At 70.0% G+C, this 55,745-nt stretch carries 54 protein-coding genes and 2 tRNA genes (2 of these 56 cut by a window edge); 19 read left to right on the forward strand and 37 right to left on the reverse strand.

The features are described from left to right. A protein-coding gene (locus ABZ079_RS00485) for a dynamin family protein (RefSeq protein ID WP_356937144.1) crosses the window boundary here: on the reverse strand, positions 1–1,473 show its 5' portion. 135 nt of this gene lie to the left of the window's left edge; the window shows 1,473 of its 1,608 coding nt (coding positions 1–1,473); its start codon is at positions 1,471–1,473; the stop codon falls past the left edge of the window. Between the two features lie 272 nt (positions 1,474–1,745). On the opposite strand from ABZ079_RS00485, the gene ABZ079_RS00490 reads away from it, so the two are divergent. Then, positions 1,746–1,818, forward strand: a tRNA-Arg gene (locus tag ABZ079_RS00490). 182 nt (positions 1,819–2,000) lie between these two features. Here ABZ079_RS00490 and ABZ079_RS00495 read toward each other — a convergent pair. The 12 genes from ABZ079_RS00495 to ABZ079_RS00550 form a co-directional block, all read right to left on the reverse strand. After that, a complete protein-coding gene (locus tag ABZ079_RS00495) occupies positions 2,001–3,401 on the reverse strand; it encodes a site-specific integrase (RefSeq protein ID WP_356937145.1) in 1,401 nt (466 codons plus the stop codon). Beyond that, on the reverse strand, positions 3,401–3,601 hold the full coding sequence (locus ABZ079_RS00500) for a helix-turn-helix domain-containing protein (protein ID WP_356937146.1): 201 nt from the start codon (positions 3,599–3,601) through the stop codon (positions 3,401–3,403). The genes ABZ079_RS00495 and ABZ079_RS00500 overlap by 1 nt, the downstream gene beginning before the upstream one ends. Further along, complete coding sequence (gene repSA / locus ABZ079_RS00505; protein ID WP_356937147.1) at positions 3,598–4,965, reverse strand: replication initiator protein RepSA; 1,368 nt, start codon at positions 4,963–4,965, stop codon at positions 3,598–3,600. The genes ABZ079_RS00500 and repSA overlap by 4 nt, the downstream gene beginning before the upstream one ends. A 127-nt stretch (positions 4,966–5,092) precedes the next feature. After that, positions 5,093–5,410: a SpdD-like protein gene (locus tag ABZ079_RS00510; RefSeq protein WP_356937148.1), complete on the reverse strand. Its 318-nt coding sequence runs from the start codon at positions 5,408–5,410 to the stop codon at positions 5,093–5,095. Positions 5,411–5,434: 24 nt separating this feature from the next. Beyond that, positions 5,435–5,590, reverse strand: a complete 156-nt coding sequence (locus ABZ079_RS00515; RefSeq protein WP_356937149.1) for a hypothetical protein — start codon at positions 5,588–5,590, stop codon at positions 5,435–5,437. Positions 5,591–5,602: 12 nt separating this feature from the next. Next, positions 5,603–5,794, reverse strand: a complete 192-nt coding sequence (locus ABZ079_RS00520) for a mobile element transfer protein (protein WP_356937150.1) — start codon at positions 5,792–5,794, stop codon at positions 5,603–5,605. Position 5,795: 1 nt separating this feature from the next. After that, the gene (locus tag ABZ079_RS00525) at positions 5,796–5,990 is read right to left on the reverse strand and encodes a hypothetical protein (RefSeq protein WP_356937151.1); all 195 of its coding nucleotides are present in this window, start codon (positions 5,988–5,990) and stop codon (positions 5,796–5,798) included. A gap of 20 nt (positions 5,991–6,010) precedes the next feature. After that, the gene (locus ABZ079_RS00530; RefSeq protein WP_356937152.1) at positions 6,011–6,685 is read right to left on the reverse strand and encodes a DUF2637 domain-containing protein; all 675 of its coding nucleotides are present in this window, start codon (positions 6,683–6,685) and stop codon (positions 6,011–6,013) included. Beyond that, positions 6,685–6,888 carry a hypothetical protein gene (locus ABZ079_RS00535; protein ID WP_356937153.1) on the reverse strand — a complete coding sequence of 68 codons (204 nt, stop codon included), beginning with the start codon at positions 6,886–6,888 and terminating at the stop codon, positions 6,685–6,687. Before ABZ079_RS00535 ends, ABZ079_RS00530 begins: the two co-directional genes overlap by 1 nt. An 85-nt stretch (positions 6,889–6,973) precedes the next feature. After that, positions 6,974–8,329: an FtsK/SpoIIIE domain-containing protein gene (locus ABZ079_RS00540; protein WP_356937154.1), complete on the reverse strand. Its 1,356-nt coding sequence runs from the start codon at positions 8,327–8,329 to the stop codon at positions 6,974–6,976. Between the two features lie 2 nt (positions 8,330–8,331). Beyond that, complete coding sequence (locus ABZ079_RS00545) at positions 8,332–8,649, reverse strand: hypothetical protein (protein WP_356937155.1); 318 nt, start codon at positions 8,647–8,649, stop codon at positions 8,332–8,334. Positions 8,650–8,787: 138 nt separating this feature from the next. Then, positions 8,788–9,567, reverse strand: coding sequence for a GntR family transcriptional regulator (locus tag ABZ079_RS00550; protein ID WP_356937637.1), 780 nt, complete (start codon positions 9,565–9,567; stop codon positions 8,788–8,790). Between the two features lie 18 nt (positions 9,568–9,585). Between ABZ079_RS00550 and ABZ079_RS00555 the strand changes: the two genes are divergently transcribed. Then, entirely contained in the window at positions 9,586–10,050 is a 465-nt protein-coding gene (locus ABZ079_RS00555; protein ID WP_356937156.1) for an NUDIX domain-containing protein, read from the forward strand. 501 nt (positions 10,051–10,551) lie between these two features. Here the strand turns inward: ABZ079_RS00555 and ABZ079_RS00560 are convergent. Then, the gene (locus tag ABZ079_RS00560; RefSeq protein ID WP_356937157.1) at positions 10,552–12,975 is read right to left on the reverse strand and encodes an AAA family ATPase; all 2,424 of its coding nucleotides are present in this window, start codon (positions 12,973–12,975) and stop codon (positions 10,552–10,554) included. A gap of 683 nt (positions 12,976–13,658) precedes the next feature. On the opposite strand from ABZ079_RS00560, the gene ABZ079_RS00565 reads away from it, so the two are divergent. The 3 genes from ABZ079_RS00565 (at position 13,659) to ABZ079_RS00575 (ending at position 17,438) form a co-directional block, all read left to right on the forward strand. Beyond that, positions 13,659–14,078, forward strand: coding sequence for a hypothetical protein (locus ABZ079_RS00565; protein WP_356937158.1), 420 nt, complete (start codon positions 13,659–13,661; stop codon positions 14,076–14,078). After that, complete coding sequence (locus ABZ079_RS00570) at positions 14,075–16,516, forward strand: tetratricopeptide repeat protein (protein WP_356937159.1); 2,442 nt, start codon at positions 14,075–14,077, stop codon at positions 16,514–16,516. Before ABZ079_RS00565 ends, ABZ079_RS00570 begins: the two co-directional genes overlap by 4 nt. Before the next feature lie 268 nt (positions 16,517–16,784). Next, on the forward strand, positions 16,785–17,438 hold the full coding sequence (locus tag ABZ079_RS00575; protein ID WP_356937160.1) for a hypothetical protein: 654 nt from the start codon (positions 16,785–16,787) through the stop codon (positions 17,436–17,438). A gap of 1,171 nt (positions 17,439–18,609) precedes the next feature. Here ABZ079_RS00575 and ABZ079_RS00580 read toward each other — a convergent pair. From ABZ079_RS00580 to ABZ079_RS00595, 4 genes are all read right to left on the reverse strand, one after another. Then, entirely contained in the window at positions 18,610–18,912 is a 303-nt protein-coding gene (locus ABZ079_RS00580; protein WP_356937161.1) for a hypothetical protein, read from the reverse strand. Continuing rightward, on the reverse strand, positions 18,909–19,652 hold the full coding sequence (locus tag ABZ079_RS00585) for a GntR family transcriptional regulator (protein WP_356937162.1): 744 nt from the start codon (positions 19,650–19,652) through the stop codon (positions 18,909–18,911). Before ABZ079_RS00585 ends, ABZ079_RS00580 begins: the two co-directional genes overlap by 4 nt. After that, positions 19,649–19,873 carry a hypothetical protein gene (locus ABZ079_RS00590; protein ID WP_356937163.1) on the reverse strand — a complete coding sequence of 75 codons (225 nt, stop codon included), beginning with the start codon at positions 19,871–19,873 and terminating at the stop codon, positions 19,649–19,651. The genes ABZ079_RS00585 and ABZ079_RS00590 overlap by 4 nt, the downstream gene beginning before the upstream one ends. 526 nt (positions 19,874–20,399) lie before the next feature. Further along, positions 20,400–20,678 (reverse strand): hypothetical protein, encoded by a 279-nt coding sequence (locus tag ABZ079_RS00595; RefSeq protein ID WP_356937164.1) that lies wholly within the window; start codon positions 20,676–20,678, stop codon positions 20,400–20,402. A 79-nt stretch (positions 20,679–20,757) separates the two neighbouring features. On the opposite strand from ABZ079_RS00595, the gene ABZ079_RS00600 reads away from it, so the two are divergent. From ABZ079_RS00600 to ABZ079_RS00610, 3 genes are all read left to right on the forward strand, one after another. Beyond that, a complete protein-coding gene (locus ABZ079_RS00600) occupies positions 20,758–21,513 on the forward strand; it encodes a GntR family transcriptional regulator (RefSeq protein ID WP_356937165.1) in 756 nt (251 codons plus the stop codon). Between the two features lie 93 nt (positions 21,514–21,606). Continuing rightward, positions 21,607–21,984 (forward strand): hypothetical protein, encoded by a 378-nt coding sequence (locus ABZ079_RS00605; protein WP_356937166.1) that lies wholly within the window; start codon positions 21,607–21,609, stop codon positions 21,982–21,984. 88 nt (positions 21,985–22,072) lie between these two features. Then, positions 22,073–22,138: transfer RNA gene (locus ABZ079_RS00610), tRNA-Arg, on the forward strand. A gap of 680 nt (positions 22,139–22,818) precedes the next feature. Here the strand turns inward: ABZ079_RS00610 and ABZ079_RS00615 are convergent. Then, complete coding sequence (locus ABZ079_RS00615; RefSeq protein ID WP_356937167.1) at positions 22,819–23,019, reverse strand: SCO3870 family protein; 201 nt, start codon at positions 23,017–23,019, stop codon at positions 22,819–22,821. 426 nt (positions 23,020–23,445) lie between these two features. Between ABZ079_RS00615 and ABZ079_RS00620 the strand changes: the two genes are divergently transcribed. Further along, positions 23,446–23,697 (forward strand): chaplin, encoded by a 252-nt coding sequence (locus ABZ079_RS00620; RefSeq protein ID WP_356937168.1) that lies wholly within the window; start codon positions 23,446–23,448, stop codon positions 23,695–23,697. A gap of 546 nt (positions 23,698–24,243) precedes the next feature. Here ABZ079_RS00620 and ABZ079_RS00625 read toward each other — a convergent pair. The 9 genes from ABZ079_RS00625 to ABZ079_RS00665 all read right to left on the reverse strand — a co-directional run bounded on the left by ABZ079_RS00625 (position 24,244) and on the right by ABZ079_RS00665 (position 30,820). Further along, positions 24,244–25,779 carry a hypothetical protein gene (locus ABZ079_RS00625; RefSeq protein WP_356937169.1) on the reverse strand — a complete coding sequence of 512 codons (1,536 nt, stop codon included), beginning with the start codon at positions 25,777–25,779 and terminating at the stop codon, positions 24,244–24,246. Between the two features lie 563 nt (positions 25,780–26,342). Next, positions 26,343–26,573 (reverse strand): hypothetical protein, encoded by a 231-nt coding sequence (locus ABZ079_RS00630; RefSeq protein ID WP_356937170.1) that lies wholly within the window; start codon positions 26,571–26,573, stop codon positions 26,343–26,345. A 412-nt stretch (positions 26,574–26,985) separates the two neighbouring features. Further along, positions 26,986–27,282 carry a hypothetical protein gene (locus ABZ079_RS00635; RefSeq protein WP_356937171.1) on the reverse strand — a complete coding sequence of 99 codons (297 nt, stop codon included), beginning with the start codon at positions 27,280–27,282 and terminating at the stop codon, positions 26,986–26,988. 407 nt (positions 27,283–27,689) lie between these two features. Beyond that, positions 27,690–27,920, reverse strand: coding sequence for a hypothetical protein (locus tag ABZ079_RS00640; RefSeq protein ID WP_356937172.1), 231 nt, complete (start codon positions 27,918–27,920; stop codon positions 27,690–27,692). 296 nt (positions 27,921–28,216) lie between these two features. Continuing rightward, a complete protein-coding gene (locus tag ABZ079_RS00645; RefSeq protein WP_356937173.1) occupies positions 28,217–29,083 on the reverse strand; it encodes a tyrosinase family protein in 867 nt (288 codons plus the stop codon). Then, a complete protein-coding gene (locus tag ABZ079_RS00650; RefSeq protein WP_356937174.1) occupies positions 29,067–29,570 on the reverse strand; it encodes a tyrosinase family oxidase copper chaperone in 504 nt (167 codons plus the stop codon). The genes ABZ079_RS00645 and ABZ079_RS00650 overlap by 17 nt, the downstream gene beginning before the upstream one ends. 266 nt (positions 29,571–29,836) lie before the next feature. Further along, positions 29,837–30,106 (reverse strand): hypothetical protein, encoded by a 270-nt coding sequence (locus tag ABZ079_RS00655; RefSeq protein WP_356937175.1) that lies wholly within the window; start codon positions 30,104–30,106, stop codon positions 29,837–29,839. A gap of 193 nt (positions 30,107–30,299) precedes the next feature. Beyond that, positions 30,300–30,539: a chaplin gene (locus tag ABZ079_RS00660; protein ID WP_356937176.1), complete on the reverse strand. Its 240-nt coding sequence runs from the start codon at positions 30,537–30,539 to the stop codon at positions 30,300–30,302. 149 nt (positions 30,540–30,688) lie between these two features. Beyond that, positions 30,689–30,820 carry a hypothetical protein gene (locus ABZ079_RS00665; protein ID WP_356937177.1) on the reverse strand — a complete coding sequence of 44 codons (132 nt, stop codon included), beginning with the start codon at positions 30,818–30,820 and terminating at the stop codon, positions 30,689–30,691. Here ABZ079_RS00665 and ABZ079_RS00670 point away from each other — a divergent pair. The 8 genes from ABZ079_RS00670 to ABZ079_RS00705 are packed head-to-tail and all read left to right on the forward strand — an operon-like array spanning position 30,819 to position 40,186. After that, positions 30,819–31,904 carry a DUF3344 domain-containing protein gene (locus ABZ079_RS00670; protein ID WP_356937178.1) on the forward strand — a complete coding sequence of 362 codons (1,086 nt, stop codon included), beginning with the start codon at positions 30,819–30,821 and terminating at the stop codon, positions 31,902–31,904. The genes ABZ079_RS00665 and ABZ079_RS00670 overlap by 2 nt on opposite strands. Before the next feature lie 41 nt (positions 31,905–31,945). After that, positions 31,946–33,181, forward strand: a complete 1,236-nt coding sequence (locus ABZ079_RS00675) for a glycosyltransferase (protein WP_356937179.1) — start codon at positions 31,946–31,948, stop codon at positions 33,179–33,181. Continuing rightward, positions 33,178–34,605, forward strand: coding sequence for an exopolysaccharide biosynthesis polyprenyl glycosylphosphotransferase (locus ABZ079_RS00680; protein WP_356937180.1), 1,428 nt, complete (start codon positions 33,178–33,180; stop codon positions 34,603–34,605). Before ABZ079_RS00675 ends, ABZ079_RS00680 begins: the two co-directional genes overlap by 4 nt. A gap of 3 nt (positions 34,606–34,608) precedes the next feature. Further along, positions 34,609–35,952, forward strand: a complete 1,344-nt coding sequence (locus ABZ079_RS00685; RefSeq protein ID WP_356937181.1) for an O-antigen ligase family protein — start codon at positions 34,609–34,611, stop codon at positions 35,950–35,952. Next, the gene (locus ABZ079_RS00690; RefSeq protein WP_356937182.1) at positions 35,949–37,634 is read left to right on the forward strand and encodes a lipid II flippase MurJ; all 1,686 of its coding nucleotides are present in this window, start codon (positions 35,949–35,951) and stop codon (positions 37,632–37,634) included. Before ABZ079_RS00685 ends, ABZ079_RS00690 begins: the two co-directional genes overlap by 4 nt. Continuing rightward, on the forward strand, positions 37,618–38,382 hold the full coding sequence (locus ABZ079_RS00695; RefSeq protein ID WP_356937183.1) for a polysaccharide deacetylase family protein: 765 nt from the start codon (positions 37,618–37,620) through the stop codon (positions 38,380–38,382). The genes ABZ079_RS00690 and ABZ079_RS00695 overlap by 17 nt, the downstream gene beginning before the upstream one ends. Then, on the forward strand, positions 38,382–39,533 hold the full coding sequence (locus ABZ079_RS00700) for a glycosyltransferase (RefSeq protein ID WP_356937184.1): 1,152 nt from the start codon (positions 38,382–38,384) through the stop codon (positions 39,531–39,533). The genes ABZ079_RS00695 and ABZ079_RS00700 overlap by 1 nt, the downstream gene beginning before the upstream one ends. Continuing rightward, positions 39,530–40,186, forward strand: a complete 657-nt coding sequence (locus ABZ079_RS00705; protein WP_356937185.1) for a lipopolysaccharide biosynthesis protein — start codon at positions 39,530–39,532, stop codon at positions 40,184–40,186. Before ABZ079_RS00700 ends, ABZ079_RS00705 begins: the two co-directional genes overlap by 4 nt. A 26-nt stretch (positions 40,187–40,212) precedes the next feature. Here the strand turns inward: ABZ079_RS00705 and ABZ079_RS00710 are convergent, their stop codons facing one another. Beyond that, positions 40,213–41,508 carry a glycosyl hydrolase gene (locus tag ABZ079_RS00710; protein WP_356937186.1) on the reverse strand — a complete coding sequence of 432 codons (1,296 nt, stop codon included), beginning with the start codon at positions 41,506–41,508 and terminating at the stop codon, positions 40,213–40,215. A 166-nt stretch (positions 41,509–41,674) separates the two neighbouring features. Between ABZ079_RS00710 and ABZ079_RS00715 the strand changes: the two genes are divergently transcribed. After that, complete coding sequence (locus tag ABZ079_RS00715; RefSeq protein ID WP_356937187.1) at positions 41,675–42,925, forward strand: ATP-grasp domain-containing protein; 1,251 nt, start codon at positions 41,675–41,677, stop codon at positions 42,923–42,925. Beyond that, positions 42,925–44,190, forward strand: coding sequence for an NAD(P)-binding domain-containing protein (locus ABZ079_RS00720; protein ID WP_356937638.1), 1,266 nt, complete (start codon positions 42,925–42,927; stop codon positions 44,188–44,190). Before ABZ079_RS00715 ends, ABZ079_RS00720 begins: the two co-directional genes overlap by 1 nt. Positions 44,191–44,377: 187 nt before the next feature. On the opposite strand, the gene ABZ079_RS00725 is transcribed toward ABZ079_RS00720, so the two are convergent. The 8 genes from ABZ079_RS00725 to ABZ079_RS00760 all read right to left on the reverse strand — a co-directional run. Beyond that, a complete protein-coding gene (locus tag ABZ079_RS00725) occupies positions 44,378–44,866 on the reverse strand; it encodes a chaplin (protein ID WP_356937188.1) in 489 nt (162 codons plus the stop codon). Between the two features lie 444 nt (positions 44,867–45,310). Beyond that, positions 45,311–46,174 carry an ABC transporter permease gene (locus ABZ079_RS00730; protein ID WP_356937189.1) on the reverse strand — a complete coding sequence of 288 codons (864 nt, stop codon included), beginning with the start codon at positions 46,172–46,174 and terminating at the stop codon, positions 45,311–45,313. Continuing rightward, positions 46,171–48,822, reverse strand: a complete 2,652-nt coding sequence (locus ABZ079_RS00735) for a CocE/NonD family hydrolase (RefSeq protein WP_356937190.1) — start codon at positions 48,820–48,822, stop codon at positions 46,171–46,173. The genes ABZ079_RS00730 and ABZ079_RS00735 overlap by 4 nt, the downstream gene beginning before the upstream one ends. A gap of 424 nt (positions 48,823–49,246) precedes the next feature. Next, on the reverse strand, positions 49,247–50,656 hold the full coding sequence (locus ABZ079_RS00740) for an APC family permease (RefSeq protein WP_356937191.1): 1,410 nt from the start codon (positions 50,654–50,656) through the stop codon (positions 49,247–49,249). 390 nt (positions 50,657–51,046) lie between these two features. After that, positions 51,047–52,549: a CoA-acylating methylmalonate-semialdehyde dehydrogenase gene (mmsA, locus tag ABZ079_RS00745; RefSeq protein ID WP_356937192.1), complete on the reverse strand. Its 1,503-nt coding sequence runs from the start codon at positions 52,547–52,549 to the stop codon at positions 51,047–51,049. Positions 52,550–52,564: 15 nt separating this feature from the next. Further along, entirely contained in the window at positions 52,565–54,484 is a 1,920-nt protein-coding gene (iolD, locus tag ABZ079_RS00750; RefSeq protein WP_356937193.1) for a 3D-(3,5/4)-trihydroxycyclohexane-1,2-dione acylhydrolase (decyclizing), read from the reverse strand. Continuing rightward, positions 54,481–55,305 (reverse strand): 5-deoxy-glucuronate isomerase, encoded by an 825-nt coding sequence (gene iolB / locus ABZ079_RS00755; RefSeq protein ID WP_356937194.1) that lies wholly within the window; start codon positions 55,303–55,305, stop codon positions 54,481–54,483. The genes iolD and iolB overlap by 4 nt, the downstream gene beginning before the upstream one ends. Before the next feature lie 7 nt (positions 55,306–55,312). After that, positions 55,313–55,745, reverse strand: partial view of a deoxyribose-phosphate aldolase gene (locus ABZ079_RS00760; protein ID WP_356937639.1) — the 3' end only. The gene runs 452 nt beyond the window's last position; 433 of the gene's 885 nt are visible here — the last part of the coding sequence; its start codon lies off the right edge, out of view; the stop codon is at positions 55,313–55,315.

Raw genomic sequence — 55,745 nt, forward strand, 5'->3', positions numbered from 1 at the left:
CAGCCGCCCGGCCCGGTCGCGCAACCGCAGCGCGCCGTGCGCGCCGAGCCGCTCGGCGAGCCCCTCGCCCGCGGTACGTGCCCGGCGGCCGCCCAGCAGGGCGGTGGCGACCAGTGCGGCGACGACCTCCGAGTCGGGCGCGACCGTACGTTCCAGTTCCCGCACCTCGTCCTCGGCGTATTCCTCCAGCTCACGCCGCCAGCGCCGTACGACGAGACCGATGCGGTGCTCGGCGCTCTCCACGGAGAGGCCGCGGCCGGCGAGTCCCGGGGCGCCCGCGGCGGGCTCGCGTCGCCAGGCGTCGTCGACCCGCTCGTCGGCTGCGGTGACGGCGCACAGCAGCAGCGCGGCCAGGCTCTCCACAAGAGCGTCGAGCAGCTCGCCGGCGGTGCAGTCGAGGGGAAAGGCCCGCCAGCGCTTGAGGGCGTCTCCGGCGAGCACGGCCCCGGACTTCAGACGGCCGCGCACGCGCGCGTGCTCGTTGTCGTAGGCGCTGTCGACGGCGGAGGTGAGCCTCAATGCGGCCGCGTACTGGGCGGCGGCGGCGCCGGCCAGTTCGGACATGCGCGACTTGAGCGAGTCGAGGAGGCCGTACACCGTGCGCGCCATGACCTGCTGCCGGGCGCCGGGGTCCTGGGCGATGTGGGCGAGCCAGCTTCGCAGGGAGGCCACGGCGGTGGCGGGCAGCAGGCCGCCGCCCCAGGCCGACTCGGGCAGCTCGGGGACGGTGAAGCGGGGTACGTCGCCGAGCCCGGCCTTGGTGAGCAGGGCGCCGTACTGGCGGGAGACCTCCGAGACGACCTGATGGGGCACCCGGTCGAGGACGGTCACCAGGGCGGCGTTGTACTCCTTGGCGGTCCGCAGCAGATGCCAGGGGACGGCGTCGGCGTAGCGGGCGGCCGTGGTGACCATGATCCAGATATCGGCCGCGCAGATCAGCTCGGCGGCCAGGAAGCGGTTGTCGGCGAGGAGGGAGTCGACGTCGGGGGCGTCGAGGAGGGCGAGTCCGCGCTGCAGGGTGTCGGCGGTCTCGATGCGCAGTACGTGTCTGGGGTCCTCGCCGGACGTCAGGAAGTTGTCGGAGGCGTCCCGGCGGGGTGCCCATACACGCGTGAGGTGCGGCAGCACGCGCATGCCGCTGAACCAGTGATGGTCCTCCGGATGGCAGACCAGAACCGGTGTCCGGGTCGTCGGCCGCAGCACGCCCGCCTCGCTGACCCGCCGCCCCACAAGGGAGTTGACAAGGGTCGACTTGCCCGCGCCCGTGGACCCGCCCACGACGGCCAGCAACGGCGCCTCTGGCTCCCGCAGCCGGGGGACCAGGTAGTCGTCGAGCTGGGCGAGGAGCTCGTCGCGGTTGGCACGCGCGCGTGGAGCGCCCGCCAGGGGCAGCGGAAAGCGTGCGGCGGCGACACGGTCGCGCAGAGCGGAAAGTGTGTCGAGCAGCTGAGGCCGTACGTCCAAGGTCACCACATGCGAAGAATGCCCAATTTTAGGGGAATTCTGAAGCATATAGACATGTCTGCGCGCCGACAGGACACATCGGACGGAAGGGACGACCGGGACACGGGTGCAGTCCAGGCATAACGAGTGCACAACACCCGGGGCGTCGAGCGCCAAAAGCGGTGCACGATTCGCACCTGCCTGCGATTATCAGGACCGCTTCACCGAACCTCCACATCGAGCCCCGGAGGCGAAGCATTCGGGTCAAGGAGCAGGGAGCTTTATCCTTGATCCCGCACCAGGCCCCCGTAGCTCAGTGGATAGAGCAGGCGCCTTCTAAGCGCTTGGCCGCAGGTTCGAGTCCTGCCGGGGGCGCCCACGCTCCGCCCTCCCGCCTGGGAGGGCTTTTTGCTGGTCATAGCGGATGTCAGCGGGTACGACGAAGCCCCGGACGCCCTCTTGATGATCAAGGGTCGGGTCCGGGGCTGTCCGGCTGTCACCGGGTTTTCGCGGGTGGCCGTGTCGAATACGTGTCGAAGTTCTCGACCGGGGGAAGATCAGCCAGCGCCCGGCACCTCCGCCTCCGGAAGATCACCCGCGGCTTCCAGCCGCCGCTTCAGGTCCGGCAGCTGCCCGTCGATGCACCGGGCGTAGGTCGCCAGCAGCACGGCGACGCTGTTACCGGCCCACTCGGCCACCTGGGCGGGCGGGATGCCGTCGTTGAGCCACTTTGTCAGGCGCGTGTTTCGGTTGTCATACACGCGCCGCCCAGTGGGCGACTCGAAGACGTGCGGGGGCAGTACGGCCTTACGCGCGCTGCGCCACGCCCGACGGATGACGGAGCCGGCGAGGATGCCACCGAACTCACCCTGGAAGAGCAGATCACCCGGCTGGAGCTGTTCATCAGCGATGTGCTGCCGCAGGATGCGTGTGAGGGCCGGATGCCCCGGCACCGTGCGCGTCTCGCCCTCCGCTCGGCCCTTCAGGTCACGTTGCTCGTGAATCTCCCCCGTGTCGGTCCACTGCTTCCCGATCTCCGGCGTCGCTGTGTGGATCAGCAGCTCGCACCACTGGTCGTCGGCGTCGGGTTCCGGCAGGGTCACGTCCTCCACCCGCATGGCTACCGCTTCCTCGGGCCGGGGACCGCAGTAGTACAACGTGGCGAAGAAGGCATGGAGCCGCTTGCCGCCCCGCGGCCGACGCCGGATCCAGTCGAGGATCGCCGCCGCCTGCTCGGGATTCAGCAAGGACCGCTTGTCCACGGCGTTCGTGGTCTTCGTGACCGCCGTCGACTCCTTGCCCTTGGGAAGGGGGTTGGTCCGAAGGATGCGCCGCCGGAGCGCGTACTTCATGGCGACGTTGAGGATCCGACGGTTGCGCTTCCGGGACCAGGCCGCCGCTTGCTTGCCATCGAGGCGGGTGTCGATGGCGTGCAGGACCTGGTCGACCTTCTCCGGGTCCTCCCAGGCCGAGACGGGCAGGGAATTCCGCTCCACCCACTTCAGGATGGCCGCCACGTCTCGGGGCGCGTCCGGACGTCGGTTGGTGTTGAACGCCCATTCGCGAAGGGCCGTCCGCACGGCCGCAGGTGCGAACTGGGTGGGCTTTGCCCGCAGCAGGGCGATGGTGGTGGCGGTCAGGGTCTTTGCGATGTTCTTGCGGCTGTTGCCGCCCAGTTGCGGCCAACGAGCGTCCACGTACTCGACCGCGAACCTGTACCAGCTCATGGCAGCCGACTTGGAGCGATGAGACACCGGGAGACCCGTGGCGATGACGAAGGCCTCGCCCTTGCCCGTGGCCCGGATGAGTTCCGAGCGGAAACCCTCGGCGAGCGCGACGGTGTTGAAGGGCTCACGCCAGCGCTTGCCCGCGACCACCCAACGCACGGTGTACGTGGTCTTCCGGGCGCCCTTGTAGGTGAGGATCTTGTAGATCTTCACGTCGTACGTCGTCTCCATCAGGCCGCGTCCTCGCGGTCGTCGAGCCAGTGATCGAGGTCGCTCCGCCGGATCCGGAGGTCGCCGTTCGGGAGCTTGATGCAGCGCGGCGCACGGCGCTTCGCCCGCCAGTCGTAGAAGGTCGAGCGGGAGATGGCCAGTTCCTCGCAGACCTCCGCGAGGGTGAGCATGGTGCGTCGTGGTCGAACGGCCGTGGTCATTCCGTGCTCCCTTCGTTCAGGAGGGCGTCGCGGGCGGTTTCGCGGTTGGTCTGGAGGCCACGGGCGATGGTCGCGGCGAGTGCGGCTTCACCCGGGGTGTGGCCGTGGCCGGCGTACTGCCAGTCGGCCAGGACGAGGACGGTGTCCGGCTCGCGGTCGTCGAGGCCCAGGACGGATGCCTCTTGGGCGGCGCGGTAGTCGGCGCGTTCCTGGCGGAGGGCACCGAGAGTGGTGGAGTAGGTGCGCGACTTGGACGAGAAGTGGCCGCGGAAGCCGAGCATGTGGGCCCAGGCCCAGAGGCGCCGGTCCGGGTAGAGGCTGTCCAGGTCTCGGCATGCGGTGATGAGCCGCCGGGTGTGGTCGGGGACCTGGTGTCGGTCGAGTTCGGACAGTTCGCCGATGCGGCGGTCCAGAGTGCCGGTGTTCTCAGCGGCCTTGGTGGCGTACTTGGCGACGTACGAGGCGACAGCCTGTTCGGTGATGTCGGAGCCGTCACCGAAGGCCTTGACCGGGCGGACGTCGAGCTGGCGGCCCCAGCGGAAGGTACGGGTGGGCTCGTCACCGGCAGCCGGGACCGAGACGGACGTGTACGAGTGCGCTGCGGCAGCACGTACAGCGTCCGTGAGGAGGTCGACCGTGGCCCAGGCGGGCGGGGCTGTACCGGGTCCCTCCGGGCCGTCGAGGCGTACGACGGCGTGGAAGTGCAAGGCGCCGCGCTTCTGGAACTCGGCGACCTTGCCGTACGAGACGCGGAGGTGTTCGGCGAGTTCCCGGCGGGGCAGACCGGCGCGGGCGGCGAGTTCGCGGCGGAGTCGCGTGGTGAAGCGCTGCCAGAGCTGTCCGGCGTGGTTGTTGAACAGCACGGCACCCGCGTAGTCGTAGCTGTCCGGAGCGAGCGCGGTGCCCAGCTCCGGAGCGTCGGGCGCGTGCCGGGTGCCGCAGCGGCAGGTGCCGTGATCGGGGCGGTTGTGGACCGGGCCGAACGAGGGTGCCGTGAGGGTCGCGAAGACGCGCGGGTGATCGCGGACGGTGGCGGGGATGTCGCGGCGGTCGTCTCCGGCCAGGCCGGCGCGGATCAGGTGGTACGTGTCGCCCGCGTAGGTCCAGGCGCAGGAGGGGCAGCGGGAGGCGCGGCGGTTTCCGCAGGCGAGGCGGAGGCGTCCGCCCGGCTCCTTCTCGGTGGAGTAGTGGTGCAGGGTCTCGCCGGTGGTCTTGTCCTTGTGGAGGACCCAGCCGGTGAGGTGGATCGGGTCGGAGCAGCCGCCGGTGCGGCGGATCTGGTCCTCCCAGCGGGCGTAGTCCGAGGCCGAGGCCACGCGGAGCACGTCCCCGAGGGTGATCGGGTCAAGCAATGTGTCGGGCATGGGCGCACTCGGTGTCGCGGGTGAGGCGCGGTGGGCCATGCTTGGGGTTCCTTCCGGTTGCGAGATCGGACAGGGACGGCGCCCGGGCGGCGGATGCTTGGCGGTATCGAGGCCGCCCGGGTGCCGGTCAGCGACGCTTGGCGTCGGATGCGAGCAGGGAGCGCAGGACGACCGCGCAGACGGCAACCGAGGCGCCGGTGACGGCGACCGCCAGGAGCAGGGAGACCAGGACGGCTCCGAGCACCAGGACGACGGCTGTGCCGCCGCCGACGAGGGCGAGGACGGTGCCGGTGGTGAGCTGGACCGTGGGCCGGGACGGCGCCGGAGTCGGCTGGACGGCCGGCGGAGTCTCTGCGTGCCGGGTAATGGTGGTCGCCTCGATGACGGCGGGCGGGATGGTGAGGCCCGTCGGCATGGGCATGGTGGGGATCTTCGGGCGGAACATGGGTGGTCTCCTCTCGCGGGCGGGCTACTTGACGAGGGCGTTGATGGCCGGGGCGAGGACGCTGTCGGAGAGGAGGAAGCCGCCGAGCAGGAGTACGGCGATGAGCCAGGCGGGCGGGCGGATGAGCTTGACGCCGAGGTAGCCGACGACGAGCAGGGCGAACCAGAGTGGGACCTGCATGGCGGATGTCTCCTAGCGGACGCGGCAGCGGTGGGTGCGGGCGGCGAGCTGGGCCGCGGACTGGCTGCCGTAGTCGGCGGACCAGCCGCAGCCGTCGGAGCTGCACACGGCGGCGTGCTTGGTCTGGCCGTTGCGGTCGCGGTGCGTGCCGATCTGCACCGGGCCGATGCACATCACGGAGTGGAAGTGGTCGCGGGCAGGCATGTCAGTCGGTCTCCTCTCGGGTCGTCGTCGGGGCGGGGAAGCCGGCACGGACGTCGGCGGCGACGGCCGGGGCGGCGGTGAGGCGGGCGGCTTCCTCGGCGAGCAGGTGGGCGAGGAAGGGCCGGTTGGCGGCGGCCATCTCACGGGCACCGTCGAGGTAATCGGAGGCGGTCAGGTCGGCCGGGTCACGGATCACTGGTCTTCCTCTCTCACCGATCAGGCGAGGTGGGCGGCGATGGCGTCGGCGAGGTGGGGCGGGACGCCGAGGCGGGAGCGCAGGGTGTCTGTGTCGATCGGGGCACCGGTACGGGCGCGGTACTCGTCGGCGACCTTGCGGGCGTGGTCGACCAGGACGGCGGGGACCGGAGGAGCGGGAGCCGGGGCCGGGGATGCGGGGGCCGCGTCAGGCTCGGGCACGGGCTCGGTTGCCGATGCGCGTTCGGCGTCCGGGACCGGCTGCTCGACCGGAGACACGACCTCCTCCACGTCCGCGACGGATGCTGGCCGAACCGGCCCCGACTCCGCAGCCGACGAGTGCGCGAGGAGCGTGCCGCCGAGGAATGCGAGCGCGGGCCATCCGGCGATGCCGAGGCGGAGCAGGGCGGGCGGGTCGGCCAGGTCCAGGAACCCGGCCGTGGCGACGTTGGCGCCGAGCGAGGCGAACAGCGCGACGACGAACCAGCACCAGGCCAGCCGAGACGGGCCCTCACTGCGCAGGCGCCGCCAGGCGGCGACCAGGAGCAGGTCGACACTGACCGGGTAGGCCCAGGCCTTCCAGCCGTTCTGTCCGGCAGCGGAGGCCAGGTCGTGCAGGTGGGCGAAGGACAGGGCACCGGCGATGACAGCCTGAACCATGACCGCATCGACTCGGAGGCTGCGACGGGCAGCCATCAGGAGTCACCGGGGTAGGCGGGGCCCCCGTCGGGGTCGTAGCCGGATGGGAAGGTGCCGGGCGGCGGCTCGGGCAGCGAGACGGCGAGGGATGCGCTGACGGCTTCCACGAAGTCGAGGTCGGCGCCGGCCATGTCGGCGTACAAGGCGAGTTGGCCGAGCAGGAGCACGGTCCGGGCGAAGTCCTCGCAGTTCGGGCACACGGCGGGGTCTCCCTTCTTTGGGCATGGCGGGGGTAGGGACCTGGCGCGAATGCGGTCACGCCGACCAGTGGGGATCAGAGAGAGATCAGACGGCCGCTGAGGAAGCCTTGGCCAGCGACACGGGAGCGGCAGCCGAGGCGGAGAGGACGGGCCGGAACGGAGCCAGCTCGGGCAGGTCCGGGGTCCGGTCGGCGTGCCGGTTGCAGATGTTCACGGCCTGGCGGAGCGAGGTGTGCGGGGCACGGATGCGGTGCCATCCTCCGGAGGAGTCGCCCGAGATGGCGAGCCCCCGCATTTCGGCCGGGATCTGGATGGCGGCGAGGACGGCGTCCGAGGCGATGTCGCCGAAGGCCATGTTCGCGGATGTCTCGTCGTTGACGCGGTGGGCGGTGCGGCCGGTGAGCTGGGCGCGGAGCATGGTGATGCCCTTGCCGAGTTCGGAGCCGAAGCGCTGTCCGCAGATTTCCAGGTAGATGCCGGCCGCGCGGCCGAGCTGGGCGAGGCGGACCAGGGCGGTGATGATGCGGTCCCGGCGCTTCTCCTCCTCCTTGTTGGCGTACAAGGCGAGTTCGGCGACCTCGTCGACCAGGACCACGACCGGGACCGGGCGCAGGTGATCGGGCAGGTCCCAGATGTCGGCGGCGATCTCCGCGTCCGGCACGTCGGCGGTGATCCGCTGCTGAGCCCGGATGACCTGATAGGTGCGTTCCATCCGGACCACGAGCGCGTCGAGTACTTCGGCGGCGGTGTCGGGGTCGTCGGCCAGCGCGGAGAACCGGCGGGCCAGCGGGAACAGTTCAACCCCTTGCTTGCAGTCGATGCCGACGAGGGCGACGTCCATCGGGGCTAGTCCGGCGACCAGGTTGCGTTGGTAGACGGACTTGCCGGACTCCGTGGCCCCGAGGGTGAGGGCGTGGGGTATCGCCCGGTAGTCGCGGTAGTGCACCGAGCCGTCCTGCCGCAGGGCGACCGGTACCCGCATCGGCTCGGTGTCGGTCATGGCCGGCATCTGCACTCGCTTGAGCACGTCGTAGCCGGTCATCCGCACCTCTACGACACCGGAGCGCAGCTCCCGCGAGGTCACGCCGTACATCGAGAACGAGTGCCGGAGCCGGTCCGAGGCTGCGGCGATGTCGAAGGCGTCCTGTCCGGGGCGGAGCTTGAGCCGCAGGACCAGGCCGGTGCGAGTGGGCCGCAGCCGCAGGATGCGCGGGGCACGTGGCCCCGGTATCGGCCGGTTGGTGGCACGGGCGAGAGCGAGCCGCCACCGCGCGGGCGGCACGGTTAACCCGCACGCGTCCATGACCGAGCCGTACCGGACCAGGACCCGGACCACCGCCAGCGTGACCCCGAAGGTCAACCAGTACCAGGCGGGGCGCCGCCACCGCAGAAGACCTACGGCGGCGGCGACCAGCACCAGGCAGACCGTGAAGCCGGTCATGATCAGGCCGCCTTGGGCCTTGCGGCGGCATCGGCGAGCGAGGTGACCGCGACCGCGCGGAACGCGATGCCGTGCCGCTTCTGGCCGTTGAAGTCGTTCTCCCAGGGCCGGGCGATCAGCCCGGTCAGCGCGACCGGCGTGCCCATGGCCAGCTCGCCGGTGATGCCGGGCTCAGGGACGGTGATGGAGAGGATCTCCAGCTTGGCCCCGGTCTCAGCGTCGGTGGCGATCTCGCCGGTACGGCGGTCACGGACCTTGACCTGTGGGGGCTTGGCGACCATCACGACGGCGCCGTTGGTGTCGACGGGAATCTGACGCACAGAGATCACTCCTCTATAGATGCTGAAGTCCGTCACTCATGTACATGAGTGACGTGAAGAAGAGTGCACGACTCCTGTACATGAGTCAACCCGTCACGAAGAAGAACTCGTGACGGGTCGCGAGGAGTTGAGTGCGCGTCAGTCGGCGGCAGGGATCCGATACTCGAAAACGAACTGGTCAGCGGCCATGAGGGTGTCGCACACCTCGGCCACGAGGCCCGCGGTCGTACGAGCCTCACGGATCAGATGAACCACGGGCGCCCCCGGACTCAGCGCTAGCTCCGAGGCTTCCGCCTTGGAGGCCGGCCGCGCTTGCAACGTCTCGACGAACTCCGCGAACTCATGTCCGTGGTCTTCGAGTCGGGCGTAGATGCCCCCGCCGCCGGGGTTCTCGGCGAAGAGCTCTGGGATGTCCTTCACGACGTCCCAAGGCAGGTACGACGTCGCGGTCTCGACCGGGGTGCCGTTACGGAAGTAGAGACGTCGGCGAGCCAGCACCTGTGTACCGACCGGGACGCCCAGTCGCTGGGCGGCGTCCTCCGGCGCCTCCATAGGCCCGATGTAGAGAACACTGACCTTGGCGGTGGCGCCGGACTGCGCGGACTCCGCAAGGTAGGCCGCCTGTCCACCCTGCCGGAGCGAACGCCGGAAGCGATCGGAGGAGCGGTGCCGCACCGGAGGCCGGTTCTTCACGATCGAGCCCTTGCCGTGCCGAGTCTCGACCAGCCCACTCGCCCGCACCTCGACCATGGCCTTACGGATCGTCCCGCCGGACACGCCATAGCGCTCCACCAGCTCAGACTCACTCGGCACCATGTCGCCAGGCTTGAGAACCCCCGCCCGGATCTGTTGCACGATCTCGTCCGCGATCTGCACGTACCGAGGTCCGGATCCGACCCCTCCAGCCGCAGTTCCCATAGTCCTTCTCTGCCTCCTATGCTCCTCTACATGAGTCAAGCACAGGAAGCGACGCCGTCTCCCCTGCACTCCGTATCCGTGGCCGGAGTGGTGGTACGGGAGGACGGCCGCCTCCTGGCAATCCGCCGAGCCGACAACGGCACCTGGGAACTCCCCGGCGGCATCCTCGAACTCAAGGAGACCCCCGAGGCCGGCGTAGCCCGCGAGGTTCTGGAGGAGACAGGTATCCACGTCGAGGTGGACGAGCTGACCGGTGTCTACAAGAACCTGACCCGCGGCATCGTGGCCCTGGTCTTCCGCTGCAAGCCGTCCGGCGGCACCGAGCGCACGTCGAGCGAGTCCACGGCGGTTTCCTGGCTCACGCCCGACGAGGTCGGCGAGCGCATGTCCGAGGTCTTCGCGGTCAGGCTTCTGGATGCCCTAGACGGCAGCGGCCCCCACGTACGCAGCCACGACGGCAAGCGCCTCATCCCAGCGGGATAAAATCTTCTCTCCTTCATCAAGGCACCCGGCTCCGCTCACGCTCCGCCGGGCGCGCTCCCGGCTCCGCTGCGGGCGCCGCTCCTGCCTCCGGCCCGCTCCGCCCGCGCTGCGCCGACGCGCGCCCACGTGTGGATAGGGCCTACGGCCATAGGGCGATCACCGCATGCGCGGTCCAGGTCAGAACAATGCCTCCGGCGGGGGGATCGGCCGGCACCGGGATGGAGGGGGCGCCGTCGCCGACTGCGGCTCCGTGGGTGGCGTGCGCGGGGAGCTCCCATCCCGTCCGCCGTCGACCCAGGCAAAGCCGAGCAGACGCGGCCCATGGCGTCCAGGTCGTTCGTACAGTGGCGCGCTCCACCTGGACGCCATGGACCACGCCCGCTCCACGGTGTGTGGGTCGACGGCGGACGGGATGGGAGCTGGGTGAGTGATGGTTAACGAAGTTGGTCGGCTCCGGCTTCTCCTAGATAGCATCCGGATCAGCGGTTCACGCGGTTTCGATTAGAGTTTGATATTGGATGGGCACCTGTGAGATCCACACTCCTTGCCCTCGTTGACCCACCTCCGACAGTCAGGGCAACGAATTGCTGAGTAAAGATCCAGAACCGCTCTGCCGAAATGACGAGCCTCATTCATGCTCAGTTCAAGCACCTTTGGATCGGCGTGTGCCGCCAGGTTCCGCAAAGCTCGATCGGCCGCCAGATTTGCGAGTTCCGCCTCAAGGCGTGTGTTATGCAGTGAGGACTGCGTAGCGGTCCAGAGGTCGGCAAGCATGTGTCGACCATCTCTCTTGTATGGGACCATTAGGCTGAAGCGCGCGCAAAGCTCTCTGCACAGGTGTTCCAGCAAAGGACCAGCGCGACCAACAATTCCCTCCGGCTCGCCGTGATCTAGCATGAACATGAGGTCTTTCGACAGCACATCCACACCCGGCTGCTGAAGTATCGGCCCCTCCGTAGCGTCCCAGGATCTGATTTGGTGCTCAACGAACCTGTGTCCGTGCGCACTGAACAGGGACCGCAACCGCTCCATCCAGAGCCGGTCGTGAACGGTGAAAATCAACTGCCAATCCTGGAAGTTGCTCAACAGATGGTTGACGAAGTCCTGTCGCACGCCGGCGTCTACACTCTGTAGGACGTCGTCTAGAATGAGGACTCGCGCCTGCCCGTGTTCGGCTGCCTTTTTCGCGACGGAGGTGAAAAAGAGTAGAGCCAACAGATCCCTGTACGCCTCCGAGAAAATTTGTTGCGGGAAGCAGCTTCGTCCATCGCTTAGCCCCACGCGGATATCGAGCGACAGTGGGCCAGACCTGCCAAACAGGATATCGATCCGCTCAACAGAGTGCTCACGGCATATCGCCCTAAAGGCGTGAGTGACCTCATCGGCGACCCCCTTCAAAGCTACCTTAACTAGGTCAACTTGGTCCCGGTGCAGAGCAGGATTGAGTAGATTATCTTTTGCCGCGAGCTCCTTCTTGATGCTCCGCATATCTGTGTGAACCTGGGATAGGTTCCTGATCGTGCGAGCAAGCTCCGGATTCATCGCTTCCCAGCCTCTATTTTGCTGGAAGCTGTAGGGTGTCTGTTCCTTGTAGACCTTCTCCTTGATCGCTTTGCTGAACCCTTCTCGACTATCTACATCAGTGGGGCTGACATCCAGGAGCACTGCAAGGCGTTCGGCGTAGGCGGTTCGCTTGATTCGCAGTTCCGTCAAGGTCGCTTCTAGGCGATGAGCCGCTTCGTCGGGGCGAATCGCCAAAGTCTCGGAGCTCGCTGGGAAGTAGTCCAGGAGGATGGTGCCTCGGCTGAGCGCTCCTGTGTCTAGGAAGCGGAGGAGATCAGACCTCTGAATGGTAATAGGTGCAAGGCGGAATCCTGGCCTTACCGTCAGTGGCTCAGCCGCAGTAGTCCCGCCGGCGCTCGTAACGACTTCACGCCGAACCTTGGTGCCGTCCGAAAGCTCCACCAGAGACCAATTGCCGGAGCCTCTAGAGAAAGAGCGCAATGCTGGCGACACGGGCGAATCGTACAAAGTCGAGCGACCAATCCTGCCTTGAAGGGCGAACTCGATCGCATCCACGATGGTTGACTTGCCGGTTCCATTTTCGCCGAAGATCAAAGAAGAAACGGGCTCTTTCTTCAGCAAAAATGGAATTTTCAAAGATCCGGGGGCGCCTCTGATGCCAAAAAGCTCAACTGATCTGATCCGAACTTCACTGTCGGAGCGATCGTAAGCGATGTGAAGACTTAGGCGATCGGCTTGTTCCTGTTGTTCGCTGGCTGCGGCAGCGAGCAGGTCTGCGGCCGACTCGGTAACCTCCGGCGGCGGCAGATCTGGGAGTACGAATAGATCCTTTCTAGTTCCCATGATCTTGGCTTCTTTGAGAATTGCTTCAAGCTTTGCCGCGTCGAAGCCAGGACCAAGGAATCTGAGCCAATCCGCCGAGTCTGCTTTGGTCTTTTCCAGGCTCGCTCGTATCTCAACACGGACAAAGCGAGGGACCTTGATGCCTGCGCTGCATTTCTCTGCTAGTTCCAGCGCGGCGCGTCTTACCTCCGGCGTGGCGTACGTGCGATTCCTGGCGACGTAAAAGCATGCAAAGCATAGTTGAGTTATGGACTCGATCAATTTTTGTGGATCGCGGAATTGTGCAGCGTTATTCGCTAGGCGATCGGCATGAAAGAAGAGAAGTTGTACCTGGTCGCGCCCTCGTACCTTTCGTTCCCTGATTGCCGTCCGGATGGCTTCATCCTCAACAGTTTCCCATCGAGTAATCAGGGGGCGCGGAATCGGTGAAACTTGTTGGCGTGCACGAAGAATTGAAAGCAGCCGGTTCGCTGTCTGCGTGAGTGCTGCGGCATCTCGTTCGAAAGTGCCCGACGCGACGCTCCCGTTTTGCATGGCCCCTCCGATGTCGCTGTCCACTTTGCGAGGTCCCTCGGCGGCTCACCAAGGCAGTCTGGTTCGATCTTGCACGATCACTCCTGGTGTGTCAGGCGAACCGTTCACGAAGAGGGGCACGATCCAGGACGGCAGACGAGGTATGACGCATCTGGAGGCCACCATGCTGAGGGGGCTCTCCCCGCCCTTTGCAGGCTTGCCAGTGGCCAGGTCTTCTGGCGGGCCGTCCTTACCAGGTCAAGGTCCGGCTCGGTGACTGAGGGCCAGCCGACGACTGGTCTTCGCCGGGCCGTCCCTGGGCCGTCCGAGGCCGCTCAACGGCGACCGATGACGACCACTACCGACAGTCGTAGCGACCGACAGTCGCAGGTCACCAAAGTCGATCTGCGACACTGGTAGCACCATGCCCAAGCCCGGAGAACTGAGCTGACGTGCACTGATCGCACCGGAAGCCGCAACGGGTGAGTGTCTTACTGCGTGACAACGCCGATGAACAACGGCGGACGAGCGCGGATGTCTGCGGACCATCGGTGCAGGTGGATGGCACGCCCTCCCAAGGCAGCATCCGTACCGAAGTTGCTTCGGGACGAAGAGGTCTGGCGGTCGGGCGGCGGTGGAACCGCGCGGGGCGATTTAGGCGTTTGGGCTGTGCGAGCGGGGCCGTGTTCCTAGGCTGGGTCACCTGTAGTCGTGAGGTCGGGGGGCAAGTGAGCGCTGAGATCGTGCAGTTGGTGGAGCAGGCGGGGCCGTACCTGACGACTGCGGTGGGCACGTACGGGGCGGCGGTGTTCTCCCGGGCAGAGAGCGCGGCGGCGGATGCCACGGCGAATCTGGGGCAACGCATCCTGCAGACGGTGTGGCGCCGCTGCAACGAGCAGGGCCGGGCAGAGCTGGAGACCGCAATCCAGGATGCGGCCGAGGCGCCGGAGGATGCGGACGCGGCAGCCGCTGTGCGCCAGCAGATCAAGCGTGCGCTGCGTGAGGACGCCGAGTTGCTGACAGAGCTGGCCAGGATATTGCCCGCGGTCGGGGAGACGGTGACCGTGACGGCCTCAGGTGAGCGGTCGATCGCCGCTAGGACCATCACCACGGCCGTGACCGGGGACCACACAACGATCAAACCGTGACAGACAGAGCGGCAGCCGGGGGTGGCGCCCCGCAGGCGACGGGCACCCGGTCCGTGGCGGTGGGCGGTGATGTAAGTGTGGCGATCACCGGGGACGGGGCTCGGGTGGTGATGCTGCCGGCAGAGGCGGTGCGCTGGGCCAAGGAGGTCGACGCGCCACCGGCGGCCGGTAACCTGCCCGGGTCCGCCTCCGGGGTGTTCGTCGGACGCCAGAGCGAGCTCGCAGAGCTGCGCCGGTTGCTGGCCGATCAGGGGGAGGCCGCGGTCACCCAGGTCTCCGGGGTACGGGCGGTCCATGGGCTGGGCGGGATCGGGAAGAGCACGCTCGCCCTGCATTACGCCCACACCTACCGACGTGCGTACACGCTGGTGTGGTGGATCAACGCCGCGAGCACCGAGCAGATCGTTACCAGCCTGGCCGCTCTAGCCTCGCGGCTGTGCCCGCAGTGGGCGGCATCTGCAGGCGTGCCGGAGCGGGCGGCGTGGGCGCTGCTGTGGCTGCAGTGGCACCCCGGTTGGCTGCTCGTCTTCGACAACGTCGAAGACCCCGCCGACCTGCGCCACTACCTCGGCGCGCTCCCAGACGGGCACCATCTGGCCACCAGCCGCACCGCGACCGGCTGGCACACCCTCGCCCCCACCATGCCCCTCGGCCTGCTGGAGGCCGAGGCGGCCGTGGACCTGCTGTGCACTCTCACCTTCGGGGCGGAGCACGCCCCCACGTCGGCACAGTGCCGGGACGCCGCAGACCTTGCCGCCGACCTCGGCTATCTGCCGCTGGCTCTGGAGCAGGCGGGCGCCTACCTGTTCGAGACCGGCACCTTGCTGGCCGACTACCGGCAGATGCTGGGACGCGTCATGGACGCGGCTGCGGGCGGCATCGACCCCGAACGCACCATCGCCCGCATCTGGCACCACACCCTGACCGCCATCGAACGCCGCAACCCCCAGGCCGTCACCCTGCTGAACGCCATGGCATGGCTCGCGCCTGACGCCATCCCCCGCACTCTGCTCGCCCCGTTCTGCCCCGACCCACTCGCTCTCGGCCAGGCCCTGGGCGCGCTGTACGCGTACAACATGATCACCTACAGCGCCGACCGCCAAGCCATCAACGTCCACCGCCTCGTACAGACCGTCCTGCGCCACCAGTCCGCCGGATCCGACGGATATCCGCCCGGCCGGCAGGACGCCGAACACCTCATCCAGCGAGCCGTCTCCGCCGGCAACACAGACACCCTGGAATGGGAACGGCTCCTGCCCCATGTCATCGGCCTCGCCGAGTCCACACCGGCCCATAGCCCAACATCCACCGAGACAGCCGACACCTACGACGCCGCTGCACAGTACCTGCACCACCAAGGGCGTGAAGCCCACACCATCCGACTGCGTACAGCCGCCCTCGTCCAGCGCGAGCAAGCCCTCGGCGATACCCACCCCAGCACCCTGACCAGCCGCAACAACCTCGCAAGCGCCTACGAGTCGTCGGGGGATCTGAAGCGGGCGATACCGCTGTATGAGGCAACTCTCGCCCAGCACGTGGAGATCCTTGGCGACACCCACCCCGACACCCTCACCAGTCGCAACAACCTCGCCTACGCGTACTGGTCGTCGGGGGATCTGAAGCGGGCGATACCGCTGTATGAGGCAACTCTCGCCCAGCGCGAGGAGATCCTTGGCGACACCCACCCCAGCACCCTGACCAGCCGCAACAACCTCGCAAGCGCCTACCGAGCGGCGGGGGACCTGAGGCGGGCGATACCGCTGTACGAGGCAACTCTCGCCCAGCGCGAGGAGATCCTCGGTGGCACCCACCCCGACACTCTGACCTGCCGCAACAACCTCGCAAGCGCCTACTGGTCAGCGGGGGACCTGCAGCGGGCCATTCCGCTTTTCGAAATGGCGCTTGAGCAGCGCGAACGGGTGCTGGGAACTTCCCACCCGGACACCATGACCGGGCGCAACAACCTCGCAAGCGCCTATTTCAAGGCGGGAGACGTAGAGCGGGCCATCGAGCTGCTTGAAACAGTTCTCGCCCAGGCCGAACAAATCCTCGGCGACACCCACCCCCACAGCCTGGCCACTCGCAACAACCTGGCAAGCGCCTACCTCATGGCGGGAGACGTAGAGCGGGCCATCGAGCTGCTTGAAACAGTTCTCGCCCAGGCCGAACAAATCCTCGGCGATACCCACCCCACCACCGTGACCAGCCGCAGGAACCTAGCGGATGCCTACCAGGATTTCGGGGCTCCAGCACGGGCAATCCCACTGTTGGAGACGGCCCTCGCCCGGAGCCAACAGTTTCTGGGCGCCATGCACCCCGACACGCTGACTATCCGCAGCAAGCTCGCTCAGGCGCGCCAGCTCCAGGCTTGCCAGCGCGGAAGTACAGCGACCTCGCTGACTGTAGCTGGCCCCCAGCAACCGCCCACGACCGATTGACCAGCCCGCAAGACCCGATTGACCGTGCAGCAGAGAGTCCGGGACGAAGAGGGTGTGCCAGACGCGTGCCAGATCGTGCGGGAAACCGCGGGGAGCACCGGGGAAACCAAAGGACCCGCCTACCGGCCGCCAACACCTTCCGCTGCAGGTCAGGTCAGCGACAGGCCCCAGATCAACTCAGCTTCCCAAGCTGATGGCTCGCCGTTCGCCCCGTAACGATCAAGCATCATCACGACAGCTGCCACGGCGCCGGTGTGATGATCCCGCCATGGCCAGCGAGGACACTTCAACTCACGGCAGTGGCTCAGCCGTGGGCTCCCCCAAGGAAGCGGCTTCAGCTCTCACGAAGCGCCGTCGTGACCCTGCAAAGAGCATGCTGATCCTCACCGCAGTGCTCTCTCTTGCTGTCGGCGCCGGCCTCGGCTACGCCATTGCGCACTCATCTGGGTCTACAAGCGCCTCGGCGCCTGGAGACGCTCCGATCATTGCCGGGGTCAGCAAGAAGACCGTCTGCAACCTCGTGAGCGGTTCGATGCAACAGCAACTCAGCATCAGAGAGGCATCTCCTATGGCTGAGGAGAAGGGTGGCGCCTCCTGCTATCTGCTGATGACAGAGGACGACGCGGCTGAACCAGCCGGGTTCGTGGTCGCCTTCTACCCCACCACAGAGTCCCTGCAGCAGACGGTGGATGGTACAGACGTAATCCCAGAGAAGGCAGAGCCGTTGCTGATCGAGGGGCGTGCCGCTGCCCGCCAAGTCCTGTACGGCGACGCCTGGAAAGCCCAGCTCACCGTTGATGTAGGTGATGGAGCAACGCTCTACGTTGAACGGTTCGGCCCCAAGGATTCACTGTCGGAGCGAGAGCTCCGACAGTCTGTCGACGACCTAGCCGCAAGTGTTCTCAAGCGTCAGAAAGCGTGAGGTCAGCGAGCGGCCAACCTGGGCCCAGTGCTCGCCAAAACCGAACGCGTCTGTGTGTCCAACTGTGTGACAACGCCGACGCACAGCGGTGGGCAACCGCGGATGTCCGTGGACCGTCACGGCAGGTGAGAAGCACACCGACCCAAGGTCAAGCGCTCACCCAAGTTGCTTCGGGACGAAGAAGTCACCGCGCAATGTCTCGGCACCAGGGTTGCGCCGCCGCAGCTCGATCTAACGGACGTCGATCAGGCAGCGTAGCTGCGGTCGGTGGGGGCCGCGCTGCGCGCGCGCCTGATCGGTCGACGCAAGCGCCATCGTGGCTGACTGTCGTCGGTCGGGGTTCATACCTGGTTCCACCGCACACCGGTGCTCCTCCTTGCCTGGGCCATCCACCGACCTAGCTACGCGTTGTCCTGATTCGACCATCGCGAAGCCCTCAGGCGCCCTACAGTGGCCTAGTCGAGAGCGCTGACCAAGAAGGAGCTCTCATGCGATGCCCCTTCTGTTCAGCGTCCACGGTCGTCGTGGACATCCGCGAAGACGAGCACGGTTCCGTCCGGCGACGTCGGCAGTGTGCCGCATGTCAGCGAAAGTTCACGACCGTTGAGACCGGTTCGCTGGTCGCTATCGCGCGTACCGGAATCACGGAACCCTTTTCGCGGCAGCGACTGATCACAGGCGTCCGCACGGCAGCACACCGAAACGGTCGCGTTGTCGATGCACTCGCTCGATCTGGCAGGTCGAAGAGGCGCCTCCTAGCCAGCCCCGCTATCTGCCGCCAGCCTGAACACCAGTTGATTGAAACCAGCACGAACGGCGCTTGGTCGCCGTTCACGCTGGTTCCTGCTTCGGGCCGGGGCTGATCCAGCGTCGCCGCTCTAGTCATCTGATTCTGCACGCGAGGAGCGCGGTGCGCGGTCCGGCCCTTGAGCGCACCCACGCCTTCATGGGATCACTGATCCACGACCTTGCCATCAACATCCTCAGCGGCGTCCTGGTCAGTCTGGCCGGACTCGCACTCCGGAGGCTGCGTCAACGCCACATCCGCAGGCACAACGAGCTGCCATCATCAACTGAGAGCGATACCGGCGAATAGCGGCGGGCACTTTAGCCCACGGCATCCGACGACGTCACAGCCGTGGGCTTCTTCTGTCCCGCTGGTCAGCGGTCCTCAGGAACGATGTCGGTCGCTCACCGCCATGAGGTGACCGCGGCTGGTTGCAACGCGGAGCACGTCCCGCAATGCCCTGGTCAGTTCCCTCGCCAGCTGGTGCAAGTCCTCCGGGTCGGCGTCCTGGTCGTCGAGGGTGTCCGAGGCATGCTCCAGCAGCTCGGCCGCCGTCCCCAGTTGCACCGCTTCAATGTTGTCGGCCAGGCGGGACATGTAGCTGGCCTCGTCGTCGGTGTCCAAGTAGCAGGGCTTGCCCCCCGGCCCCGACCACGGAAGGAGTCGCAGTTCGTTCGGTGCCGTCATCGTTGGGTTCCCTTCTCATCGGTCACGTCGTGGGTGGTGAAGATCGCGTCGACGCGATCCCCTGGGAACACGAGAAGCGCGGCCTCGACTACTCGACCGGTGGAGTCGGTCGCGACCCGTGTGATCGCGAGGGCTGTGGTCGTTGGGCCGATCCGGAGGGCGGATGCCTCGTCCGGTGTCGGTGTACGAGCACATACCGTCTCCCGGACAGTCGCCGGCGCCGAGCCGAGGACGGCGAATCGCGTGGCCGTATCCCGCCACGAGGAGTCATCGCCCAGCACCCCGGCCGGCGCCAGGTCGCGCGGGACGTAGATGCGGGCCAGGCCGTGTGGAGAGTCCCCCTCGCGGCTGATGCAGAAAAACTCAGCGAGAGGGCTGCCCGTCGGCACCCTGAGCAAGGTCGTCAGGTGGCCGTCGGCCTGCACGGTGGTGGTGCGAACAGTGACGCGCATGGCCGCTTCAGCGGCGGTCCATGGATCCAGCGTTCCCCATCCCCCGACGTACACGATCTTGCGGAGGGAGCGGCGGACGAAGTTGCCTTTTCCGTGGATCTTCTCGACAAGGCCCTCGCCTTGGAGGACTGCGAGCGCGCTTCGCAGTGTGGCCGTACTGACCTTGTATCGGTCGGCGAGGTCTGCCTCGGACGGCAGGCGTTCACCCGGTTTGACTGCGCCGGTTGTGATCTGGCGCCGGAGATCGTCGGCGATGTCGTGATGGCGTGGAGGCACAGACCGGGTCACCGCCTTCTCTGCACGCGAACGGCAACGAGCCGAGTTCGCGCGTGTATGGTCAGCAGCTCGCCCGACTCGAAGAGGAGTCGTTTGGCGCCTTGAGGAAGTTGGATGAGGTCCATGACCCTGCACGCCGTGCCGCCCAGTTGAATGACGTCGCCACGCTGCACGGTGGTCGCCGTGACCTCGACCGTGGAAACCAGCGCGCCGCCCGGTGCCCAGCCGCTCACCGCTGCACCTCCCTGGGCTTTGAGTGGCCCGGGATCGAGTGACACGGGCACGCGCACGTCTCACAGACAACCGGCAGGTCGATGGGCGCGGAGACGGGAGAGGACTCCGTGCAGAGCGGGTGCGTGCCGATACGGCAGGCGGTCGACCGGTAGGGGACGGCCGAGGCGTCGGTGACGCGAAGCTGTTGGCGTGGAGACATCAGCGGGCCCCCGCCAGAGTCGACCAGGCTTCAGCCGGCAGATGGGAAGCGACGACCACCGCTCGTGGCCGTACTCGTGCCTCCCAGGCCATCACGTAGGGGCGGACGAGGGCATTGTCCTCCCCTGCGAGCGGGAGTCGATGGTCGGGGAGGTCGGAAACCCTGCCCAGTGGCCGCCTCGACGCATCGGCCGACGCCGGGAAGGTGGGGGCGACCGTCGACCGCGAGGAGGGCGTTAAGGGGCGGCGGTGCCTGCCCTTGGGGGCGTACCGCGCTCTGGCGAGCGAGACGGCACGGCGGATACGGTTGAGCACGCTGCTCAGCTCCTATCGCTGATGGCTCGGTCCCCCGACATCGCCCGTCGTGGGGACCGCTTTGTGTACGACCGCCCAGAGAGTGCGGCCGTTCAAGCTCGTGGCGAGGAGGCCGAACCGATCGGCGTCCGCCACCACTTCCAGGGCCTCCCGCCATAAGTCGGCAGAGAGCGCTTCCGGTATCTCCGCTTCGACCGATGTGTACCGGTCGTACTCCTCCACGCGCGCGGGAAGCCCAACGGCGTTCAGCCGGGCGACGATGGCCGCCACGCGGGATCCCGAAGCGGGCACAGGGCAGCCTCCGTCAAACGGCGATCACTTTCAGTAAAGCTAGTTAACTAGGTTAGAGCTAGTGGACTAGATTTTCCATATGCCTGAGCAGCCGCCCTATCTCCGCATCGCCGACGAACTCCGGCGCCGGATCGCGGAGCACGTATGGGAGCCCGGGGACCGTCTGCCGTCCCGCGCCCAGATCGGCCAGGAGTACGGGGTCGGCGAGAACGTGGTTCGCCGGGCTCAGGAGCTGCTGATCTCCCAGGGTGTGCTGGAAGGCCGCGCCGGTTCGGGCACGTACGTCGCCGAGCCCCGGCAGCGGGTGCGGGTGGTCCGTTCGTCCGCGCGTGAGCGGCCCGGCGGGTCGCCATTCCGGGCGGACATGAGGGCCCTGGGCAGGCAAGGGGATTGGGATAGCCGGACTGAGGCCAAGGCGCCGGCTCCGGCGGACATCGCAGCGCGGCTCGGCATCGCCGAGGGCGACCTTTGCGTCCGGACGACGTACGAGTTCCTGGCCGACGGCAGGCCGGTGCAGCTGTCCACGAGCTGGGAGCCGTACGACCTCACCGCCGGCACTCTCGTCGTCCTCCCGGAGGGAGGGCCGCACGCCGGGGCCGGGGTCGTGAACCGCATGGCCGCGATCGGTGTCACCGTCAGTCACGCCGTGGAGCAGCCCGAGCCGAGGCACGCGACTGCCGAGGAGGCATCCCTCCTGGGCATCCAGAAGGCCGCGCTCGTCACGCACATCCGGCGGACGTACTACAGCGACGACGGGCGCCCCGTGGAGACGGCGGACATCGTGGTGCCCGCCGCTCACTGCGAGATCGTCTACGAGATCCCGATCAACCGCTAGCCGCGCATTCGGCAGCGAGCCTGCAGCCCCGTGGTGCCACTTGTACGCGGTCTGACGTTGACCTCTTCAGATCACGAACCCGATCATGCGCGCATGAGTAGAGATTGCGAAGTCATAGTCATCGCTTTCGGAGCCCAAGAGGTGATGGAGCCTCTCACCAAGCCTGACGAGCATCGCGAGTGGCATCAGTGCTTTGAGCCCATCCCTGGCATGGATGCATGGGCCATCGACTTCTGGCGACGCAACTGGACGGGACTTCTGCCCCATTTGGAGCAGATGCCCTGGCCCTTCCCGAAGTCGGTTCAGGTCCTGCTGCGGGACCAGGACGACGACTGTTTCGGGCTCTGGATGCTGCATGAGGGCAGGCTCAAGGAAGTTCCGCTCCCCTGCACAGTCAGGGAGGCCGATGACGTGGCCCCGCTGGGTTCGGTACTCACCCGCACCGATCGGGAAGGATGCTCCGTTGTCTGACGACCAACCCGGCGAAGGCTGCCTGTCGAATGCGTGTCGAAGGCGCCGAGGATTTGCGCTCGGCTAGCGGGAAACGCCAGGTCAGACGGGGTACTCCAGTGATCACACCAAGCGCCTTCTAAGCGCTTGGCCGCAGGTTCGAGTCCTGCCGGGGGCGCACGTCTCCGCCCTCCCCTTGGGGAGGGCTTTTTGCTGGTCAGGGCGCACGCCAGCCGACACGACGAAGCCCCGGACACCCTCTCGATGATCAAGGGCGGACTCCGGGCTGTCCGGCTGTCACCGGGTTCGCGGGTGGCCGTGTCGAATACGTGCCGAAGTTCTGGGCCCGACAGGCCAGCCGGCGGACAGCCGCCCGGGGAGATCTCCGGCAGCTTCGAGCCGCCTCTTCAGGTCGGGCAGCCGGCCCTCGATGCATCGGGCATAGGTCGCCAGGAGCACAGCAACGCTGTTCCCAGCCCACCCGGCCACCCGAACGGGCGGGATCCCGTCGTTTAGCCACTTCGTCAGGCGCGTGTTCCGGTTGTCATATACGCGCCGGCCGGTGGGCGGCTCGGAGACGTGCGGGGAGCCGCACGGCCTCACGCGCGCTGGAGGCAGGTGTCGTGCACCGCATGGCCGCGATCGGCGTCACCGTGGATCGTCTACGAGGTCCCGATCAACCTGGCAAGGTCAAAGGGGTCGGCCTCGCAGAGCACCACGGCCAGTACGCCCAATCAGAGCGCGCGGCTGATGCGCTGGGCCGTCTCCCTCTGGAGCGTCCCAGGGCGGCCTCCAGCCGGAGTCCGCGCCGCCGCCGGACCCGTCGTCGCAGCCTGGCGCTTGTACGCGAAGAACTCAGTTCGAGTGCGGCCGACCGTCTCGGACCCATGTCACCACGACCAGAGCCGCGGTGACGTACATCAGGACGCTGAAGGTGGCTACGGATTCGACGTACTGCTCGTAGCCATCCGCGCGCAGCTGAAGCGCGAGGGAACCGAGCGCAGTCCCAAGCGCCGCCGTAGCGGCGGACATGGTGACGAACGGGGCCTTCGTCATGGGTACTTCCTCCAAGCCGCGAGACGATTGATCAATGTCGAGACTACATGCATGGCGATGTCACTACCGAAGGTGCGGACAGTCGACCGAGTGTCAACTCCCGGTGCGCACACGCAAGTTCGTCGAGTGCGTGCCGAAGGCCCGTCGATGAGACACCTCCCGCCCCGCCCCGGGGGAGGCCAGAGACCCGGGCTTGTTCTCAGCGGCCCTTGGCCTCAGCACGTCGTCGCCGAGCCACGTGCCGCCGTGCCGGAAAGCGGCGCAGACGCATCGGCCCCTTCCTGGACATCCGCCTGACCATATCCCCACCTCCAGTGAAAGGGAGATTCCCGGACGAAAACCGTGACCTGCGGTGCTCGGGAGCGTTGAAGGAAGCGTGCGGCCGTTTTCGTGCGGCCGCGTTCATCGACTTGAAGGAGAACCGTGATGTCTCGCATCGCGAAGGTGGCGACCCTCGGCCTGGGCACGTCCGCCCTGGTCCTCAGCGGGGCCGGTCTGGCCTCGGCCGGCGCGGATGCCAACGGCGGGGCCATCGGCTCGCCCGGGGTTGTGTCGGGGAACGAGGTCCAGGTCCCCGTCCACGTGCCGGCGAACCTCTGCGGGAACACCGTGAGCGCGCTTTTCAGCATGATGAACCCGGCCAGCGGCAACGCCTGCGGCAACGCCGACGGCCAGTAGGAGGACGAGGGCCACTACGGCCTCTGATCAAAGCCTGCGCCCCAACACGCAGCAAACACACGGCTGAGCCCTGGCGGAGTCCGACCGCGGGGCTCAGCCGTATGTGTACGTCTCTCGCTTACCGCCGATCCTGACGTCCTCCACCTGATCAGGTGTCACGGCCCAGGGAACGCCGTGTCGTGCCGTGCCGTCACCCGCCCCCAAGCGTGCCGCGCCCAGGGCCGTACCTCCCCGGCGCGGCGCCCACCGCGCACCACCCCCGGAGTTACCGAGGCCCAGGACCGCCGCCCTGACTCCCCGGCCCCCCAGAGCAGCGGTGCGCGCACGGCGGCCTTGGTTCCCTCAAGCCTCGGGATGACGCGGTGGCGCTCGAAGTGCTTCCCCGGGAGCAGTCCGACTTTCGACCTCCCGGGGTCCATGCGGCATGTCCCCGCCGATCCGGGCCAGTTCCACGCCGATGGACTTTCACGCACCCGTGCCCACCGCGATCCCGGATTCCCCGAGCCGACTCGTTGGCCGCCCATATCGCATGACGGCCATCGCGTTTCACAGCATGACGCGACCATGGCCGGCGCTGGTGGAGCCGGCGGGCAGCGCGGGATCTGCCGGGCGGGACCCTGCGGCCGATGGCGTTTCCGGAGCGACCGTCGGGTGTGATCGGATGGCACGGCTGGGAGCCGCGTGGTCCTTGGACACCACCGGGCGGATCAGGATCCACAGCAGGTAGGCCAGGCCGAGGGCGGCGGCGGTGCCCACGACCCCCCACAGCAGCGGTGACAGGGTTCCGTGCCGGTGGCCCTCGGTGCGGGGCGTGTGCCTGCCGAAGTGCCGGCGCAGCAACTGGACCGCCGAATTCCCCAGGTTCCACAGGACGAGCAGGGCGCCGAACAGCGGCAGCACGAGGAAGAGGATCTGCACGCAGGCCGCAGCGGTGCTCAGCACGGGTGTGGTGCTGGTGACTGACCTGCTGACGAGCGTGATGGCGGAGGCCCACGCCGTGGTCGCCATCTGGGGCAGGCGGAAGACGATCATGCCGAGTTGCAGTCCCAGGGCGGGCAGCACCGTGAGGACCCAGATGGTGACGACGACCTGGGGCCACCGCTTGAGGGCCTGGAGCCGCTCCTCCGGTGGGCGTCGCAGGAGAGTGCGGCGGAGGATGGGGCCGATGTACTTGAACAGGTCCGGGATGCCGACCAGGTCCGAGATGATGTAGTAGCCGTCGAAACGCAGGGTCGGCAGCAACTGCTGGAACATCTCCAGGTTGACGAGCAGGATCGCCGCCAGCAGTACCGGGGACGGACTGTGCAGGTGCAGCGCGATCAGACCGAGGACGAACAGGCTGTTGAAGTAGACGCCGCCCAGGTCGGTGCGCAGTCGTCCGACGCGGTCAAGCCGGTAGGAATTGGTGACGTCCGTGTAGAAAGCCGGCCACACCAGATAGAGCCCGCACCCCATGACCCCGGGGCGCACTTTCCCGTAACGGCAAGCCGCGGCGTGGCCGATCTCGTGGAAGGCGGCAGACGCCAGAGCCAGTCCGATCATGGTGAGGGTGCCGCTGGGCTCGGACATCACCGCAATCATGGCGAGGCCGGCGTCCTGAGTTCCGAACAGATAGATCTCGGTCGCCAGGAACGTCGATACGGCCAAAAGCACGAGAAGGGGCTGGAAAAGCCAGGAAAAGAGCCCCGCGACGATCCAGGAGCCGTTTTCGGATACCACCGCGGTGCGGTGGCGGAGGCCGAGGAAAGAGTGCTGGGTCTTGGTGAACTCGGCGAGGGTGCCGTCGCTTCGCGTGGTGATCCCGAGGGGTGCGAGCTTGTTGTCGAGCACGAACGCCACATGGTCGGCGGCGAACGTACGACCCGTGGTCCGGGTGAGTTCCTGCGCCACACGGTCAAGGAGCTGACGGCCGTCGCCCGAACTGGTCGCCTCGGCCTGGTGTCGCTCCAGACTCCTGGCGGTCTCGTAGAGCATGTCGGGCAGTTGGATGACCTGCCCGTCGAAACGGTGCACCAGGTGGGGTGGCTGGCGGTATCCGGAACCGGCGAACTCGCCTACCAGCTCGGTTCCCTCGGTGAGCATGGGCACTGCCCCGTCGGGGGCAGGCGGAACCGACTGAACCGGCGTGGGTGCTTGCGTACTGATGGCGATCTCCCAAGGGGGATAGTTCTCCCGCCGGGGCCTCGCGGCGGCCGGCCCCGTTTGTGCTCCGCCGCGCGCGATGGACGCGTTCCCGAGCCGCCGTCCGCAGTCCCGACTGCAGGGCGTTTCCGGTGCACCGGTACCTCTGTCACGGTGAGCGTGGCCGGTGCGGGGAGCCGTGCGCCTCTGGTGGCGACGAACGCAGCCGACACGCTCGTCGTGCCGATGGTTTCGGAGTCGAGGCCCAGCGCCTGGCAACCCGGCGTGCCCTCGGCATGCGGCACACCTGCCCGGTGGGCATGGTGACCGTGGCTCCGTCACCGTTACCGCGTATGGCACCGCCTGCGCGAAGTCGAAGGTGAAGTGTGCTGTTACCGCCGGACCGTGGCATCCGGCGCGTCGCCCGGCGCCGCTTCGGGCGCCGAAAGCACACGCCTTCATGAGCAGGGTCCGACATGAGGACAGCGGCCGGGGACTGGGTGCCCCGGCCGCTGCCGCCACTACTAGAAGGTGGTGCTGGCCACGGAGGCGTGGCAGCTCTGCTGCTGGCCCTGGCTTCCGAGGATCTCGAGGATGCCCGCGGGCTGGAACTGCTGGGTCGCGCAGACCGGGTTGCTGACGATGTTGCTGCCGCCGTCGTCGCCGCCGCCACCGTAGAAGGCGGACAGCACCGCACGCTCCGGCAGCATCTCGCCCGTCAGACCCTCAAGCTCTTCAAAGCTGATCTTCGACACGGAGTTACTTCCCTTCGGTTTTCTGCGATGGAGTTCCCGCCACTGCGGAATCCCCGTGAGCAGAATTGAACACCCTGACCAACGACCTCTCCAGCAAGCAGATTCGCGCCTTCACCCGTATAGCCAAAAGTTGCCACAGATGGAGCAAGCGAAGGGACAGGCACCTTTTGCCGGCTCAATGCGGAGTGCCGATCTGTGACCGCTCCGCGTGGGACGCGGTATGAGTCGCGTGGAGCGCTTGGAGGCCGCCGCCCCGTCTTTCCCGGCGAGCCGGCCGGCGTCGCTTCCGCCCGCAGCACCAGCGGCTCCGGACGAAACTCACAGCCCGAGCCGAAAGCAGACGCCCTCATGAGCAGGGGCCGACATGAGAACAGCGGCCGGGGACAAGGTGCCCCGGCCGCTGCCGCCACTACTAGAAGGTGGTGCTGGCCACGGAGGCGTGGCAGCTCTGCTGCTGGCCCTGGCTCCCGAGGATGGTCAGGATGCCGGCGGGCTGGAACTGCTGGGTCGCGCAGACCGGGTTGCTGACGATGTTGCTGCCGCCATTGTCGCCACCGTGGTCGCCGCCGTGGTCGCCGCCGTGGTCGCCACCGTGGTCGCCACCGTAGCCGTCGTCGCCGCCACCACCGTAGAAGGCGGACAGCACCGCACGCTCCGGCAGCATCTCGCCCGTCAGACCCTCAAGCTCTTCAAAGCTGATCTTCGACACGGAATTTCTTCCCTTCGGTTTTCTGCGATGGAGTCCCGCCCTTGCGGAATCCCCGTGAGCAGAATTGAACACCCTGACCAACGACCTCTCCAGCAAGCTGGTTCGTGCCTTCACCCGTATAGCCAGAAGTTGCCACAGATGGAGCAAGCGAAGGGACAGGCACCTTTTGCCGGCTCAATGCAGAGTGTCGATCTGTGACCGCTCCGCGTGGGACGCGGTATGAGTCGCGTGGAGCGCTTGGCGGCCGCTGCCCCCTCTTCCCCGGCGAGCCGGCCGACGTCGCTTCCGCCGCCAGCGCCGCGGCTCCGGACGAAACTCACAGCCCGAGCCGGAAGCAGACGCCCTCATGAGCTGGGGGGACATGAGAACAGCGGCCGGGGACAATACCCCGGCCGCTGCCGCCACTACTAGAAAGTGGTGCTGGCCACGGAGGCGTGGCAGCTCTGCTGCTGGCCCTGGCTCCCGAGGATGGTCAGGATGCCGGCCGGCTGGAAGGCCTGGGTCGCGCAGACCGGGTTGCTGACGATGTTGCTGCCACCGTCGTCGCCGCCACCACCGTAGAAGGCGGACAGCACCGCGCGCTCCGGCAGCATCTCGCCCGTCAGGCCCTCAAGCTCTGCAAAGCTGATCTTCGACACGGAATTTCTTCCCTTCGGTTTTCTGCGATGGAGTACCGCCGTTGCGGAATCCCCGTGAGCAGGAGTCAACACCGTGACCAACGACCTCTCCAGCATGAGGATTCGCGCCTTCACCCGTATAGCCACAAATTGCCACAGATGGAGTAAGGCGAGAGACCCGCCTCATTTATCACCCGAATACGGTGCCGATCCGTGAGCGCTCTGTCGCCACCTGGTGCCCAGCGGCGGGAAATTCGAGGAATTCAGACTCGGCGCCGCACGGTGAACGACCCCACGACCCATGCGTCCGCGTCAGCTCACGCGTACCCGTAGATGTGGCCGACGTCTTCCAGTTCGTCCGGAGTCACGTCCCACGGCGGCAGCTTCTGGTGCCGTGCCACGATCCGGTCGTGCTGCGCCTCGCCGGGGCCCGGCGGTGTCTCGGGAAGATAGCGGGCCCCGCCGTGCCGACTCTGCCAGCGATACCACTGCAGGTCGATGAAGGCGTGGTGCAACCAGAAGACGGGGTCGTTGACGGAGGCGGCGCCGAGCATGGTCCCGCCGACCCAGCGGTGCACCCGGTTGTGGTTGCGCCAGGAGGCGCTGCCCCGCCCGGCGCCCCAGCCCTCCAGTTTGTTGCGGAAACCTCGTGTGACCGTCGAGTTCCAGGGCGCTACGTCGTAGGTGGGATCGTCCAGGGCCCACTCCAGGTCGCTCCTCGTGGGCAGGTCGATCGGATCGCGCGAGTGGCCGAGGTCCCGGGCGAGGAACACCTCGTCGGTCACGCCCACCTTGATGGTCCAGTTCCCCTCCCGATAGGCGAACGGGCCGGTCATCACCTGGCGGTCGGAGCGGCGCCCGTCCCCGCCGAGGAGGTCCGCCGTCCAGGGGAGGGATGTGGTCGTGCGATCACGCGTCCAGTCCCAGTACGGAACGGTCACCGAGGAGTCCACACGGCGCAGCGCGTCCTCCAGATCGAGCAGGAACCGGCGATGCCAGGGCAGGAAGGAGGGCGCCATGTGCGCGGTACGCAGTCCCTGCTCGCCGTCAGAGGTGAAGTACCGCATGTGGGTTCGCACGAACTCGTCGTACTGCCCTTGCCGCTTGACCTCAAGCAGCGCGTTGACGAACCGGCGCGTCTCGTCCCTCGTGAGCGTGCCGACGTCCTTACGCACGTACGCCATGCCGACCCCCCGTGTGCGGGTGTCCCGCGCCGCCCGTGTCCTGGCCGAGGTCGCGCAGCCGCCGTCCCGGGCCGAGTTCCTCGACGGCGGCGCGGGCGGCCTCGACCGGTGTCCGGTACGACCGGTAGTGGTCGAGCATGCTCAGCCAGGTGTCGTCGGCACGGCGCATCAGTTGCAGTGGGCGGCCGTCCACGGTGACGTGCCACTGACCGCTCGCGGCCGTGCCGCGGGCGGGGGTCCACATACCCCGGATGCGGCTGCCGCGATGGGTCTGGTCGAAGGCGGTGTCGCCGGACTTGTTCCCGGGTCCGGCTCCCGGCCGCGAAGAGCGGCACGCCTCGGCCATGGGGGCCAGGACGACGGCGAGGGCGCAGGCGAGCAGACGCCGCGCCGCATTCCGCCGTGTTCTGCCCGCCGGTCCCGGCCGCACCGGGCCCCCTGCTCCGTCCTCGGCACCCGCCGATTGTCCACCGACGCTGACGACCATGGTTCACTCCTCGTCCGGTCCGATTTGTCCGGATCCGTAACTGCCGAATGCCCCGCGCGGTCACCGCACGCGGCCAGAAGGGTGATCACCGGCGGCCGAGCGGCGAGGTGGGCACGCCGTCGACGCGGTCGAAGCCGTCACCGGGGGCGACGTGTGCCAGAGGAGTCCGCAGGCCTGGGCCGGGAGGGCGGTGGCACTGGCCGCGCACATGGAGAGGCGGCCCTCGAACCCGCCGAGGGCCGCCTCCGTGCGGCATGGTCCCAGCCCTACAGCACCAGGCCGCCGTGCACCGGCTTGGTGTCCTTCACCGCGGTCGCGGCCTCCTTCGCCGTGTGAACCAGCGAGTCCTTGCCCTCGATGCCGAGCACGTCCCGCTCGTGCTGCAGACGCGTCACATCGAGGGGGGCCGTGGTGTCGATGGCGCCACTGAGGCCGGTGGGCACCGAGTCGGTGGCGCCTGCGGCGAACGCGGGCGCGGCCACACCGGTGGCGATCAAGGACCCGGCAAGGACGGCGGCAACCTTCAGGGACTTCATCGTGTTCCTTTCTTCGGCAACGCGGGTTGCCGGCGGGTGAGTTTGTCGCCGTGCCTAACGAGCGCCGACCGGGGCGGTAACCCGAGGCGCGGAAGACGGCGAGTCCTCATATGAGATCTCCGAGGACCGGCTCTCGGGCAGCGACAGGACCGGAGAGCGCCGGGGCCGGCGGGACGCCGGATGGTCGCGGAGGTCAGCGGTTGAGGCAGAGATTGTCGGTCGCCGGGTTCATCAGACCGAGGCCGTTGACGGTGTTGCCGCAGGCGTTGACCGGAACGTGGATCGGGACCTGGGCGAGATTGCCCGACGCAAGGCCCGGGGACTGGGCGGCGGTTCCGCTCGCGCCGCTGCCGGCGGAAGCGGTGCCGGCGGCGCCGGCGGCGGCCGCGGCAGCGACGGAGGTGAGGATCAGGCCCTTGGCGATAAGGGACATGGAGAAGCGCTCCTTTGGAATTGGCGCAAGGCGCCCGGGCGAGCTGCCCGGCTCCGGTGTCAACGTGCCGTACCACTCCGGGGTGTTACGCCAAAGGGGTGGTGTCGGGACGGAAGACCGCCTCCACGCTTCCGACACACTTGCCGATATCACGCGATTCTGCCGGATTTATACGTTTGATGACTAAAGTCGCGAATCTTCCGGCACATCTCTTTCGGTGCCAGATCAACTCGTGCCGCTGCCACCACCGCCACCTGTTCCGAAAGGGCAACGACGGTCATGCGCCAAACCCCGGGTCCGCTGCTTCGCCGTGCGACGGTGGGCGTCCTCTCCCTTGCCGCGTTCTGGGCGCCCGACGGCGCCACGGCTGCCGCGCCGGTCGCGCCGGAGGCGCGCAGCCTCGCGTTCGCCCCGCGGTACCGCGCGCACCAGCACGGCGGCATCACGCGCGCGGCCAACGCCTCCATCACCTGCCGCACGGCCAAGAGGTGCAAGCGCGCGCGGGCGGGCGGGCGCGGGGTGAACGGCGGCTTCGACATGTTCTACATCGACGTGGACCACGACCCGAACACCTACAACTCCTCCCGCGCGGAGGTCCGCCTGCCACACGGCTCCCGAGTGACGTACGCCCGCCTGTACTGGGGCGGCAACCTGCGCGTGGGCGAGCAGAAGCCGTCCAAGGACAACGGGCGGGTGCTGATCGCCGAGCCCGGCGGGAAGTACAAGGAGGTCCTCGCGGACACGGTGATCGGACACCGCGTGGCAGACGGCGCGGACGCCTTCCAGGCCTCGGCGGACGTGACGCGGCTGGTACGGAACAGCGGGCCGGGCCTGTACACGGTGGCGCAGGTCAACGTGGCGAGCGGCAGGTCGGGGGCCGGGGCGTGGGGCGGCTGGACCCTGGTGGTGGCGTACCGGAACCCGGGGGAGCCGCTGCGGGACATCGCCCTCTGGGACGGCTTCGCATCGCTGAGGTCCGGCTCGGGACGAGAGATCCGGCTGGGCGGCCTGCACTTCGCGGCGGGCGCGAGAGGCCGCGCGGGAGTGGTGGCGTACAACGGCGACCGCGGTGTCACCGGCGACTCGCTCACCCTGGCGACCGGCCGGCCCGGCTCCACCTCCACCGCCCTCACCAACCCGGCGAATCCCCGTGGCGACTTCCTGAACTCCACCATCAGCGAGCCAGAGGGGAGACCCCCGGCGCGTGTACCGGCCTACGCCAACACCCTCGGCTACGACTCCGACGTGTTCGATCTTGGCAGAGGCCTGAAGCACGCCGGTGACCAGCTGACCTTCCGGCTGAGATCCCGGCGGAACGCGGCGTGGGCCGGTGTCCTCCTCGCCGCCGTGGACGCCCGGCGGTGACCGCGGAGCCGCCCCTCCCGAGGCGCGGGAAAGCCGCGCACATGCCGCTGTCGTCCGCCGGCCCCCGGCCGCGCGTCCTGCATCTCACCCAGCCGGTGGAGGGCGGGGTCGCGCGCGTGGTGACGGACCTGGTCCGAGCACAGCTGGCGGACGGTCTGCACATCACCGTCGCCTGCCCCGACAGCGCGCTCTCCGCGGAGCTGCGGGCGCTCGGCGCGCACGTACGGCAGTGGCACGCGACGCGGTCGCCGGGTCCGTCGCTCGTGCGGGAGGTGCGGCATCTCGCGCGGCTGATCGACGAGGTACGCCCCGACCTGGTGCACGCGCACAGTTCGAAGGCCGGGCTCGCCGGGCGGCTCGCGGTGCGCGGGCGGATTCCGACGGTCTTCCAGCCGCACGCCTGGTCGTTCGAGGCGGCCGGCGGGGTCACCGGAGGCCTCGCGCTCCGATGGGAGCGATGGGGGGCGCGCTGGGCCGCCCGGGTGCTGTGCGTGAGCGAGGCGGAGCGCGCCACCGGCGTGGGCGCCGGGATCGCCGGCCGGTGGGTCGTCGTCCCCAACGGCATCGACCCCGAACGCTTCCACCGGGCCGCCGCCGGCGCCGTGCGGGCCGGGCTCGCACCGCTCGCCGGTCTCCCCCCGGCCGCGCCGCTCGTAGTCTGCGTGGGGCGGCTGTGCCGGCAGAAAGGACAGGACGTCCTCCTGCGGGCGTGGGACGCCGTCGTGCGCGAGGTGCCCGACGCCCGCCTCGTCCTGGTCGGCGACGGGCCGGACCACGACCGGCTGCGCGAAGACGCCCCGGCGACCGTGCTGTTCGCGGGAGCCGTCGCCGACGCCGCCCCCTGGTACCAGGCCGCCGATCTCGTGGTCCTGCCGTCCCGCTGGGAGGGCATGGCGCTGGCCCCGCTGGAGGCGATGGCCTGCGCTCGGCCCGTGGTCGTCACGGACGTCGACGGCGCCCGCGAGAGCCTGCCGTCCTCCTTCACCACCCGGTGCCTGGTCCCCCCGGACGACCCGGTGGTGCTGGCCGGGGCCGTCACGGCGTTGCTGCTCGACCCGCCGCTGCGCGAGTCGCTCGGCGAGCGGGCCCGTCGGCATGTGCTGTCGGCCCATGACGTGCGGCACACCGCCGAGGCCGTCGCGCACTGCTACCGCGACCTGCTCGGCAGGCCCGCAACCGAAGAGGCGCGCCCGTCCCGAGCGGTCGAGCGCGCCGAGGCGAACCAGACCACACCGCGCGTCGCGTCCACCGAGCACAGGGAGTCGAACCCATCGTGACCGCCGAACGTACCGCCCCCGCCCCCGGCGTACCGCCGCTGGACCATCCATCCTCGCCGGTCTCGGTCCTGCCGCAACGCGGCACGGCCACCACTCACCGGCCGCCCGCCCCGCGGCCCTGGGCGCGGCCGGACTCCCCGATGCCGCTGCTCGTCGCGGACGGCGTCGCCGCCCTGCCGGGCGCCCTGGCGCTCACCGAGGAGCAGCAGCACCCGCTGCTCGTGGCCCTGCTGATCGTCGCATCACTGCTGCTGCGCCCCCGCTGCGTCCGGCCGCCGGTGCCGGCGCTGCTGGAGGAACTACCCGCCCTGTGGGGCCGCGTCGCGGTGGTCTGGCTGGTGCTCGCCGCGCTGGTGGCCGCGTACCGGCCGGAGCGGGCCCTGTCCGTCGGCACCGTGCTGACGGGTTTCGCCCTGCAGGCGGCGGCGGGCTGCGCGCTGCGCGGCGCCGTGCACGGGCGGCGGCGCGCCGCACTGCTGCGCCACCCGCACACCGCACTCCTGGTCGGCCCGGTGGCGACCGCGCAGCGTGTGGCCGCCGCCATGCTGCGGCACCCTCGGTGCGGCGTGCGGCCGGTGGGGATCGTCGCCGAGAAGGCGGACGGCACCGAGAGCCTGCCGGTGCTGACGACCGGCGAGGAGGTCAAGCGGGCGGTCATCCAGAACGGGGTGCGGGCGGTGCTGACCGTTCACCCCTCCGTACGCACCGGACAGGGATCGCTGCTGAGGGAGCTAACCGCGTCGGGCTGCGTGGTGTGGGAAGTCGACGCCGACTCCCCGTCGTACGCGGCGAGGGAGCGGCTTGCCGGGTTCTCCTGCCGACGTCTGGACATGTCCCCGGCACGCCGCGACAGCGTGGGCAAACGGATGCTCGACATCCTCGTGTCGGGGACGTTGCTGCTGCTGGTCAGCCCTCTGCTGCTGGTGTGTGCGGCGGTGCTGCGGATCAGCGACGGACCGGGCGTGGTGTTCCGGCAGGAGCGCATCGGCAGGAACGGGAGGCCGTTCACCCTGCTGAAGTTCCGTACGCATCGTCCGGTGGACGAGCACGAGTCGGCGACCCGGTGGAGCGTGGCGAACGAGAACGAGATGCGCTGGTTCTGCCGTATGTTGCGGCGCACCTCGCTCGACGAGCTGCTCCAGCTGTGGAACGTGCTCAGGGGCGACATGAGCCTGGTCGGCCCCCGCCCCGAACGCCCTTACTTCGTCGCGCAGTTCAGCCAGACCTACCCCGGCTACGCGGCCCGCCACCGCATGCGGACCGGCATCACCGGCCTCGCCCAGATCCACGGGTTGCGCGGTGACACCTCGATCGAGGACCGCAGCCGGTTCGACAACGCCTACATCGACAACTGGTCGCTGTGGCAGGACGTCTGCATTCTGCTGCGCACCGCGGCCTCGCTGGTGCGCCCGACGGGGAGCTGAGCCGTGAGCCACGCCCTGACACCGCTCCCCCGCCGGGCCGCCACGCCGGCGCCGGTCCTGCCCGCGGTGGCCGTGTTCGCCGTGCTGGCCCTGCCGCTGACGCCGGGTGGCGCGGGCCCCGCCGACGTGGTCTCCGGGCTACTGGTGGTGTACTGCGTGATCCGCGTCCTGCGCGAACGGCGGCGCCCGCTGTCGCGCACGGCGGCCGTCGTACTCGGCCTTCCCGTCGTGGGACTCGCGCTCGCCGCCATGGGGGCGTCCTCGCCGGAGACCGGGCTCGCCGGCCTCGGCCGCTATCTGCAGATCTTCGTGCTCGTCCCGGCGGCCGTGCTGCTGCTGATCCGCGACCGTGCCGACTTCCGGGTGCTGGCCTGGTCGTTCGTGGGGCTGGCACTGTGCCAGGGCGCCCTCGGCGTGCACCAGTACGTCACCCGGACCGGCGCCTCCTACCAGGGCGAGGACATCCGGGCGGTCGGCACGTTCGGGCCGCAGGACGTGATGGGCATGGCGACAGCGGTCTCTCTCGGCCTGGTGTGCGCGGTCGGGATCGCACTGGGCCGGGCGTCCGTACGGCAGCGGGCGATCGCCGCCGGGTGCGCTCTGGCTCTGCTGGCCCCGCTCGCGGTCTCCTTCAGCCGGGGCGCGTGGATCGCGACGGCGCTGACCTGCACCGTGCAGCTGGTGACGGCCGGGCTGCGGCGCGCCCTGAAGGTGGCCGCCGCCGCGGCCGCCGCGGGCGTGATCCTGGTGGGCGGCTTCGGGGTCGGCACGGCGTTGCTGCAGCAGCGGATCACCAGCATCACGCAGGTCACCCACGCGCCCGACCAGTCCGTCATCGACCGGTACACCCTGTGGGCGTCCGCCACCGACATGTGGCGCCAACACCCGCTGACCGGTGTCGGGCTGAAGGGTTTTCCGCAGTACCGGGACGGGCACGCCACCCTGGCGCTGTCGTCGGGCGCCGAGATCGCGGGCGCGGGCGCGGCGTACCACAGGCAGCCGCTGCTGTCGCCGCACAACATGTACCTGCTGGTGCTGAGCGAGCAGGGCCTGGTCGGGCTGCTGGGGCTGGCCGGGAGCTGGCTGGCGCTGCTGGTGTGCGGACTGCGGGGGTTGCTGCGTGGCCGCGACCGCGGACCTGGAGCCGACTGCGCGCTCGTCTCCTGCGGGCTGCTGGTCTGGCTGCTGACCGACTTCGTGTACGGGGACATCGGCGGCCCCTCGACCGTGCTGACCGCCATGGCCCTGGGGCTGGTGGCGTGGTGGGCGCTGGCCGGCGACGAGCGGGGGGACGTCCTGCCTGGGGGCGGGGTACGCGAGCGCGTCGAGGAGGCCGGGGCGCGATGACGGTGAGACCCTCGCACACCCCCGGATCCGAAACGGGCGGCGCGGCGACCGTGCCCTCGGCGCGTGCCGCCACCCCGGCCGGGGACGGCACCGAGGCGACCTCGGCCTCCCGGAAGTTCCTCGCCAGGGCCGCGCTCGTCACGGCGTCGCTGTCCATCGCCGGTTCCGTGCTGGGCCTGGTGCGCGACCAGGCGCTGGCGCGGCTGTTCGGTGCCGGGAGCGACACGGACGCCTTCCTGGTCGCGTGGACCGTGCCCGAGTTCGCCGCCACCCTGCTCATCGAGGACGGGATGGCGCTGGTGCTGATCCCCGCGTTCAGCATGGCGCTGGCCCGCCGGGCCCGGGGCGCCCCGGGCGACCCGGTCCGCGCCCTGGTCGTCGCCACCCTGCCCCGCCTGTGCCTCGCCTTCGCCGCGGTGGCGGCGGTGGTCGCGGGCGCGGCTCCCTACCTGGTCCGGGCCCTGGCGCCCGGCCTGCCCGACCCACGGCTCGCCGCCGACTGCACCCGGCTCACGGCGACCTGCGTGCTGGCCTTCGGGCTCGCCGGGTACTGCAGCGCCGCCCTGCGGGCGCACCGCCGCTTCCTCGCTCCCGCGGCGATCTACGTCGCCTACAACACCGGCATCATCGCCGCGATGTTCCTGCTCGGCGCACGCTGGGGCGTGCGTTCCGCCGCGATGGGGGTCGCGGCGGGCGGCTGTCTGATGGTGGCGGTACAACTTCCCTCGCTCTGGCGGCAGCTGACCTCGCGCACGCGCCCACCGCGCGCGGCCGGGGCCGATGCCGCGGACCGGCCGGTGCAACTCGCGCTGGTCGCCGCCGTGCTGCTGTTCGCCCTGTGCCGCCAGTCGCAAGTCCTCGTCGAGCGTTTCCTCGCCTCCCACCTGCCCGCCGGGGCCATCTCGCACCTGAACTACGCGCAGAAGGTCGCGCAGATCCCGATGACGTTGTCGCTGATGGTGTGCACCGTCACCTTCCCGGTGGTGGCGCGGGCGCTCGCGGACGGCGACACGGAGCGGGCCCGCAGCCGCGTGCAGCGGGATCTGGCGGTGGCCTCCTGTCTGGTGCTGCTGGGCATGTGCGCGGTGATCGCCTGCGCCCCGCAGATGGTCGAACTGCTCTTCCAGCGGGGCGCGTTCACCGCGAGCGACACCGCGGCCACGGCCGACGTCATGCGCGTGTACGCCCTCGGGCTGCTGGGCCAGACCCTGGTCGGCGCCCTGACCCGCTCGTACTTCTCGGCGGGCCGGCCCAGCTGGTACCCCGTCGGCGCGATGGCCGGGGGCATCGCCGTGACGTCCTGGATCGGCGCCGCGACCGTGGGTACCTGGGGCGTGTCGGGGATCGCCGCCGCCAACGCCCTCGGCATCACCGTCACGGCCGCCCTGCTGCTCGTCGGCCTGCGGACGCCCCGAAACGGCCCCCACAGCCTCTCCATCCACATCATGCCGGTACTGGCCGAGCTGAGCAGGCCGGTACGCGCGGCGGTCGTGGCCACCCTCGCCGGGGCGTTCGTCGCCGGCCGGCTCCAGTCCCCGGTGGCGGGCCTGGTGGCCGGCTGCCTGACCGTGATCGCCGTCTTCGTCCCCCTCGCCTGGGCCTCGGACGCCCAGAGCTTCGCATCCGCACTGCGCTCCGTACGCACCGTCACACGAAGGCTCACACATGGCCGCATCCGTTGATTCCGTCGACACCGGCAGACTCCCCGCCCCGCGCCCGGGTCCGATCCCGTGGGTGGCGATGTACCACTCGGTGGGCGACTGCTCGGACGACCCGTACCGCATCACGGTCACGCCCGGGCGGCTCGGCCGGCAGCTGGCGTGGCTGCGCCGGCGGGGGTTGCGGGGCGTGTCCGTGGCCGAGCTGCTCGCCGCCCGCACGCGGGGCGAGGGACGGGATCTGGTCGGGCTCACCTTCGACGACGGCTACGCCGACTTCGTCACCGACGCCCTGCCGCTGCTGCGCCGCTGGGGCTGTGGCGCCACCCTCTTCGTCCTGCCCGGGCGGCTCGGCGGCGACAACGCCTGGGACCCGCTCGGCCCGCGCAAGCCGCTGCTGACCGCGGACGGCATCCGGCACGCGGCCGCCGAGGGCGTGGAGATCGGCTCGCACGGGCTGACCCATGTCGACCTCACCCGGGCGGACGACCTCACCCTCAAGAGCGAGGTCACCGAGAGCCGCGCGCTGCTCGAGGAGCTGCTCGGCGCCCGGATCGGCGGCTTCTGCTACCCGTACGGCACGGTCGACGTCCGCGCCGTCGAGGCCGTACGGGAAGCGGGGTACGCCTACGCCTGCGCCATCGATCCCGGCCCGCTGACCGGCCGGCACGCCCTGCCACGCGTGCACGTCGGCCAGCACGACACGGCCTGGCGCCTGCACCTCAAGCACCGGCTGCACCGGCTGCGCCGGCGCCCGGTGGAGGGCCTGTGATGAAGGCGCTGCACGTCATCACCGGCCTCGGCGTCGGCGGGGCCGAGCAGCAGCTGCGTCTGCTGCTGCGCCACCTGCCCGTCGACTGCGACGTCGTGACGCTCACCAACCCCGGTGCGGTCGCCGAGGGCCTCGCCGCCGACGGTGTCCGCGTCGTGCATCTCGGCATGGGCGGCAACCGCGACCTGGCCGCGCTCCCGCGCCTGGTCCGGTTGATCCGCGCCGGCGGCTACCACCTGGTGCACACGCACCTGTACCGGGCCTGTGTCTACGGCCGTCTCGCCGCACGCGTCGCCGGGGTCCGTGCGGTCGTCGCCACCGAACACTCCCTCGGTGACTCGCAGATGGAGGGCCGCAGGCTGACGGCGGGGGTGCGCGCGCTGTACCTCTCCAGCGAGCGCCTCGGCTCCGCGACGGTCGCCGTCTCCCCGACGGTGGCCGACCGCCTGAAGCGCTGGGGCGTGCCCGCACCCCGCATCGAGGTCATCCCCAACGGCATCGACCTGGACCGCTTCCGCTTCGACCAGGAGCGGCGTGAACGCACCCGCCGGTGCCTCGGCCTGCCGGAGGACGCGTGCGTCGTCGGCGGTGTGGGCCGGCTCACCCGGGGCAAGCGGTTCGACGTCCTCGTCCACGCGCTCACCCGCCTCCCGGACGATCACCGGCTGCTGCTGGTGGGCAGCGGCCCCGAGGAGCACGTCCTGCGCCGCACGGCACACGAGGCCGGCGTGGCCGGGCGCGTCCTGTTCACCGGGGAACGTCCCTACGTTCCCGACGGCTCCCCCGGCCCCGACCTGCCCTCGCTCACCTCCGCGATGGACGTGCTGGCGTCCCCGTCCACGGAGGAGGCCTTCGGTCTGGCGGCCGTGGAGGCGCTGGCGTCCGGCCTGCCGGTGCTCTACACCTCCTGCCCGGCGATCGAGGATCTGCCGCCGTCGGCCGCCGCCGGGGCCCGGCGCGTGCGCGGCGGCCCCGAGGCGTACGCCCGCGCGATCGCCGAGGTCCGGGCGGCGGGTCCCCGGCCGCGCACGGCCCCCGAGGCCGCCCACCGCTACAGCATCACCCGCAGCGCAGCCCGGCTCATGGACGTGTATGCGGCAGCGGTCTCCAGCTCGTCGTCCCTCTCACCCTTGGGAGCAAGTCCGTCATGACCGACACACCCACCCGTAAGCGGCGCCTGTCCCTGGCCCCTCTCAAGAGGCTGCCGTCCTGGTCCGTGCTCGCGGCCGGCACCCTCGTCGGCGGCCTGTCGGGCGGCGGCTACGGCATGCTGACCCCGCCGACGTACACGGCCACCAGCTACGTCGTCGCGGTACCGACCGGGAAGACCGAGGTGAACTCGGCCCTCGGTTTCGCGCAGGCGTACGGCCGGGTCGCCACGCAGCTCACGGTGCTGGCGGACGCGCGGGAGCGAGCGGGCGTGCCGGTGCGCACCCTGCAGCGGAGCGTGCAGGCGGCGACCTCACCGGACGCTCCGATGGTCGCCGTGTCGGCCACCTCCTCGCGCCCCGGTCTCGCCTCGGACATGGCCAACGCCGTCTCCCGCGCGCTGACCCGGCAGGCGAACGCCGCCAAGGGCAGCACCCATGTCCAGCTCGTGCAGTTCTCGAAGGCGTCCAAGCCGACCGAGCCGACCTCCGCGTCGTCGAAGGTGACCGCCGTGGTGGGCGCGTGCGCGGGCGGGCTGCTGTGCGGCCTGGCGCTGCTCGCGCGGCCGAGGCGGACCCGCCGGGACGACGACCCCGCCCCCGCCGCCTCGGTGCCCGGCCCGGCCGCCGCCGCCGACGCGCGCGGCCGGCGGTGACCGTCGTGCGGGCCGGCCTCGTCACGCTAGTCGCCGCCGGGCCACCACTCGAAGCGGACGCAGAGTGTCCCGCCGAGCCATTGCTCCACCCATGTACCCAGGTCCAGTCGCGAGCAGCCCGCCGGGGCCGGCGGTGCGGTGGCCGCGGCGGGCGCCGGGGTGGGGGCGGGGTCGCGGGTCGCCTCGTCGGTACGGCCGAAGAGGAAGGACCGGTAGACGAGGGACGACTTCGGATTGCTCCCGCACTGCCACACGCCGTGCGGGCAGTAGTCCGTCAGCGTGTTGTAGAGCGGCTTGTGCTCGTCCATCCACGCGAGCATGCGCCTCATGTACTCGGTGTTGTCGCCGTTGCGGAAGAGCCCCCATTCCGGATAGGAGACGGGCTTGCCGTGCGCCTTGGCGAATTGCACGTGTGCCTGAAGTCCGTAGGGCTCACTCACCTGCCGGTCGAACGACATTCCGGCCGGCTGGTCGTAGGAATCCATGCCGATGATGTCGACCGCGCCGTCCCCGGGGTAGCACTGCGTCCAGGGCACGGCGTCCCGGCCGCGGCTCGGCGCGAAATCGAACCGGAACCTCTGTCCGGGCACCGAGCGCATGGTGGTGACGATCCTCCTCCAGTACGTCTTCCACGCGACGGGGTCGGGCCCGCAGCGATGGGTGTAGGTGACGCCGTTCATCTCCCAGCCGAGCACGAGAACCGTGTCCGGCACGCCCAGCCGGACCAGCCGTTCGGCCAGGGCGCGGAAGTGGTGGTCGAACTCTCCTGCCGCGCCTCGCCGCACCAGCTGCCGGACGACGGCGTCGGAGACGCCCGCCTCGTTGCGCTCCTGCAGGGGGACGTTCACGACGAGCATCCGGTCGGCCTTCTCGTTGCGCCAGTGCGCCCACGCGGGGAGAAAGCTGAGGTCACCCTCGATGTCGCTCCATGTGTTGCCGGGCAGATAGGTGTGGCCGACGCGGATATCGGCACCGCCCAGCCAGCTGCTGAGCAGCGGGATGCTGGCCACGCCGCCGGCGTCGGAACCGAGGAAGGCCCCGAAGGCCGGCCAGTGCCCGCCGAGCGCCGGAGGGGTCACCGCAGGCGGCTTCGGCAGCCCGGGGCCAGCCGGAGGGGCACTGGCCGCTGGAGTGACCGCGGGTGCGGGAACGGCCGGGACGGCCACCACGGGTCTCGGGGGCGGCACCGGAGCGGGAGGAGAGGCGGGTCCCAGCACCTGCACCCCCGCTGGGCGACCGGCGGCGAGGGCGGCGGACACGACGACCGCCGCCGCGCCCACGACCAGCCGGCGGAACCGGGCCCGCTTGCGCTGTGGGGCCATGCCCGCACCTTTCTTCGCTCTCGTCCACATTTAGTCTTCGTACCCATTATTGACGAAATGTCATATTAAGTCATCCGTAGGAGAGTCCATGGCACCAACACCATTGCGGCTTTCGAGTACTCCGCTCGCCCGTGCGGGTGAGCCGATCCGAGAGAAAAGAGAAGCCGTGTCACCGCTCGACACCCGGGTCCCCGCCGTACTGCTGCGGATCGACCGGAACCCCTTCCACCATGGAACCCTGGGGGCCGTGCGTTCGCTCGGCAGGGCGGGCGTGGAGGTGCATCTCGTCGCCGATACGACGGGGAGTCCCGTCCACCGGTCGCGTTATGTGAGCCGGATGCATCCCCCGCCGCTCCCGGGAGCGTCCCAGGACGACATCCGCGCCGTGCTGCGCCGCGTGGCCGACCGGATCGCGCGCCCCGCCGTCCTGGTCCCGCTGGACGACGCGAGCGCGATCGCCGTGGGGCGGATGCGGGATGATCTCGCACCGTCCTACCTACTGCCGCCGATGCCGTGCACGCTGGCCGAACGCGTCGCCGACAAGGAGGAACTGGCCGCCGTGTGCGCGTCCGCGGACGTCCCGCACCCGGTGACGCTGGTCCCGGACAGTCCGGCGCGAGCCGCCGACGCCACACGGCGGCTCGGGCTGCCGGTGGTGGCGAAGTGGAGCCGGCCCTGGCTGCTGCCCGCCGGCAGCGGGCTGCGGAGCACGGTGCTGGTGCGCTCCGAACATCAGGCCCGGGAGCTGTACCTGCGCACAGAGGAGGCGGGCAGCAGGTTGCTGCTCCAGGCGTACCTGCCGCCGGGGCGGGACCGGGACTGGTTCTTCCACGGCTACGCCGACCACTCGGGCACCGTGCGCGCGGGCGGGCCGGGCCGCAAGCACCTGGCCTGGCCGCGTGGAGCGGGCCTGACCGCGGTGGGCTGCTGGACGCCCAACCCGCAGGTGCAGGCGCTGTCCGAACGGCTCACCGGCGGGCTGGGCTACCGCGGTGTCTTCGACCTCGACTTCCGCCGCTGCGGCGCGACGGGCCGCTATCACCTGCTCGACTTCAACCCGCGCCCCGGCGCCCAGTTCCGGCTCTTCGCGGACAGCGCGGGGCTGGACGTCGTACGCGCGTTGCACCTGGACCTGACGGGCCGTCCACTGCCGGACGGGGCCCCGCTGGCCGGGCGGGCCTTCGTGGTGGAGAACTACGCGCCGCTCACCGCGCTGCGTCCGGCGCCCGACGGGCGCGAACTGGCCTGGTACGCCCCGGACGACCGCGCGCCGGGATGGGCGATGTGGGCCCTGTGGTCCCGGCATGTGTCCCGTCGGCTGCGGGAGCGGCTGGGCGCGACGGCACCGGCGCCACGCCTGATCCCCCGGGCGGTCTCACCCGCCCTGAACGACAACGAGAAAGCGAGCAGTCGATGATGTACGACCTACTGGTGGTGGGTGCAGGCCCCTACGGCCTGTCGATCGCGTCCCACGCCGCGGCCGCCGGGCTGAACCTGCGCCTGTTCGGCCGGCCCATGGCGTCCTGGCGGGACCACATGCCCCGCGGGATGTTCCTCAAGTCGGAGCCGTGGGCGTCCAACCTCTCCGACCCGTACGGGCGGTGGCGTCTGGACGTGTACTGCGCGCAGCACGGCCTTACGGCACGTCACGCGGAGCCGATCCCCGTCGAGGCGTTCGCGTCGTACGGTCTGTGGTTCGCCCGCCATGCCGTGCCGGAGGTGGACGAGCGCATGGTGGCCCGGGTGGCGTCCGGCCCCGGCGGCTTCACGGCGGTCACCGAGGACGGGGAGGTGGTGCACGCGCGGACGGTGGCGCTGGCGGTCGGTGTGATGCCGTTCGTCGAGGTACCGCAGGCACTGCGCGGACTGCACCCCGCGCTGGTGACGCACAGCAGCGACCACAGCGACCTCGACCGCTTCCGCGGCAGGGACGTCACGGTGATCGGCGGCGGTCAGGCGGCCCTGGAGACCGCGGCGCTCCTCGCCGAACAGGGCACCCGTGTGCGGGTGCTGGCGCGGGCGGACGGGCTGCGGTGGAACGACGTGCCGCCGCCCTGGGAGCGCCCCTGGTGGCAGTCGGTGCGCTCCCCGCACAGCGGCCTCGGCCCCGGCTGGCGGAACTGGTTCTACGCCGAGCGCCCCGGTCTCTTCCGGCACCTGCCGGAGCCGACCCGGGCGCGCATCGCGGCCACGGCGCTGGGGCCGGCGGGCGCGTGGTGGGTGCGGGACCGGGTGGAGGGCGCGGTGGAGCTGCTGCCGGGCCACGAGGTGACCGCGGCCTGTGCGGTGCCGGGCGGTGTACGGCTGGACATCGTGAGCCGCACGGGAGCCCCGCGCACGCTGGAGACCGAACACGTCATCGCCGCCACGGGGTTCCGGGCGCGCTGTGACCGGCTCGGACTGCTCTCCGACGAGCTTCGCGGGTCGCTGGCGGCCCTGCCCGACGGGTCTCCCGCGGTCGGGCGGGACTTCGAGTCCTCCCAGCCCGGTCTGTTCCTCGCGGGCCTGGTGACCGCCTCCGGCTTCGGGCCGGCCATGCGCTTCGTCCAGGGCGCGACCTTCACGGCGTCGACACTCGTGGGAGGGGTACGGAGCCGGCTCAGGGGGACCCCGACGAGCGGGACGATCCCCGTGCCGGGAGGCAGCAGCCGAGCCTGGTCGCCGGCGCCGGCGCGCCGCTGACGGAGAGGCGTGTGGGCGGGCGCCCCCGGGCCGCCGGCGGAGAGCGAGTCGTCAGCGGCCCACCGGTCTGCCACTGAGGGAGCCGGTGCCGGTCCTTCTGCGGTGGCCCCCGCCGGTTCGGGTGGTGCTGCTCGGCCGGAGCGGGGGCGCGGGTGCCGGACGTATGGCGTCCGGCACCCGGGAGCAGCTATCGGTGGGAGGCCCCGCGGCCGCGGCGGTACAGCATCGCCCCGCCCGCGATCAGAGCGGCACTGACGGCCGAGGTCGCCAGCATGGTCTTGCTGCCGGTTTCGGCCAGCCGGGGCTCGTCGGGGTGCTCGACGACGGCCGGAGGCGGCGTGTGGCTGGTCCGGGTGGGCGGAGGCGTCTCACTGGTGCGCGTGGGAGGCGGCGGGGTCGGGGCGGGGGTGCTGACGGACGGCGGAGTCCCGTTGCCGCAGGAGTTGCCGGCCGCCTCATTGAACGCCGCGACCCCGTTGACGCTGTTGCCGCACACGTTCACCGGCGCCTCGATCGGCACCTGCACGCTGTTCCCGGCCAGCACACCGGGGGAATCCGTGGTGACTCCTGTCGCGTTCGTGTCAGCGAGGGCGGAGCTGCAGGACAGGGACAGAATGCCCGTGGCGGCGGCCGCCGCGAACACTCCCCTGCTCAGGGTCTGTCGCAATGTGGTCATCTTCCTGCTTGAAGAACTGGAAAAGCCGGCCCTGGAAAGGAGATCGACGTCCAAGGCCGGCCATGACACAGCCGGAAGGCTGGTGCGTTGGGCGGTCAGTCGTTCTTGCACTCGCTGCCGACGTGAGCCGCCCGTGTGCCTCGCGCCACCACGCGTTCGGCCCTCAGGCGGGGAAGCCTGCCCCGGACAGCCCGTGTGACCGCGGCCAGAACAGCGGGCCCGGGCCCGGCAGCCGACTCGTCATTCCCCGCCGTCGCGGTTCACGACGGCCGGTCTGCTGCCGCTGCCGATGGCAAGCCTCCTGCGCACTGCGCGTTCCTCTCTCGTAGCGTCGCTCGCCCCACTGCTTCATCAACCCGACGCCGGAGAATTGGTTGCGCAGGTTCACCCGTTCGGACCTTTCCGCATGCGGAAAGGTCCGGGGTCAAGGTGCCGCCCGACCGGCTACGACACCACGTCCTTGTGGGCGAAACCGCGAAAGGCCAGGGCGAACAGCACCAGGGCGTACGTGGTGGAAATCGCCGTGCCCTGGATCATGCCGGACCACTCGGGGTGCGGCTGGACGGCGTCGGCCCAGGCGAACTGCCAGTGCGCGGGCAGGAAGGCCCGCCAGTGGCCGAGGGCGGTGACCGCGTCCAGAACGTTGCCGACGATGGTCAGGCCGACCGCGCCGCCGACCGCGCCGAGCGGGGCGTCCGTCCTGGTCGACAGCCAGAACGCCAGTCCCGCGGTGACGAGTTGGGACACGAAGACGTACGCCACCACGACTACGAGGCGCTGCGCCGCCGTCCCCGAGTCCAGCGCGCCGCCCGTGGGAATCTGCAAGGGGCCCCAGCCGTAGGCGGCCGTGCCGACCGCGAGGGCCACGACCGGCAGCAGCACCATCGCGGCCAGGCTCAGGCCCAGTCCCACGGCGAGCTTGGACCACAGCAGGCGGGCCCGCGGCACGGGGGCGGCCAGCAGATAGCGCAGGGAGGACCAGTTCGCCTCCGACGCGACGGTGTCCCCGCAGAACAGGGCGACCGGGATCACCAGCAGGAAGCCCGCCGAGACGAACAGGTTCACGGCGGCGAAGTTGGCACCGGACGCGGTGGCCGAGTCCATCAGGGTGACCTGGTTGTTGCGGCCGCCCGGGTCGCCACCGACGGCGAAGGCGATCAGCAGCACGAACGGCAGCACGGCGAGGATCGCGCCCATGACCAGGGTGCGGCGCCGCGTGAGCTGCCGGACCAGCTCCACGCGCAGGGGCAGGGTGCGGCCCGCGCGGTAGCCGGGCGCCGTCTCGGCACGATCGGCGAGCGTGCTCATGCGGAACCTCCGATCAGGGTGAGGAAGGCGTCTTCCAGGCGGCGGTGCGGGCCGACCGAGGCCACCGGCACCTCCAGACGCACCAGCTCCACGACCAGCCGCTCGGCCGTGCCGCCGGGTTCGAGCCGGATGAGCAGCCCGTCGTCGGTGCGCACGGCGGAGGCGACGCCGGGCAGCGCGGCCACCTTCTCCACGGCCGGCTCCTCCACCGGTGTGGCGGTGCCGACCAGCAGGGTGTCGCCGGAGCCGATGATCTCCCGTACCGGGCCGGCCTGGACGAGGCGGCCGCGGTCCATCACCACCAGGTGGGTGCAGGACTGCTCGACCTCGGCGAGGAGATGGCTGGAGACGATCACCGTGCGGCCGCCGGCCGCGTAGCGGATCATCACCTCGCGCATCTCGCGGATCTGGGGCGGGTCGAGGCCGTTGGTGGGCTCGTCGAGGATGAGCAGGTCGGGCAGGCCGAGCATGGCCTGTGCGATGGCGAGGCGCTGGCGCATGCCCTGCGAGTAGGTGCGCACCGCGCGGGCGAGCGCGTCGCCGAGCCCGGCGATGTGCAGTGCCTCGTCCAGGTGGGCGTCCTCGGGCGGGCGGCCGGTGGCCCGCCAGTACAGCTCCAGGTTCTCCCGGCCGGACAGGTGCGGCAGGAAGCCGGCGCCCTCCACGAACGCGCCGACCCGGGACAGCACCGGGGCGCCGGGCCGGACGGCGTGGCCGAAGACGCGGATCTCGCCGTCGTCCGGCTTGATGAGGCCCATCAGCATGCGCAGGGTGGTGGTCTTGCCCGCGCCGTTGGGTCCGAGCAGGCCGAGCACCTGGCCCTTCTCCACCCGGAAGGACAGCTCGCGCACCGCGTACCGATCGGTGGACCCGGCGTATCGCTTGCCCAGGTCCTTGATCACGAGCGGGAGGTCGGCCAGCTCCGGATCGGGTGCGGGTGCGGACGTACGGCGGCGGCCGGTGAGCAGCAGGGCGAGGGCGGTGGCCGCGCCGGTCGCGGGCAGCCACCAGACCCAGGCGGGCAGGGGGGCCGCGGCGGTGGTGACGGCGGGGGCCGTCGGCACGCCGAGGTCTCCCTTCAGGGAGACGGTGTAGGTCGCCGGGGCGGCGGGTGAGGCGTAGCCGAGGTCGGTGGAGGCGAGGACCAGGCGGAGCCGGTGGCCCTTCTGCACCTCGTGGTCGATCGCCGGGAGGGTGACGGTGACGTCCTTGCCCGCTCTGGCGCCGGTCACCCGGAAAGGGGCGACCAGTCGGGAGGGCAGGACCTGCCGGGTGCCGTCGGGGGCGACGTCGTAGACCTTGCCGAAGAGGACGGCGTCGTCGCGGCTGGAGGTGACGTGGACGGTGGCGGTGGGTGTGCCGGTGATCCGCAGGTCGCGGGTGAGCGGTGCCGAGTCGAACCGCGCGTACTGCCCGGGGAAGTCGAGGGAGACGCCGACGCCGAGCGCGGACAGCTGGGCGAGGCCGCCGGAGCCGCCGAGGCCGGGCAGCGCGGAGACGCCGGGCGGGCTGCCGCCGGCCGGGTTGGCGACGTGCTGCTCGCCACCGGTGAGGCCGATGGCGCGCCGGTGGTCGTGCAGGCCGGGATAGGCGGCGGCGCTCGCGCCGCGCAGCTGGGCGGTGCCGTCGGTGGAGTCGACGCCTCCGGTGCGGGTGATCCGGAAGGCCGGGCCGGTGTCGGCGTTCCTGTCACCCTTGAGGTACCGGTCGAACCAGGTCCGCACGCGCGCCTGCACCCGGTCGGTCTCCATGTCCCCTCCGTCGTGGCCGCCCGCGATCCAGTCGACGCCCACGGGGGCGCCGCCTGCCCGGATCGCCCTGGCGGCGGCGTCGGACTGCTCGAGGGTGAACAGCGAGTCGGTCTGGCCCTGGATGAGGAGGGTGGGCACCTCGATGCGGTCGCCGACGGCGGACGGCGAGCGTTCCTCCAGGAGCCGCCGGGCTGCGGGGTCCGGGGTGCCGGACTCGGCGACCCGGTCGTACATCCGGCACAGCGCGGGCTCGAAGCGGGCGCAGCCGCCGCCGGTGTTGACGAAGATGCCGGCCCACAGCTTCTTGAAGACGCCGTTCGGGAACAGGGCGTCCGCGAGGTTCCAGTACGTGATGGCCGGGGCGATGGCGTCGACGCGGTGGTCGTGTCCGGCGGCGAGGAGTGAGATCGCGCCGCCGTAGGAACCGCCGGCCATGCCCACGCGCGGGTCGCCGGGCTTGTCGAGCCGGACCTCGGGCCGCTTCGCCAGCCAGTCGATGAGCCGGGAGACGTCGGCGACCTCGCCCTTGGAGTCGTTGAGGCCGATCTTCCCGGTGGACTTGCCGAAGCCGCGCGCCGACCACGTCAGGACCGCGTACCCGTCGTGGGCGAGGTCCTCGGCCTGCTGCCGCATGTCGTCCTTGCTGCCGCCGAAGCCGTGCGCCAGCAGGACGGCCGGATGGGGGCCGGGGGCGGCCGGGGCGAAGAACGAGGTGTCCAGGCGCACGCCGTCGACCGCCATGACCTGGTCGCTGCTGCGCACCGTCCGCGTGTCGTCGGAGGCGACGGCCGCCGTCCACGTCCCGGCACCGGCGAGCACCACGACGGCGGCCGCGGCGGCGACGAGCCGGCGCGGCCGGCGCAGCGGCCCCCGCGGTGCGGGCAGTCGAAGATCCATGCGTCAACGGTACGGGCCGTCACCGGCACACGATGCCGCCGCCGGGCTGAACCCCATGCCCTCCTGGGGGAGTACCGGTTTGCCGCCGTGTACTTCCGCCGTGGTACGAAGAGCCGAGGAGCTTCGCCGGGCCACCCCCGTCATCGACGTCGCCGCCACCGAGCGCCTGTTCGACACCACGGTCGGGTTCGTCAGCGGCGTCGAGACCGTCCACCCCGACAAGGGCACCGAGATGTGGCTGTACGAGCCGGCCGTGTCCGGGCCGTACCGCCGCCGGGGCATCGGGCGGGCGCCGGCCGCGAGCGGGGCTGCTACGGCGTGCGGCTCGGCACCGGGAACGACGTCGTCCTCGCCGCCTTCGCAGTGCGGGCGGCGAGGACGACGGGACGTGCACGGTGGTGGTGTGGCAGTCGTGAGGCTCCCGTTACGCCTGTGCGTGCTCCGGGACCTGGGCGTCCTCGGGGATCGACACCAGCCAGCGGGTCTCGCGGCGCGGGCGGAGGTAGAGGGCCCAGTAGAGGGTGGCGACGGCGATGATGCCGCCGGTCCACAGCAGGTAGCTCGTCTCCTGCTGGGTCAGGATGTACGCGAGGACGGCGATCAGCAGGACCGGCACCGCGGGCCACAGCGGCATCCGCCAGGCGGCCGTGTGCTGGTGGGAGCTGCGGCGGGACAGCAGGGCGGCGACCGCGACGAGCAGGTACATGCCGGTCACCGAGACGCCGGTGACGCCGTACAGGGTGTCCAGGTTGACGAAGCAGAGCAGCGCGCCGGGGACACCGACGGCGAGCGTGGCGACCCACGGGGAGCCGAAGCGGCCGAGCTTGGAGAAGACGCTGTTGACCGGGTCGGGCCAGGCCTTGTCGCGGGCGGAGGCGAACAGGACGCGGGAGTTCTGGATGACCATGACGATGCCCGCGTTGATGATGGCGAGGGCCACGCAGAGGCTGACGAAGGTGCCGACCGCGGAGTTGGACCAGGCGGTGACCATGGAGCTGATGTCGCCGCCGGTCAGCTCCTCCAGGTCGCCGGCGCCCATGGTGATCGCGGCGACCGGCACCAGGATGACCACGGTGGAGATGGCGAGGGTGGCGAGCACCGTGCGGGCGACGTTGCGGCGGGGGTTCTCCAGCTCCTCGGAGAGGTAGACGGCGGTCGAGAAGCCCTGGGTGACGAAGAGGGCGATGGCGAGCCCGGAGACGACCAGCATGGCGGTCACCGTGTCGGTGTGGCCGTCCGCGCCGGCCACCTGCATGGAGACCAGGCTGCCCATCCCGCGGTGACTGTGGGAGAAGCCCAGCAGGGCGACGACCCCGGCGGCGATGACCTCCAGAACCAGGAAGATGCCGGTGATCCAGGCGTTGGCACGCAGGTCGAGCAGGCCGGCGAGGGTGGCGAGCAGCATCACGCCGGCGCCGGTCATCGACGGGTCGAGGTGCGCGATCGGGGCCAGGTAGTCGGCCGTGCCCATGGCGATCACCGGCGGGACGATCATCACCACCAGCAGGGACAGCACGAAGACCAGCCAGCCCGCGAGCCGTCCGGCCATCGTCGACACCATCGCGTACTCGCCACCCGCGCTGGGGATGAGGGTGCCCAGCTCGGAGTAACAGAACGCCACCGCGATACAGAGGAGGGAGCCGATGGCGATCGTCAGGGCGGTGGCGGTGCCGAGGGAGCCGAACAGGTCGGGGACGACCACGAAGAGCGTGGAGGCGGGCGTGACGCACGACAGCGTCAGCAGGGTGCCGCCGACGACACCGATGGAGCGCTTCAGCCCCGGTGAGGGGGCCGTCTCGATGTCAACCACGGACTTCTGGAGCGTGTCGGTCATGCGGCGGTTCCGATCGACTCGTGCGTGTGAGGGTGGGGTCGGGAGCGTTATCGCCTCCGGCGGATCGTCGTACGTTCATCTCGTCCGCTCCCGGCGCTGCATAGAGAACCCCGACGAAATCCGTCCCGTCAATGGCCGTTTACCTTCGAAATCCGCAGTCACGGAATGACCGCCGCCGCATCACTTTCCTAGGCCCCAACGCCTTATAGGAGCATCCATCAAGCCGTGCGCGAATGTGACCTTGCTTTCAAAGGTCATCAAGCCGGAAATCCTTCGTCACCCGTTTCATCCCGCCAGAACGAGAACCGCAGGTCACGCGTAAAAAAAATGTCAGGCCGTCCGGTATCCGGACGGCCTGACGGGGGTCGGAGGCGCACCTCCGGGTGACGCTCAGTGGTTGCGCGGGAAGCCCAGGTCCACGCCGGCGGGGGCGTCGGCCGGGTCGGGCCAGCGGGTGGTGACGACCTTGCCGCGCGTGTAGAAGTGCGTGCCGTCGTTGCCGTAGATGTGGTGGTCGCCGAAGAGCGAGTCCTTCCAGCCGCCGAAGGAGTGGTAACCGACGGGGACCGGGATCGGGACGTTCACGCCGACCATGCCGGCCTCGACCTCCAGCTGGAAGCGGCGGGCGGCGCCGCCGTCCCGAGTGAAGATCGCGGTGCCGTTGCCGAACGGCGAGGCGTTGATGAGGGCCACGCCCTCCTCGTAGGTGTCGACACGCAGAACGGACAGGACCGGGCCGAAGATCTCGTCCCGGTAGGCCTTCGCGGTGGTCGGCACCCTGTCGAGCAGCGAGATGCCGATCCAGTGGCCCTCCTCGAAGCCCTCGACCGTGTAGCCGGTGCCGTCCAGGACCACCTCGGCGCCCTCGGCGGCGGCGCCCTCGACGTACGACGCCACCTTGTCCCGGTGCGCCTTGGTGATCAGCGGGCCCATCTCGGACGTCGGGTCGTTGCCCGGACCGATCTTGATCTTCTCGGCGCGTTCGCGGATCTTCTCCACCAGCTCGTCGCCGATCGCGCCGACGGCCACGACCGCCGAGATGGCCATGCAGCGCTCGCCCGCGGAGCCGTAGGCCGCGGAGACCGCCGCGTCGGCGGCCGCGTCCAGGTCGGCGTCCGGCAGGACCAGCATGTGGTTCTTGGCGCCGCCGAGGGCCTGCACGCGCTTGCCGTGGGCGGAGGCGGTGGTGTGGATGTGGCGGGCGATCGGGGTCGAGCCGACGAAGGAGACGGCCTTGACGTCCGGGTGCTCCAGCAGGCGGTCGACGGCCACCTTGTCGCCGTGCACGACGTTGAAGACGCCGTCGGGCAGACCGGCCTCGGCCAGCAGCTCGGCGATCTTGATGGAGGCCGACGGGTCCTTCTCGGACGGCTTCAGCACGAAGGTGTTGCCGGTCGCGATGGCGATCGGGAACATCCACATCGGGACCATCGCCGGGAAGTTGAACGGCGTGATGCCGGCGACGACACCGAGCGGCTGGCGGATCGCGGCCACGTCGACCCGGCTGGCGACCTGCGTGGACAGCTCGCCCTTCAGCTGGACGTTGATCCCGCAGGCCAGGTCGACGATCTCCAGGCCGCGCGCGACCTCACCCAGCGCGTCGGAGTGCACCTTGCCGTGCTCGGCGGTGATCAGCTCCGCGATGGCGTCCCGGTTGGCGTCCAGCAGCGCCCGGAACTTGAAGAGGATGGACGTGCGCTGGGCCAGCGAGGACTGGCCCCAGGTCAGATAGGCGTCCTTGGCCGTGGCGACGGCCGCGTCCACCTCCTCGACCGACGCGAAGGCGACCTTCGTGGTGACCGCGCCGGTGGCCGGGTCGGTGACCGGCCCGTACGTACCCGACGCGCCTTCGACGGTCTTGCCGCCGATCCAGTGGTTGACGATCTTCGTCATGCCCAGTAACTCCTTTTACAGATGGCGGCGTCGGGTCGAGACGTGCCGTTCGTACAGCTCACGAGCCTTGGCCGCCGACGGTCGGGTCGCGGTCTCGGCCACAGGAACATCCCACCAGGCCTGCGCCGGAGGCGCGCCCGACACAGTGTCGGACGTTTCGGTCTCCACGTAGACACATGTGGCAGTGTCGGCGGCCCGCGCCTCGGCGAGCGCCGCGCGCAGGTCACGCACGGTCTTCGCGCGCAGCACCCGCATGCCGAGGCTGGCCGCGTTGGCGGCGAGGTCGACGGGCAGCGGGGCGCCCGTGAACGTCCCCTCCTCCGTCGGGAACCGGTAGGCCGTGCCGAACCGCTCGCCGCCCACCGACTCCGACAGACCGCCGATCGAGGCGTACCCGTGGTTCTGTATGAGCAGGACCTTGATCGCGATGCCTTCCTGTACGGCGGTCACGATCTCGGTCGGCATCATCAGGTACGTGCCGTCGCCGACCAGTGCCCACACGTTCCGCTCGGGCGCGGCGAGCTTCACGCCGAGCGCGGCCGGGATCTCGTAGCCCATGCAGGAGTAGCCGTACTCCAGGTGGTACTGGTCGTACGAGCGCGTCCGCCACAGCTTGTGCAGGTCGCCGGGGAGCGAGCCGGCCGCGTTGACGATGATGTCGGACTCGTCCACCAGGGCGTCCAGGGCGCCGATCACCTGCGGCTGGGACGGCCGGACATCCGGTTCGCCCGCCTCGAAGCAGGCGTCGACGCGCTGCTCCCAGCGCTCCTTGTCCTCGGTGTACTCGGTGACGTACGAGCCGGTGACCCGGTGGTCGTGCATCCGCAGCCGCTCGGTCAGCTCCTCCAGGCCGTGGCGGGCGTCCGAGACCAGCGGCAGTCCGGCCAGCTTGTGGCCGTCGAAGGGCGCGATGTTGACGTTCAGGAAGCGGACGGCCGGATTTTCGAAGAGGGTGCCGGAGGCGGTGGTGAAGTCGGTGTACCGGGTGCCGACGCCGATCACCAGGTCCGCGGTGCGGGCCAGCTCGTCGGCGGTCGCGGTGCCGGTGTGGCCGATACCGCCGACGTCCTGGGGGTGGTCGTGTCGCAGCGAGCCCTTGCCGGCCTGGGTGGAGGCGACCGGTATGCGGGTGGCCTCGGCGAATTCGGCGAGGGCCGCCTCGGCGCGGCTGTGGTGGACTCCGCCGCCCGCGATGACGAGGGGCCTGCGCGCCTCGCGGATCACCCGGACGGCCTCGGCCAGCTCGGCGGGATCCGCGCCCGGCCGCCGTACGGTCCACACCCGCTCGGCGAAGAACTCCTCCGGCCAGTCGAAGCCTTCCGCCTGCACGTCCTGCGGCAGGGCGAGCGTGACGGCGCCGGTCTCCACGGGGTCGGTGAGGACCCGCATGGCCTGCAGCGCGCTCGGGATCAGCTGCTCGGGGCGGGTGATCCGGTCGAAGTACCTCGACACCGGGCGCAGGGTGTCGTTGACCGAGACATCGCCCGCGTAAGGCAGCTCCAGCTGCTGCAGGACCGGGTCGGCGGGGCGGGTGGCGAAGACGTCGCCGGGCAGCAGCAGGACCGGAAGGTGGTTGATGGTCGCGAGGGCGGCGCCGGTGACCAGGTTCGTCGCGCCGGGGCCGATCGACGTCGTCACCGCGTGCGTGGACAGGCGGTTCGACTGGCGGGCGTAGCCGACGGCCGCGTGCACCATGGACTGCTCGTTGCGGCCCTGGTGGTACGGCATCACGGGGGCCGTGGGGGGTGTCCCCCCACGGGGCACGGTGGCGTACTCGATCAGCGCCTGGCCGAGCCCCGCCACATTGCCGTGGCCGAAGATGCCCCAGATGGCGCCGATCAGCCGCCGCCGCTCGCCGTCCCGCTCGGTGTACTGGGCGGCGAGGAAGCGTACGAGCGCCTGTGCGACCGTGAGCCTCGTCGTCGAGGTGGTCATCGGTACCCCCCTGTGCCTTCTACGTGGTCCGGGTGGAAGCGGATCCGCCACTCGCGGGTCTCGCCGGGCCCGGCCATGACGTTCAGGTAGTACATGTCGTGCCCGGGCTGGGCGATCGACGGGCCGTGCCAGCCGTCGGGGACGAGGACCGCATCACCGGAGCGGATCTCGGCGAGGACGTCACAGCCGCCCTCGCGCGAGGGGAACACGCGCTGATAGCCGAGACCGCCCGGGCCGTCGATCTCGAAGTAGTAGATCTCCTCCAGCTCGGACTCCTCGCCCGGCCGGTGCTCGTCGTGCTTGTGCGGCGGGTACGAGGACCAGTTGCCGCCCGGCGTGATCACCTCGACGGCGATGAGCTTGTCGCAGTCGAAGGAGTCCGCCGAGGCGAAGTTGCGCACCCGGCGGGCACAGCTGCCGCTGCCGCGCTGCTCGACGGGGACCTCCGGCGCGGGGCCGTAGCGGGCGGGGAGTCGTCGCTCGCACTTCGCTCCTGCCAGGGCGAAGCGGCCTCCCGCGCCGGAGGCGATCTGGACCCGGGCATCCCGGGGTGCGTACGCGAAGTCGGAGACGTCCGCGAACACACTTTCCCGGCCCAGGAGTTGAAATTCGTTTTCCTCAATTTGTACGGCACATCCGCCTTCCAGCGGAAGCACGATCCATTCACTGTCCCCAGTGGTGAACGTATGCGCACCGCCCGGAGCCAACTCGACGACGCGCAGGCTGCTGTGGGCCCATCCGGCGCGTTCGGGGTCGATGTCGACGGCGTACCGGGCGTTCGCGGCGGCACCTTTGGGCAGGTGCAGGTCGGTGCTGGTCATGCGGCCCTCACAGCAGTCCTACGGCGGTGTCCACGGCGGCGGCCACATCGCCGTCCGCCGGGTACAGCAGCGAGCGGCCGACCACCAGGCCGCGCACGGTGGGCAGTTGGAGCGCGCCGCGCCACTTCTCGTAGGCGGCGACCTGGTCCTCGGGGGAGTCGCCGATGTCGCCGCCGAGCAGCACGGCCGGCAGGGTGGAGGTCTCCATGACCCGGGCCATGTCGTCGGGGTTCTCGGTGACCGGCACCTTCAGCCAGGTGTAGGCCGAGGAGCCGCCGAGGCCGGAGGCGATGGCGATGGACCTGGTGACCGCCTCGGCGGACACGTCGTTCCTCAGCTTCCCCTCGGGGCTGCGGCGGCTGATGAACGGCTCCACGAAGACGGGCAGCCGGCGCGCGGCCATGTCGTCGATGGCCCGGGCGGTGGACTCCAGGGTGGTC

The sequence above is a fragment of the Streptomyces sp. NPDC006314 genome, assembly GCF_040613075.1.
In the GTDB taxonomy this organism is placed as follows: Bacteria; Actinomycetota; Actinomycetes; order Streptomycetales; family Streptomycetaceae; genus Streptomyces.

What these genes read in the sequence shown, in the direction of transcription:
- ABZ079_RS00495 (WP_356937145.1), bottom strand. Translation starts at nt 3,401, where the DNA reads ATGGAGACGACGTACGACGTGAAGATCTACAAGATCCTCACCTACAAG.
- ABZ079_RS00500 (WP_356937146.1), bottom strand. Translation starts at nt 3,601, where the DNA reads ATGACCACGGCCGTTCGACCACGACGCACCATGCTCACCCTCGCGGAG.
- repSA (WP_356937147.1), bottom strand. Translation starts at nt 4,965, where the DNA reads ATGCCCGACACATTGCTTGACCCGATCACCCTCGGGGACGTGCTCCGC.
- ABZ079_RS00510 (WP_356937148.1), bottom strand. Translation starts at nt 5,410, where the DNA reads ATGTTCCGCCCGAAGATCCCCACCATGCCCATGCCGACGGGCCTCACC.
- ABZ079_RS00515 (WP_356937149.1), bottom strand. Translation starts at nt 5,590, where the DNA reads ATGCAGGTCCCACTCTGGTTCGCCCTGCTCGTCGTCGGCTACCTCGGC.
- ABZ079_RS00520 (WP_356937150.1), bottom strand. Translation starts at nt 5,794, where the DNA reads ATGCCTGCCCGCGACCACTTCCACTCCGTGATGTGCATCGGCCCGGTG.
- ABZ079_RS00530 (WP_356937152.1), bottom strand. Translation starts at nt 6,685, where the DNA reads ATGGCTGCCCGTCGCAGCCTCCGAGTCGATGCGGTCATGGTTCAGGCT.
- ABZ079_RS00540 (WP_356937154.1), bottom strand. Translation starts at nt 8,329, where the DNA reads ATGACCGGCTTCACGGTCTGCCTGGTGCTGGTCGCCGCCGCCGTAGGT.
- ABZ079_RS00550 (WP_356937637.1), bottom strand. Translation starts at nt 9,567, where the DNA reads ATGGGAACTGCGGCTGGAGGGGTCGGATCCGGACCTCGGTACGTGCAG.
- ABZ079_RS00555 (WP_356937156.1), top strand. Translation starts at nt 9,586, where the DNA reads ATGCTCCTCTACATGAGTCAAGCACAGGAAGCGACGCCGTCTCCCCTG.
- ABZ079_RS00575 (WP_356937160.1), top strand. Translation starts at nt 16,785, where the DNA reads ATGGCCAGCGAGGACACTTCAACTCACGGCAGTGGCTCAGCCGTGGGC.
- ABZ079_RS00580 (WP_356937161.1), bottom strand. Translation starts at nt 18,912, where the DNA reads ATGACGGCACCGAACGAACTGCGACTCCTTCCGTGGTCGGGGCCGGGG.
- ABZ079_RS00600 (WP_356937165.1), top strand. Translation starts at nt 20,758, where the DNA reads ATGCCTGAGCAGCCGCCCTATCTCCGCATCGCCGACGAACTCCGGCGC.
- ABZ079_RS00605 (WP_356937166.1), top strand. Translation starts at nt 21,607, where the DNA reads ATGAGTAGAGATTGCGAAGTCATAGTCATCGCTTTCGGAGCCCAAGAG.
- ABZ079_RS00615 (WP_356937167.1), bottom strand. Translation starts at nt 23,019, where the DNA reads ATGACGAAGGCCCCGTTCGTCACCATGTCCGCCGCTACGGCGGCGCTT.
- ABZ079_RS00620 (WP_356937168.1), top strand. Translation starts at nt 23,446, where the DNA reads ATGTCTCGCATCGCGAAGGTGGCGACCCTCGGCCTGGGCACGTCCGCC.
- ABZ079_RS00625 (WP_356937169.1), bottom strand. Translation starts at nt 25,779, where the DNA reads ATGCTCACCGAGGGAACCGAGCTGGTAGGCGAGTTCGCCGGTTCCGGA.
- ABZ079_RS00645 (WP_356937173.1), bottom strand. Translation starts at nt 29,083, where the DNA reads ATGGCGTACGTGCGTAAGGACGTCGGCACGCTCACGAGGGACGAGACG.
- ABZ079_RS00650 (WP_356937174.1), bottom strand. Translation starts at nt 29,570, where the DNA reads ATGGTCGTCAGCGTCGGTGGACAATCGGCGGGTGCCGAGGACGGAGCA.
- ABZ079_RS00655 (WP_356937175.1), bottom strand. Translation starts at nt 30,106, where the DNA reads ATGAAGTCCCTGAAGGTTGCCGCCGTCCTTGCCGGGTCCTTGATCGCC.
- ABZ079_RS00660 (WP_356937176.1), bottom strand. Translation starts at nt 30,539, where the DNA reads ATGTCCCTTATCGCCAAGGGCCTGATCCTCACCTCCGTCGCTGCCGCG.
- ABZ079_RS00670 (WP_356937178.1), top strand. Translation starts at nt 30,819, where the DNA reads ATGCGCCAAACCCCGGGTCCGCTGCTTCGCCGTGCGACGGTGGGCGTC.
- ABZ079_RS00665 (WP_356937177.1), bottom strand. Translation starts at nt 30,820, where the DNA reads ATGACCGTCGTTGCCCTTTCGGAACAGGTGGCGGTGGTGGCAGCGGCA.
- ABZ079_RS00675 (WP_356937179.1), top strand. Translation starts at nt 31,946, where the DNA reads ATGCCGCTGTCGTCCGCCGGCCCCCGGCCGCGCGTCCTGCATCTCACC.
- ABZ079_RS00690 (WP_356937182.1), top strand. Translation starts at nt 35,949, where the DNA reads ATGACGGTGAGACCCTCGCACACCCCCGGATCCGAAACGGGCGGCGCG.
- ABZ079_RS00695 (WP_356937183.1), top strand. Translation starts at nt 37,618, where the DNA reads ATGGCCGCATCCGTTGATTCCGTCGACACCGGCAGACTCCCCGCCCCG.
- ABZ079_RS00700 (WP_356937184.1), top strand. Translation starts at nt 38,382, where the DNA reads ATGAAGGCGCTGCACGTCATCACCGGCCTCGGCGTCGGCGGGGCCGAG.
- ABZ079_RS00705 (WP_356937185.1), top strand. Translation starts at nt 39,530, where the DNA reads ATGACCGACACACCCACCCGTAAGCGGCGCCTGTCCCTGGCCCCTCTC.
- ABZ079_RS00710 (WP_356937186.1), bottom strand. Translation starts at nt 41,508, where the DNA reads ATGGCCCCACAGCGCAAGCGGGCCCGGTTCCGCCGGCTGGTCGTGGGC.
- ABZ079_RS00720 (WP_356937638.1), top strand. Translation starts at nt 42,925, where the DNA reads ATGTACGACCTACTGGTGGTGGGTGCAGGCCCCTACGGCCTGTCGATC.
- ABZ079_RS00725 (WP_356937188.1), bottom strand. Translation starts at nt 44,866, where the DNA reads ATGACCACATTGCGACAGACCCTGAGCAGGGGAGTGTTCGCGGCGGCC.
- ABZ079_RS00730 (WP_356937189.1), bottom strand. Translation starts at nt 46,174, where the DNA reads ATGAGCACGCTCGCCGATCGTGCCGAGACGGCGCCCGGCTACCGCGCG.
- ABZ079_RS00735 (WP_356937190.1), bottom strand. Translation starts at nt 48,822, where the DNA reads ATGGATCTTCGACTGCCCGCACCGCGGGGGCCGCTGCGCCGGCCGCGC.
- ABZ079_RS00740 (WP_356937191.1), bottom strand. Translation starts at nt 50,656, where the DNA reads ATGACCGACACGCTCCAGAAGTCCGTGGTTGACATCGAGACGGCCCCC.
- mmsA (WP_356937192.1), bottom strand. Translation starts at nt 52,549, where the DNA reads ATGACGAAGATCGTCAACCACTGGATCGGCGGCAAGACCGTCGAAGGC.
- iolD (WP_356937193.1), bottom strand. Translation starts at nt 54,484, where the DNA reads ATGACCACCTCGACGACGAGGCTCACGGTCGCACAGGCGCTCGTACGC.
- iolB (WP_356937194.1), bottom strand. Translation starts at nt 55,305, where the DNA reads ATGACCAGCACCGACCTGCACCTGCCCAAAGGTGCCGCCGCGAACGCC.